Here is a 57,671-nt window from a genome sequence, read left to right as displayed (position 1 = left end):
CACCCACTGAGCTGGCAAACAACAGCCAGCAGCAACAGCCTGCCCAGGCTTCCGGCAGCTTCTGGATGCCGCTGATGGCCGGTTATATGATGGGCCGTATGATGGGCGGTGGTGCAGCAGCCTCTCAGCCGCTGTTCACGTCCCGTAACCCGGCAAGCCCGGCTAACGGTAAATTTGTTGATGCCACCGGCAAGAACTACGGTTCCGCCACCGGCGGGCGCAGCATGACTGTGCCGAAAACTGCCATGGCACCAAAACCGGCCACCACAACCACCACCACGCGTGGCGGGTTCGGTGACAGCGTGGCGAAACAAAACACGATGCAGCGCTCATCCGGCAGCAGTTCATCTTCCCGTTCAATGGGCGGCTGATTTGCATGAAACGCGTACCGATTAGCGAGCGCCCTGACTGGCGCGGGAAAGCCGAGGAATTCGGCTTTCATTTTCATACCATGTACGGCGAACCGTACTGGTCAGAAGATGCCTGTTACCAGTTCACGCTGGCACAAATCGATGAAATCGAGGAAGTGACTAACGAACTGCATCAGATGTGTCTTCAGGTGGTGGATAAAGTCACTCAAAGTGACGAGCTGATGGCCCGTTTTCAAATCCCGAAACACTGCCGGGATTTCGTGCGTGAGTCATGGGCAACCCGCCAGCCGTCGCTCTATTCCCGCCTGGATCTGGCTTATGACGGCGTTAACCCGCCGAAGTTACTGGAAAACAATGCGGATACACCGACGTCGCTGTACGAATCCGCTTTTTTCCAGTGGATCTGGCTGGAAGACCAGATTGCCGCCGGAAACCTGCCGGAAAATGCCGATCAGTTCAACGGTATTCAGGAAAAGCTGATTGAGCGCTTCGGTGTGCTGGCGGAAGAGTACGGGTTCCGTTATCTGCATATGGCCTGCTGTCAGGATTCTGTGGAAGATCGCGGCACAATCCAGTATTTACAGGATTGTGCGCAGGAAGCCGGTGTCACCACTGATTTTCTGTTTATTGAAGATATCGGGCTGGGCGATCGCGGTGAGTTTACTGATCTTCAGGATCAGATTATCAGCAATATGTTTAAACTCTATCCGTGGGAATTTATGATGCGGGAGATTTTCTCCACCAAGCTGACGGATGCCGGTGTACGCTGGCTGGAACCGGCCTGGAAGAGCATTATTTCCAACAAAGCCCTGCTGCCGATGCTGTGGGAAATGTTCCCGGATCACCCAAACCTGCTGCCTGCTTATTTTTCGGATAAACCGTATCCGGAAATGGAAAGCTACGTTATCAAGCCGTTGTTCTCCCGCGAAGGTGCCAACATCCGTATTATCGAAAACGGCAAAGAAATTGCCGCCGCGGACGGCCCTTACGGTGAAGAGGGTATGATTGTCCAGCAGTTCCATCCCCTGCCGAAATTCGGCGACAGCTATACCCTCGTGGGCAGCTGGCTGGTGAATGATGAATCTGCCGGGATCTGTATCCGTGAAGATAAAGAGCTGATCACCCAGGATCTCTCCCGTTTCTATCCGCATGTCATTATTGACTGACGAATAGTTTCTGGCTGATACAAAAATCCCCGCGATATCCGGTATCGCGGGGATTTTTTTATAACGAAAAGACATCGTCAGCCGACTTTGACTGTCAGCATACTCAGTGAGCCGGATTCAACACCATCCACCGGTACGGTGACAGGTTCACTGCCCTGCCGCAGACCCAGGATATAGAGCAGCGGCAGATAATGTTCCGGCGACGGATTCGACCGTTTGCCATCTTCGCGCTCAAGCGCATTCACCAGCGGATGCGGCCGGGTGTCGCTCTCCAGGTTATCCCGCACGAAATTATTAAAACTCACTGCCCACGGATACGGTTCCGCCTGCGCATTCTGCCAGTCCATCTCGCGCAGATTATGCACCACATTACCACTGCCGAGGACCAGTATCCCTTCATCACGCAACGCAGCCAGCTTACGGCCGGTATCGTAATGCCATTGCGCCGGTTTGCTGCCGTCGAGGCTGAGCTGTACCACCGGGATATCCGCATCCGGATACATTTTCACTAAGATCCCCCAGCTGCCGTGATCTAACCCCCATTCACCGTGATCTTCCCCGATATTGTCATTACTGAGCAGATCTTTTACCCGCGCCACCAGCGCCGCTGAGCCGGGAGCCGGATATTCCGTTTCATGCAGTGCCTGCGGAAAACCGCGAAAATCATGGATAGTGCGCGGATGCGCAGCCGATGTCAGCCACGTCCCCTGCGTATACCAGTGTGCGGAAATCACCAGAATGGCGGACGGGCGCGGCATCTGTTCTCCCAGTTGCCGCCAGGTTTCTGTATAACGGTTGGTTTCCAGGACATTCATCGGGCTGCCGTGACCTGCAAACAGAGCCGGTAATCGTTTCATTGCTGACCTCACACAAAAATTATTCACTGAGATCAGTGTATGCCATTCCGGGATTTATCACGCAGGGTAATCATGATGAAGTTGTTCAAAAAATATGACGGGGACACAGATACAAAAATGCCGCTGTGTCAGCAGCGGCATTCTCAGGATTTCAGTCTGTTCAGTTACTGACCCTGTCAGTGATCTCAGCCCGCTTTCGCCATTAACTGCTCGCGGTACTGAACCAGGTCATCAATCGTCACGACCGGCATATCATGTTGTTTTGCAAACACGATAACTTCCGGTGCACGGGCCATTGAGCCGTCGTCGTTGGTCAGTTCACACAGCACACCGTACGGCTTCAGACCGGCGAGTGTCGCCAGGTCAACAGACGCTTCGGTATGACCGCGGCGGGTTAATACTCCGCCATTCTGCGCACGCAGCGGGAACACATGCCCCGGACGGTTCAGATCCGCCGGTACAGCGCCATCCGCGACTGCGGCACGGATTGTGGTGATGCGGTCTGCCGCAGAAACCCCGGTGGTCACACCGTGAGCGGCTTCAATCGTCACCGTAAAACCGGTTTTGAACTGGCTGGAGTTGTTCTCCACCATCATCGGCAGGTCAAGCTGCTGACGGCGTTCGTCAGTCAGGCACAGGCACACAATACCGCTGCCGTGACGGATGGTCAGCGCCATCTGCTCAACGGTCATGGTTTCGGCGGCGAACACCATGTCGCCTTCGTTTTCGCGGTTTTCATCATCGAGTACCATAACGCCCCGTCCCTGACGGATAGCTGCAATGGCACGTTCTGCACGTTCAATCGGATTGCCGTAATCTGATAACAGCGTCTGATTCATGGTAAATAAACCTCATCGTAATTAAAAATGATTACCAGAACCAGGGCATCTTAGGAGTTGCATACATATCATAAAGCCATGTCATAAAACCATGCCGCAGCAGGTTGTTACCCGCACAGATAATTGATGATATGCGATCGGACGGGCGGATTTCACCCGGCTGATGCTGACTCTCTCCCATCCGGACTATAACCGTCGGCCCCGGAATTACACCGGATCTGCTGACCTTCACCTGGGTGAAGCGCTCGCGGGCTTCATTCGCACTGGAATGTTTACCGCCGGTGGGGACTTTCACCCCGCCCTGAGATAGCGTGATCACTATACCCCCGATAAATCATCCCGGCCAGTGGTTATTTTTACAGGGAGCTCAAAATGAGAACTCAGACTGGTTCAGAATCCCGTAACAGGTTACTATTTGCGGCATAACGATCCTCCGGCTCAGAAAGGAAAAATCATGATTGACCCGAAAAAAATTGAACAGATTGCCACACAGCTGCAAAGCGCACTGCCGAAAGGTGTGCGGGAGATCGGAGCGGATATCGATAAAAAGATGCGGGCTGTTTTACAGTCACAGCTTGGTAAGCTGGATTTAGTCAACCGCGAAGAGTTTGATGTGCAGACACAGGTGCTGCTGCGTACCCGTGAAAAGCTGTCACAGATGGAGAAACGTCTGGCGGAGCTGGAAGCGCGCCTGGCAGAAAAAGGCGGCGAGTAACACCAACAGGAGATACGCAATGCGTATCTCCTGAATAATCAGTCTGTTACTTTGATTTATTGATAGTATTAATGATATTAGTAGTGGAAATACCATCCTCAAAATTGAGGACTTTCACTTCACCGCCTGCGGCCCACACTTCCTCACTCCCGGCGATCTCTTCCGGACGGTAATCCCCGCCCTTCACCAGCACATCCGGCAGGACAGAGGCAATCAGACGCTGCGGTGTATCTTCCTCAAACGGCACCACCCAATCCACGGCACCCAGTGCGCCGAGCACAATCATGCGCTGATCCAGCGGGTTAACCGGACGGCTTTCGCCTTTCAGGCGTTTGGTGGAAGCATCACTGTTCACCGCCACAATCAGGCGATCTCCCAGTTTGCGGGCATTGGCAAGATAAGAAACATGTCCGGCGTGCAGAATATCAAAGCAGCCGTTGGTCATCACCACTTTCTCGCCGCGCTGGCGGGCATCCGCCACGGCCTGATGCAGCTCTTCTTCGGTCATCACACCAAAGCCGTTATCACTGCGGCCGCGCACGGCATTTTCCAGCTCAACCGGTGATACCGTGGATGTCCCCAGCTTACCGACCACGACACCCGCCGCCGCATTCGCCAGCGCACAGGATTCATCCAGGGTTTTTCCGGCCGCCAGCGAGGTTGCCAGCACACCGATTACCGTATCCCCGGCACCGGTCACATCAAAGACTTCCTGAGCCAGTGTCGGCAGATGCAGAGCCGGTTGTCCCGGACGCAGCAGGCTCATGCCCTGCTCGGAGCGGGTCACCAGCAGTGCCTGTAAATCAAAATCACGGATAACTTTCAGGCCTTTTTCTTCGATATCGGCATTATCGGTGCATTTTCCGGCCACGGCTTCAAACTCTGACATATTCGGTGTCAGCAGGGTTGCGCCGCGATAACGGGCAAAATCGGTGCCTTTCGGGTCGATCAGGATCGGCACGCCGGATTTACGGGCCAGTGCGATCATCTCTTCCACATGCGCCAGCGCGCCTTTGGCGTAATCAGACAGCACCAGTGCGCCGATGTGCGGCAGCGCCTGTGCGATACGTTCGAGTATCGGCTGCGGATCGACATCCGAAAAACCTTCTTCAAAATCCAGGCGGATCAGCTGCTGGCTGCGGGATAACACGCGCAGCTTGGTGATCGTCGGGTGTGTCGGCAGGCCGACAAAATCACAGCGGACTTTGACATCATTCAGGCGCTCGGTCAGTGCGCGGGCGGCGTCATCAATACCGGTCAGTCCCACTAGGCGGGAATTCGCTCCCAGAGAGGCGATGTTCATAGCCACGTTTGCCGCGCCGCCGGGACGCTCTTCAATTTCAGTGACTTTAACCACCGGTACCGGGGCTTCCGGGGAGATCCGGCTGGTCGGCCCGTGCCAGTAACGATCTAACATCACATCACCGACGACTAAAACTGCGGCATTCTGAAAATCCGGGAGTGTTACTTTCATTCCCTGCTCCACCTTATGAATAACGAAATTATTGCTGATAATATCACAAACCGGCCACCGGACAGAAAATCCGCGTACGGCCGCCGGTATTTATTCCCCGAGCCAGTGCAGCCAGCGGGCACGGACAAATTCGCGCTCTGCGGCAAATTCGGTCAGCGGTACCACACCGGACTTATCCTGCAACGAGAGATGATGCAGCCTGTCGCGCATCATAATATAAGCCGCGGTCAGCCGCAGAGATTCCTCTTCCGGCATCACATCATAGTTTGCCATCAGTTCAAAAATCCGGACATTATCAGACCAGCGGATCAGTGCCTTATTTTCCGGCGCAAAACGCAGTACCAGATACTGGGCGATAAATTCAATATCCGTGATCCCGCCCGGATCAGTTTTGATGTTAAACACACTGTCGTCACGGCTGCCGAGATGCTGATACATTTTTTCACGCATCTCACGGACATCCTGTTTCAGTTGCGCGTTATCACGCTGACGGCACAAAATATCACGGCGGATGCCGTCAAAACGGGCGGCAATCGCCTCATCGCCATACACCTGGCGAGCACGGATCAGAGCCTGATGTTCCCAGGTCCAGGCACTGTTCTGCTGGTAATCCGCAAACGCTTCCAAAGTGCTGACCAGCATCCCGGCCTCTCCGGACGGGCGCAGACGGGCATCCACCTCATACAGCACGCCGGATGACGTGCGGGTGCTGAACAGATGCATAATGCGCTGCGCCAGACGCAGATAGAACTGCCGCGCGTCGATTTCACGCGGGCCGGTGGTTTGTGTGCCTTCCGGACAATCCAGCAGGAATACCAGGTCGAGATCCGAACTGTAACCCAGTTCCCAGCCGCCCAGCTTGCCGTAGCCGATCACCGCAAAACCTTTGTCCCCGCCGCGGGCCAGATGTGCAGGTTCACCGTAGCGTCTGACCATCTGCCCCCACGCCTGCTGTACCACGGCGGCGATCATTGCTTCCGCCAGCCAGGTCAGGTGATCACTTACTTTCATCACCGGCAGCACACCGGTGATATCTTCCGCCGCGATCCGCAGCAGCTGCGCCTGTTTAAACTGGCGGAGAGCCTCAAGCTGCTGTTCCTCATCCTCCTCCGGAACCCGCATCAGATACTGACGCAGCTCATCACGGTACGCATTCAGCGGTAACGGCTGATAGAGCGACGCCGGGTCCAGCAGTTCATCAAGCAGCAGCGGATGACGCGCCAGTTGCACGGCTATCATCGGGGATGCCGCACACAACCGCACCACGTGCGTCAGCACCACATCAGATTCCAGCAGCAGCTCCAGATAGGTTGTCCGGCTGACTATACTGAGCAGCAGCGGCGTCAGACGTTGTAACACCCGTTGCGCATCCGGCTGTGGTGCCAGTTTCGCCAGCAGTTTGGGCAGCAGCTGATCGAGCACATCCCGCCCGCGCGGCCCGATGGTCCGCTTACCGAGATCCTGACGGAATCCCTGTAAACCGGTCAGAAACTGCGCGGCATCGTCCTCGTTCAGCTGAAACAGTGAGGTGATATCACTCAGTTCCGGCTCACTCTCCCACAACGAGATAAAGGGTTGTAACGCGGTTTCATCGTCACTTTCCTCATCATCCTCGCCGATAAGGTCGGTAAATATCTGATGTACTGCCGCCATTTTGCTGTTCAGCACCGTTTCCAGATCCGCCCACGAGGCTGTATCCATTCCCTGAGCCAGCCGCGCCTGATCAACAGGCGAGTCCGGCAGCGTCTGTGTCTGGCTGTCATTAATGGCCTGCAACAGGTTTTCCAGCCGCCGCAGATAAGCATAAGCATCCAGCAGCTGCGCGACCTGTTCCTCACCAAGCAGCCCCAGCCGGGCAATTTCCGCCAGCGCCGCATGCAGGGATTGTGTCTGTAACCCCGGTTCACGCCCGCCGCGGATCAGCTGAAAGACCTGGGTGATAAACTCCACTTCCCTGATCCCCCCGGCACCGAGCTTGATATTGTTTGTCAGCCCGCGCCGCCTGACTTCGCGGCCAATCATGCCTTTCATATTACGCAGAGACTGGATCACACTGAAATCGATATAACGGCGGTAAACAAACGGGCGCAGCATCCGGCGCAGCGTTTCACTGTAAGCAGAGTCATCACGACCGAGAATGCGCGCTTTGACCATCGCATAACGCTCCCAGTCACGACCCTGCTCCTGATAGTAATCTTCGAGAGCGGAAAAACTGAATACCAGCGGCCCGCTGTCGCCGAACGGCCGCAGACGCATATCCACGCGGTAAACAAAACCGTCCGCCGTCGTGTGATCCAGCATTCTGATAATTTTTTGTCCCAGGCGGGTAAAGAACTGCGCATTTTCCAGTTCACGACGGCCACCCTGCGTGACACCGTTTTCCGGATAAGCAAAAATGAGGTCAATATCGGAGGAGAAATTCAGTTCACCGCCGCCCAGCTTTCCCATTCCGAGGATCAGCAGCGGCATCGCACTGCCGTCCGGCGAACAGGGCGTGCCCCAGTCCGCACAACAACGCTGATAAAGCCAGTCGCGGGCGGCGATAATCAGGACTTCCGCCAGCTCGCTGATCTGGCGCAGCGTCTCTTCTGTCGTACTCCGGCGCAGGAGCTGCATCACCGCAATACGCATCAGCATCTGATAACGAAACAGACGCAGTACCCGCATCACATCCTCTTCCTGCGCGGTATCCGTCATCATCTCCGCCAGCCGGGCGGCATAATTGCGCCATTCATCCGGTTGCGGCGGGGTGTTGCGCAAAGCAGATAACCAGTCCGGATGGCGGATGCACTGCTCCGCCACAAAATCACTGCCGGCAAAAATTATCTCTTCCTGTTCAGAGTACGGCGCCGTGCCGGTATCAAGCCGGGCGGTTACCCGCTCAGCAATCTGGCGGAGTATCGGGGTCAGCGGCAGCATCAATGTTCCTTTTGTTATCAGATTCACATTGCAGTTCAAAACCCGGTTATGGCATGGCGGGAGCCGCCATCCACAGTGCAAAAAACCATTGTGTGAAAGCCAGTTTACACTGCAACCATACCGGACTGAAACAGACATCCTCAGGTTTTGCATCTGCTGATGCCAGTGCGGCGGCGACGTCAGGCAGCGGGCAGTCACGGACAAAATCAGGTACCGCGCCGGGATACCGGTCAGCCATTGTCAGCAGCAGGGAAATCGTCTGCCGCAGCGCCGGTAACGCACCGTCCGCATTCAGCAGCCAGGCTTCTTCAAGGCTCTGCCACTGTTTGATCAGACGGACAACCACATCCGTCAGGGGAGCCTGTGGCTCCAGTTCCGTAAACAATTCCGGTAATTCCGGTACCGGGGCGCCCTGTGCCAGCCAGTAACCGCGTGCGGCTTTGCTGCGCCCGGCAAGGCGTAATCCCGGCAGTTCCGCCAGCGCTTTTGCCGCCGTCAGTAGATCAGCAGCAGAGCCCGCCTTCAGCTCCATCTCAAATTCACAAATCGGGCATTCCGCCTCTCCGGCAACCACACTGCCCTGATCCAGCACGGCTTCCACCACACTGTTATTCACCGTCAGCAGCCACTTTTCACGGGCAAAATCTGTGGTAAAGCGGGCATGCAGTGATGATTGCAGCGCCGCAACATCCGTTTCCGGCGGCCAGACTTCCGCAGGCAGTGCGGCTAAATCCAGTTCCGGCCGGGACAGCGGAATATTATATTCAGGACGCTGATGTAACCCGCCGATATCATTACCGGCTGTTTTCAGGGTCATTTCATATTCAGTATCACATCCCCGGATACGCAGGCCCATATCCCACTTACGCAACGTATCATCCGCTGTTTCAAAATAGCTGTTAGTCAGGCGGACAGCACGGAAATGCTGATGAGGAAAGGCTGTCAGTCCGGTGATAACGGCGGCAATCGCCTCCGGTTTTACTGCAAATTTCAGTTCTGTTTCGTAATCGCTCATAGACATTCCCGCCATCCTGTACTGTTATTTATCATCAGCCCGGCCTTGCTTTCGTCATAAAAATGACTCTGATTTGTTATCATCAGCCGGATTTTTCGCTGTTTATCTACTTTATCCCGTCATTTATTCCGCGGTTAAGAGTAATCTCATGGCTGTTTAACGTTTGCACCCGCACACTTAACTCATTAGTATGATATTCATAACCAACGATTGATAAAGCTGATGACGATGAAAAAACTCGCCTTACTCCCTTTGCTGTTTGCAGCAACTGTCAGCATTACCGCACATGCTGAAGAAACCCGTTACGTCTCCGACGATCTCTCCACCTATGTGCACAGCGGCCCGAGCAACCGCTACCGCATCGCCGGCTCACTCAATTCCGGTGAGAAAGTCACGATGCTTGATGTCAATAATGAAACCGGCTTTGTCCGGGTCCGTGACAGCAAAAACCGCGATGTCTGGTTACCGAAAGAGCTGCTGAGCACCACACCCAGCCTGAAAGAGCGCGTTCCTGCCATGGAAGAAGAGATTCAGACACTGCGCGGTAAACTCGCCAATATCGACGGCACCTGGAACGACAAAACGGCAGATATGCAAAACCGCGTGGCTGCCAGTGATGATATCATCAATAACCTGAAAAAAGAGAATGACAGCCTGCGTAATCAGGTTGTGGTCGCAAAGAAAAAACTGGATGCCATCAGTGTGCAGTTAGATGATAAACAGCGCGATATTATTCTGCAGTGGTTTATGTACGGCGGCGGTGTGGCCGGTGCCGGTCTGCTGCTGGGTCTGCTGCTGCCGCATATGATCCCGCGCCGGAAGAAAAAAGATCGCTGGATGAACTGAGACTCACAGTAAGCGCAGTACGGAGAAAAATGTGGATATCTATCTGGTCGGCGGCGCAGTCCGCGATGCACTGCTGGGTCTTCCTGTCTCGGACAGAGACTGGGTGGTTGTCGGCGCGACTCCTGACATCATGCTGGAACGCGGCTATCAGCAGGTCGGGCGCGATTTTCCTGTTTTTCTCCATCCCGGTACCCGTGAAGAGTATGCCCTCGCGCGGACAGAGCGGAAAACCGGCGCCGGATACACCGGTTTTGCCTGCTACAGTGCGCCGGATGTCACGCTGGAAGATGATTTACAGCGCCGTGATCTGACCATCAATGCCATGGCGCAATCGGCTGACGGCACACTGTATGACCCGTATCACGGGGCGGATGATCTGAAAAACCGTATTCTCCGTCATGTTTCTGAGGCGTTCACGGAAGATCCGCTGCGTGTCCTGCGGGTAGCGCGCTTTGCTGCCCGTTTTGCACCGCAGGGATTTGTGATTGCGCCGGAAACCCTTGAGCTGATGTCTGCCATCACACAACAGGGAGAGCTTGCACACCTGACGGCAGAACGGGTCTGGAAAGAGACTGAAAAAGCGCTTAACAGCCCGCGTCCGGATATCTACTTTTCTGTACTGCGCCGTTGCGGCGCGCTGGCTGCGCTGTTTCCGGAACTGGAAACCCTGTTTTGCGCCACTGACGGCCAGACCGGTTATGACATCCTGACCGCCGGACTTCTGCTCCGGACAGTACTTTTGACAAACAGCACCGATATCCGCTTTGCCGCATTGTGTCTTTATCTGAGCTGTCACAGTAGCGGAGAGGGAACGTCTGCCATTCAGCAACTGTCAGAGCGCCTGCGGGTGCCGAACCCGGCACGGGATCTGGCTCTGCTTGCCACCTGTCATTACCGGACGGTTCATGATATCGGTCAGCTGACCGCAGACGATATTATTGCTTTGTTTGATTCCCTGGATGCCTGGCGTAAACCGGAACGCATCACACAACTGGCTGTCCTTTGTGAAGCGGATTACCGCAGCCGGATAGCACCGGAAGCAACAGATTATCCGCAGGGGCATATTCTGGCGGAGGCCTTCATGCTTGCACAGAACGTTGCCGTCAAACCGGTTATTGAGGCCGGTTTCAAAGGTGCGGATATCAAAGCGGAGCTCACCCGCCGCCGTGCTGAAGCCGTCGGAGAGTGGCAACAAAAAAGCCGTTCATGATGAACGGCTTTTTTATTTCAGGCTGATCAGTCTGCGGCTATTTCTCCGCAGACTCCATACCCACTAACCCGACTTTCAGATATCCCGCTTTACGCAGGGCATCCATAATGCCCATCAGCGTTTCGTAATCGACCGTTTTATCTGCCTGGAAGAAGATCGTGGTTTCCTTATTGGATTCTGTGGTCTGATCCAGGATCTGAGCCAGTGTTTCTTTTGTGACTTCCTGCTCACCCACCAGCAGCTGATTATCCGCTTTCACCGTCAGAAAGACCGGTTTTTCCGGACGCGGCTGTGGTTTTGCCGTTGAGGCCGGCAGGTTCACTTTAATATCAACAGTTGCCAGCGGCGCGGCCACCATAAAGATGATCAGCAGAACCAACATCACATCAATAAAGGGTGTGACGTTAATGTCATGCAATTCGCCGCTGTCATCCAACTCTTCGTTAAGACGCATTGCCATCAGATATTACCCTGCTTTGCTGTCTGCCAGGTCGAGATCACGGCCCAGCCATAAAATAGTGTGTGCTGCGGTATCCCCCAGATCCCCGCGGTAAGCAGAAATCATACGGGCAAAGATGTTGTAGATCACCACAGCCGGAATTGCCGCTACCAGACCTAATGCCGTTGCCAGCAGTGCTTCTGCGATCCCCGGTGCCACCACAGCAAGGTTGGTGGTCTGTGAGTGGGCGATGCCGATGAAGCTGTTCATGATACCCCATACGGTACCAAACAGACCGACAAATGGTGAGATAGCCCCGATAGTCGCCAGATAGCCGTTACCGCGCCCCATATGACGGGCAACACCCGCCACGATGCGCTCCTGACGGAACGTCACACGGTCTTTGATACCGCTCAGGTCACGACTTTTTTCTGATGCAGTCCGCTCATTTACGGCATCAAGTATCAGCATCCGGGTAACACTCTTTTTCCCGAACGTATCGGCAATAGCTGCGGCTTCATCCAGCGAACGTGCGCCGCTTATTGCGTCAGCTTCACGGCGGATACGGCGGCGGGAAGCGATAAGGTCGGCACCCTTGGCAAAGAAAATAGCCCAGGTAATCACTGAAGCGATAATAAGGCCGATCATAACCGATTTAACGATCATATCTGCGCCCTGATACATGGAAATCACGGACAGTTCTGCCGCAAAACCACGGTTGCCGTCTGCCGGAGCTGAACTGATTTCCTGAACAGGAACTTCTGCCGCAGTTGCAGGTACCACCGGTTGTTCAGGTGTCTGAGCAGGCTGACCGGCTGTTGCTGCCGGCGCGGTGACAGGTGTTGTTGTCGCTGGTGTGACAGCAGCAGTGTTATCTGCAAATGCACTGCCGGTTAAACATAATGCCAATAGCACAGAAACGGTCAAATTACGCATCAGTTGGCCTTCAACTCTCTTTTGTTATGAACTTTTTTTCAGCAAAAAATAAATCGTGTTATTCATCGCTACCCAAAAACGAAACCCGCTGATCATATCAAACCCTGAGCAATTTGATAGTAATTATCATTAAGGTTTACCAAAAAAATGCCGTCCCGGAGGGAAATTCCACACAGATCGCTAAGTGTTTACCGCAAACCAACCGGCAGGATTACCGATAAAACGCATAAAAAACACACAGGCCGGTTTAATAATCCGTCCGCCTTTTATACCTGTCGTTAATCAGAAGAAAAACCCGATCAAATCAAACGGGTGAACAATTTTTGCGATACACTGTCTGTATCGTTGTTCCGGATCTCGTTTTACAGGAAATCTAATGTCTAGTTTATCAGAGATTGTGAGTGCACTCTGGTCTCACGATTTTACCACACTCTCTAATCCCGAAGTCCTCTGGCTGGTTTACGCTATCCTCTTCACTGTCATTGTGCTGGAGAACGGCATTCTGCCCACCGCGTTTCTGCCCGGGGATACCCTGCTGATTTTATCAGGCGCACTGATTGCAAAGGGAGTGATGGATTTCCTGCCGACGCTGGTGATTCTGACCGCCGCCGCCGGTATCGGCAGCTGGCTCGGTTTTATTCAGGGGCGCTGGCTGAGTGATACCAAAACCGTCAGGCGCTGGATGACGCAGATCCCGAAAAATTATCATCAGAAAGCCGAAGTGCTGTTTAACCGCCACGGCCTGTATGCGCTGCTGATCGGCCGCTTCCTCGGTTTCGTCCGTACTCTGCTGCCTATGCTGGCCGGGCTTTCCACACTGCCGAACCGCCGTTTTCAGTTTTTTAACTGGTTGAGCGGTTTTCTCTGGGTGGCGATTATTACCACCTTTGGCTATGTGCTCAATCAGATTCCGTTTGTCAAAGCACACGAAAAAACGGTGATGACCGCACTGCTGCTGATCCCGGTCTTTTTCCTGATTATCGGTATTATTGCGTCACTGTATCTGCTGTTCCGCCACTACCGCAGACGCCGTGCTCTGCTGAACCGCAGACGTCACCGCACTCATAAAAAATAAGATGATGGCTCCTTCGGGAGCTTTTTTCTGCCTGCCTGCCGGAAAGCACGATCCGGTTCGCCACCACATCCGCCCTGATTTACACTACACTTAATAGTTATCCGCTTCATTTTTCCTAATCTTAACCGGAGAAATAATGAACAACTTCACGCTTTTCACCCCGACCAAAATTCATTTCGGTAAAGGCCAAATCGCCAGACTGAACAGTGAAATTCCGAAAGATGCCAAAGTATTAATATTGTACGGCGGCGGCAGTATCAGGCGTAACGGTGTTTACGATCAGGTACTGGCCGCTCTGGATGGCTATGAGGTTCATGAGTTTTCAGGAATCGAGCCGAACCCGGCCTATGAAACGCTGGTAAAAGCTATCGCGTATATCCGTGAGCATGATATCAGTTACCTGCTGGCAGTCGGCGGCGGCTCCGTTATCGACGGCACCAAGTTTATCGCCGCCGCGGTGGATTATCCGGGTGAGCCGTGGGATATCATCACCACCGGAGGCCGCAATATCCGGAGTGCACTGCCGATTGCCTGTGTACTGACACTCCCTGCCACCGGATCTGAAACCAACTGTTTTTCTGTTGTCAGCCGTCGTGAAACCGGGGATAAACAATCATTCGGTCACCCGCTGGTGCATCCGAAGTGCGCCATTCTTGATCCGCAGACCACTTACACACTGCCGCCGCGCCAGACCGCCAATGGTGTGGTCGATGCCTTTATTCACACCCTTGAGCAATACCTGACTTATCCGGTGAATGCCAAAATTCAGGATCGGTTTGCCGAAGGTATTCTGCTGACCCTGATTGAGGAAGGCCCGAAAGTACTGGCCAATCCGGAAGATTATGACAGCCGCGCCAATGTGATGTGGGCAGCCACCCAGGCACTGAGCGGACTGATTGGTGCCGGTGTGCCGCAGGACTGGGCAACGCATGCCCTGGGACATGAAATTACCGCACTGCACGGATTAGATCACGCGCAGACCCTGGCTATTGTGTTACCGGCACTGCTGCGGGAAAAACGCAAAACTAAACGCGAAAAATTATTGCAGTACGCTGAGCGTATCTGGCATCTGACAGATGGTTCGGAAGAGAGCCGGATTGAGTGCGCTATTGAAGCAACCCGCATTTTCTTTGAAGAACTGGGTGTTAAAACCCGCTTTTCTGATTATCAGATTGATGACAGCCGTATTCCTGAGCTGGTTGCCAAACTCAGCGAACACGGTCAGACCGCACTGGGCGAACAGAAGGACATAACGCCGGAAGTCAGCGAACGGATCTACCGGGCTGCCGTCTGATACCCCATGAATACTAACCGGAGGCCATATGAATAAACCCGCATTAGTTACCTTATCTGACGGACACTTAATGCCGCAACTGGGGCTGGGTGTCTGGAAAGCCGGGAACGACGTCGTCGGCTCTGCCGTGCAGAGTGCACTGGAAACCGGTTACCGGCTGATCGATACTGCCGCGATTTATCAGAACGAGGAAGGTGTCGGTGAGGCGCTGAAAGCCACCACCGTTCCCCGCGACGAATTGTTTATCACCACCAAACTGTGGAACAGCGACCAGCAGCACGCCGGTAAAGCGCTGGAAGAGAGCCTGAAAAAGTTACAGCTCGATTATGTGGATCTGTATCTGATCCACTGGCCTGCACCGGCAGATGATCACTATGTTTCCGCCTGGGAGCAGCTGATTGAATTGCAGAAAACCGGGCTGACCCGCAGTATCGGTGTCTGTAATTTTGATATCGGGCATTTGCAGCGCATTATCCACAAAACCGGTGTGAAACCGGTACTCAATCAGATTGAGTTACATCCGCTGCTGCAACAGCGTGAATTACAGGCCTGGAATGCGACTCATTCCATCCATACCGAGTCCTGGAGCCCGCTGGCACAAGGTGGTGAAGGTGTCTTTGATACCGAGATTATTCAGTCATTAGCCGCAAAATACCGGAAAACCCCGGCGCAGATAGTGATTCGCTGGCATCTGGATCGCGGGTTGATTGTGATCCCCAAATCTGTCACGCCTTCACGGATTCAGGAAAACTTTGATGTCTTTGATTTCCGTCTGGAGAAAGAAGAGCTTTCACAAATTCAGTTGCTGGATTCCGGTACCCGTTTAGGGCCTGATCCGAAAGAATTTAATTAATTTATTTTATTACCTGAAAGTCATCAGTATAAATCATACTGATGGCTTTTATTTATCCGACAGATTATTTCTTAAATAAATCCCCTTTGAATAAATACGCCATGAATAAATACTCTGTGAATAAAAACTCCGTAAACAAATAAATAAAAAAGGGGAAATACACGAACGCAATATGCATTCCCCAAAGCATGGCAAATATAGCAGGATCAATTATCTGAATTTCAGTGACTCTGTCATTCACATAATTAATTAACTACTCATTAAAATTAAAACGCCAATATGAAAGGAGGAGTATATGAAACATGACCTTTCAGTCACAATGACACGGCATTACCACTCAAGGTTAACTGCCATGTTGTACATCACATCGTTCGAACCGGTGTATGCCATACCGGTCTTCACGGCGATGTTCTCGTTGAACCGGTAACCGGTTCCCACTGCCACAGCCTGAGTGGACTGGTATCCGCCCACAGCCGCAGTGATATTCAGTTTGCCGACACCATACGGCTGGAATAAGCCATTCAGCGCCGCATTGGCCGCCAGACCGTTATCAAGGCGCTCGTTGGTTTCACGTAAATCGTTTTCCAGTGAACGCAGATCCTGGCGGTTTTTCAGGATATCCAGCGTGTTTTTCTCAACTTTGACTGTCTGCTCAGCAATATACCGTGTGTTTTGATTGGCAACATTTGTGGTGGTATTTATTTTTTTCGATGCATTGCTGATACGGGTATTCAGTTTATCCACATCGCCTTCCAGCGCTAAGGTTGCATCAGCAAGAACGGAAGTCACGACTTTGGCGGATTCGAGCAATTTTTTGTTTTTTGCGATATCCCGGGACTGAGTGCTAAGTTGATTCTTGTTTTCGCGGATATCTTTCTCACTGGTATACGCTGAATCTTTTGCAAAACCCGCCTGTAGCTCCACGGCAAGAACTTTATTTTTCAGTTTATCAACGTCGGTTTCCAGGCCGTCGGTTGCATCAAGCAGCAGCCGGGTGACTACTTTTGCTGAATCCGCATGTTCCTGTTCCTGCCGGACAGCGTACTCATTTGAATAAATTTGGCTTCTTAATGAAGTAATCTGCCCGTTAACATAATTCTGCTGAGTTTCAATTTCCTGTTTTATCATCCCGGGAAATGTACCGATAAGTGTATTATTATGCTCCGCTTTTCTGGCTGTGATATCTAATTGAGCATCCATCGCCTGCGTTTTATTTTCTAAAAACTCAGTCTTCTTTTCTAATGTATTAACCCGTCCGCTGGTATCAGTCACTGTCTGATGTACCTGAGCTATTCTGCCATCCTGTTCTGCCGCTTTCTTCGACGAATCTTTGCGAACATCATCTACATACTCATAGTTCTCTAAAATAAATTGGCCCAGGCCTGTTGTAACCTGCTCTATTTCAGAGACACCAACTGCACGGTCACCGTCTGTTTTTTTCTCAGCGAATTCAAATAAAGTTCCTGAACCAAAACCATGAGGCGTAACCTCTGTAAATGGCTTCATATTTGCATTTGCTGAATGAATAAATAAAGGTGAAATAATTAAGGCTAATATACTTTTTTTCATGGGTTATCCTGATATCCGTTAAAAATTTAATCTTCCGAAAATATACTGGTAACCATCAGGAAAAAGAATAAACGAAAAGTAAACACAAAAAAAAGCAAAAAATATAATTAAGATATTATTATAATTTAATTTATTTTTAATTCTCACTTATATAAAGATAAAAAAATCCGCCGCAGCGGATTTTTTATATTAATTAATAACCTTATTTATTTTTTATCAGGCTATGCATTTCCTGTACTGAAATCACTCTCTCTGTCGGGTCCATATTCAGAGACAGCGTGGTGGCAAAGCCGCCGTTCATGGTGGTGTCGTAATGCACTTTATATTGCAGGGCACTGCGGCGGATCACTTTGGAATCCTCAATCGCCTGACGTCCGGCGGTAGTATTCACAATGTAGTCGTATTCACCGTTTTTAATTCTGTCCTGAATATGCGGACGACCTTCGTGCACCTTATTCACCAGACGCGGGTTAATACCGGCCTCACCCAGCACAATTGCAGTACCGTGTGTAGCATCCAGCTCAAAACCCTGTTTCAGCAGTTTTGCCGCCAGATCCACCACCCGGGCTTTGTCTCCTTCACGGACAGAGAGCAGCGCGCGGCCTTTTTTCTTCAGTGAGGAAGAGCTGCCGAGCATCGCTTTGGCAAAGGCTTCCGCAAAGGTGCGTCCCACGCCCATCACTTCCCCGGTAGAGCGCATTTCCGGCCCTAAAATCGGGTCAACGCCCGGGAATTTGTTGAACGGCAACACCACTTCTTTCACAGAGTAGTACGGCGGGATAACTTCTTTTGTCACACCCTGTTGTGCCAGAGTCTGTCCGGCCATTACGCGGGCAGCCACTTTCGCCAGCGGCACCCCGGTGGCTTTGGAGACAAACGGAACCGTACGCGCCGCACGCGGGTTGACTTCAATCAGATACACTTCGTTGTCTTTAACCGCAAACTGGGTGTTCATCAGGCCGCGTACACGCAGTTCCATCGCCAGTTTTCTCACCTGGTCGCGCATCACGTCCTGAATTTCCTGACTCAGCGTGTAAGCCGGTAACGAGCAGGCAGAGTCCCCGGAGTGAACCCCCGCCTGTTCGATGTGCTCCATAATGCCGCCAATCAGCACCTGTTCGCCGTCACAGATAGCATCAACATCCACTTCAATCGCGTCGTCGAGGAAACGGTCAAGCAGCACCGGCGCGTCATTGGAGACACTGACCGCATTCTGGAAGTAACGGCGCAGGTCGGTTTCGTCGTAGACGATTTCCATCGCACGACCGCCCAGCACATAAGAAGGACGTACCACCAGCGGATAACCGATTTCTTTTGCCCGTTCAACGGCCTGCTCGATATTGGATACTGTGGCGTTTGCCGGTTGTTTCAGACCGAGGCGGACGACCGCCTGCTGGAAACGTTCGCGGTCTTCCGCGCGGTCAATCGCGTCCGGACTGGTTCCGATAACCGGCACACCCGCCGCTTCCAGGCTGCGCGCCAGTTTCAGCGGCGTCTGCCCGCCGTACTGGACAATCACACCGGCCGGTTTTTCGACACGCACGATTTCCAGCACATCTTCCAGTGTCACCGGTTCGAAGTAGAGGCGGTCAGAAGTGTCATAATCAGTGGAAACCGTTTCCGGGTTACAGTTGACCATGATGGTTTCGTAACCGTCTTCACGCAGCGCCATCGCCGCATGCACACAGCAGTAGTCAAACTCAATGCCCTGGCCGATACGGTTTGGACCGCCGCCGAGTACCATAATTTTCGGTTTGTCGTTGTTTGGCTGTGCCTCGCACTCTTCCTCATACGTGGAGTAGAGGTACGCGGTGTCTGTCGCGAATTCTGCGGCACAGGTATCCACACGTTTGTAAACCGGCCACAGCTGATAGCTGTCACGCAGTTTGCGGATTTCAGCTTCCGCCACACCAACCAGTTTTGCCAGCCGCGCATCCGCGAAGCCTTTGCGTTTCAGCTGACGCAGGAATTCCGGGGTCAGGCCGTTGATACCGACATCTGCCACCTGCTCTTCCAGGCGTACCAGCTCTTCAATCTGCACCAGGAACCAGCGGTCAACGTTGGTCAGGTTAAATACGCCGTCAACAGACAGACCGGCACGGAATGCATCCGCGATATACCAGATCCGTTCGCCGCCCGCTTCTTTCAGCTCACGGCGGATACGGGTCAGTGCATCCGGGTCGTCTAAATTCACTTTCGGGTCAAAACCGGTCGCACCCACTTCCAGGCCGCGCAGGGCTTTTTGCAGAGATTCCTGCTGAGTGCGGCCGATAGCCATCACTTCACCGACAGATTTCATCTGTGTGGTCAGACGGTCATTGGTACCGGCAAATTTTTCGAAGTTAAAGCGCGGGATTTTTGTCACGACATAGTCGATAGACGGTTCAAAGGACGCCGGTGTCAGGCCGCCGGTAATGTCGTTTGACAGTTCATCGAGGGTGTAACCGACCGCCAGTTTGGCGGCAATTTTGGCAATCGGGAACCCTGTTGCCTTGGAAGCCAGTGCGGAAGAGCGTGATACACGCGGGTTCATCTCGATAACAATCAGGCGGCCGGTTTTCGGGTTCACCGAGAACTGCACGTTGGAGCCGCCGGTTTCCACGCCGATTTCACGCAGTACCGCCATCGAGGCGTTCCGCATGATTTGGTATTCTTTGTCTGTCAGGGTCTGCGCCGGGGCAACGGTGATAGAGTCACCGGTGTGGATACCCATAGCGTCGAAGTTTTCGATGGAACAGACAATGATGCAGTTATCATTTTTGTCGCGCACCACTTCCATTTCGTACTCTTTCCAGCCAATCAGCGATTCATCAATCAGCAGTTCATTGGTCGGGGAGAGATCCAGGCCGCGGGTACAGATTTCCTCAAACTCTTCACGGTTATACGCGATACCGCCACCGGTGCCGCCCATGGTGAATGACGGGCGGATAATGCACGGGAAGCCGACATCATCAGCGACAGCAAAGGCTTCTTCCATGGTATGTGCGATACCGGAACGCGCCGTATCCAGACCGATTTTTTTCATTGCGATATCAAAACGGCGGCGATCTTCTGCTTTGTCAATCGCATCCGCTGTCGCACCAATCATTTCAACACCGAACTCGGCCAGCACGCCGTGACGTTCCAGGTCGAGCGCACAGTTCAGTGCGGTTTGTCCGCCCATCGTCGGCAGAACCGCATCCGGGCGCTCTTTTTCGATGATTTTGCGCACCACTTCCCAGTGAATCGGCTCGATGTAAGTCGCATCCGCCATTTCCGGGTCCGTCATAATGGTCGCCGGGTTGGAGTTAACGAGGATGACGCGGTAACCCTCCTCGCGCAGTGCTTTACACGCCTGGGCGCCTGAGTAGTCAAATTCACAGGCCTGCCCGATAACAATCGGACCGGCGCCTAAAATCAGGATGCTGCTGATATCTGTACGTTTTGCCATTTTCTTTGCTCCTGATTAGTGACGGGCGTTTTTCATCAGTTCAATAAAGTGGTCGAACAGCGGGGCGGCGTCGTGCGGGCCCGGGCTGGCTTCGGGGTGCCCCTGGAAGCTGAATGCGGGTTTATCATTGCGGTGAATCCCCTGCAATGTGCCGTCAAACAGTGATTTATGCGTGACGCGCAGTGTGGCCGGCAGCGTCGCTTCATCCACCGCAAAACCGTGGTTCTGCGCGGTAATCATCACCACATTATTTTCAATATCTTTGACCGGATGGTTGCCGCCGTGGTGACCAAATTTCATTTTTATAGTCTTTGCACCGCTGGCAAGCGCCAGTAACTGGTGCCCCAGGCAGATACCGAACAGCGGGATACCGGTTTCCAGGAAGCGGGTGATAGCCTCAATCGCATAATCACACGGTGCCGGGTCACCCGGGCCATTGGAGAGAAAAATACCGTCCGGGGCCATTTTCAGTACGTCTTCCGCCGGAGTCTGCGCCGGTACAACGGTCAGGCGGCAGCCGCGATCAACCAGCATGCGCAGGATATTGCGCTTGGCACCGAAGTCATACGCCACTACATGGAATGGCAGTTCTTCTGCTGTTTTATCCGCCGGTAAGCCGCCGTCCAGTGTCCATGAACCCTGTGTCCAGCTGTATGGCTGTGCGGTTGTCACTTCTTTCGCCAGATCCAGGCCGTTCAGCCCGCTGAAGCTCTGTGCATTTTTCAGCGCCAGTGCCGCATCCGGATGTTCACCGGCAATGATACAGCCGTTCTGAGCGCCTTTCTCGCGCAGTAAGCGGGTCAGTTTGCGGGTATCAATATCGGCGATTGCCACGACGTTGCGGCGTTTCAGGTATTCAGAGAGGCTTTCTTCACTGCGGAAATTACTGGTGGTCAGCGGCAGGTCACGGATAACGAGGCCTTGCGCATACACATCCGGGGATTCTTCATCAGCACTGTTAGTGCCGGTATTACCAATATGGGGATAAGTGAGAGTGACTATCTGGCGGGAATAAGAGGGGTCGGTGAGAATTTCCTGATACCCCGTCATCGAGGTATTAAAAACAACTTCGCCGGTAACGGCACCCTCTGCGCCGATGGCGCGTCCGTGAAATGTGGTTCCGTCTTGCAGAACCAGGATTGCTGACTTAAACACAACACCCTCCGGAGGAATAATAAATCACAATTAGTGCATATTAATTCAGAATTGGGGCTATAAAGCAATGCCAAAATAAAAATTTAACCAATTTTTGACAAATTGCGGCGCATTCTAAAGATCGAACGGGCAGTTGTCCAGAAAAAATCGACTTTTTTATATTTTTTTACTCATCACGATCAAAACAGTCAGGAAGACAGCGATAAAACATCTTCATTATCAGATTTATGCTGAATTTATGATGAGATTACTGAAAAAAAGGCTCACAACCGGAAAAAGGGATGAGAAAGGCAAAAACAGAGATAAAAAAGCGCTGGAAACAGATGATGATACTTACAAACAACAATTATTGATAAAAAACAGAGAAAACAGAACCAAAAGCAGTGATAACCAAAAATACCACTGCTTTATCATCCTGTTATAATTTATATTTTATTATAAATTTTCCAGATCAAGCACATCCTTCATGGTGAATAAACCGTTATTTTTATCACTCAGCCATATCGCTGCCTTAACGGCACCATTTGCAAATGTCATCCGGCTTGAAGCCTTGTGACTGATTTCAACACGTTCGCCGATATCCGCAAACATCGCGGTGTGCTCACCCACAATATCTCCGGCGCGTACAGTGGCAAATCCGATAGTATTCCGCTCCCGTTCGCCGGTGTAACCTTCACGGCTGTAAACCGCGCAATCCTTCAGGTCACGCCCCAGCGCCCCGGCAATGGATTCTCCCATCGCCAGTGCTGTTCCGGACGGAGCATCCACTTTGTGACGATGGTGCGCTTCAATAATTTCAATATCAGTATAGTCGCCCATGACTTTGGCGGCCTTTTCCAGCAGTTTCAGCACCAGATTGACGCCAACACTGAAATTCGCCGCAAAAACCACAGGAATGTGTTGTGCGGCCTGTGTAATGGCGGCTTTTCCGGCGTCATCAAAACCGGTGGTACCGATAATCATTCCCTTGCCGTTAGCGGTACAGTACGCCAGGTGTGTCAGCGTGCCTTCCGGGCGGGTGAAATCAATCAGGATATCAAAATTGTCTTTCTCGCTGTTCAGGTCAGCCGTCAGGAGCACACCATTGCGGCCAATACCAGCCAGTTCACCGGCATCGGTCCCGGTGAGTGATGAGCCTTCGCGTTCAAATGCCGCACCCAGCACCACATCATCATTCTGTGCAATTGCCTGAATCAGCTGGCGTCCCATGCGGCCACCGGCACCCGCTACCGCGAGCCGTAACTTACTCATATTTGTTATCCTCAGTTTTCTGTCTGTATGTCAGCAGATTAACGGCTGTCCGGCCGGATTACCAGTTACCCGCCGTTATCATCAGAAAATCACAATACAGCCCGCAGATTATCAGTAAAACTGTATTCACCGGGCAGCAGACAAAAAAAAGCAGAACCTCTGTTCTGCTTTTCGGTATCAGACTTCTTTGATATCCACCCGTAACTCTTTCGGGACCTCAAAGATAATATTTTCCTCACGCCCTTCGAGCTGGCTGATCTCATCCGCCCCCAGTTCCTGAAGACGGCTGATCACCTGCTGCACCAGTACATCCGGTGCGGATGCCCCGGCTGTCAGGCCGATAGTATCAACATCACGAAGCCAGACGGGGTTGATGTCATCCGCGGAATCAATCAGATAAGAGGGTTTTCCGACCCGCTGCGCCAGTTCCGCCAGCCGGTTGGAGTTGGATGAGTTTTTAGAGCCGACCACCAGCACCAGATCCGCCTGACCGGCCAGGTCGCGTACCGCTTCCTGACGGTTAGTCGTGGCATAACAGATATCATCTTTACGCGGGCCGATGATTTTCGGGAAACGGGCATTCAGCGCATCAATAACTTCCGATGTATCATCAACAGACAGTGTGGTTTGCGTCATAAAGCTGAGATTTTCCTCATCTTTGACTGTCAGTTTCCACACATCCTCCGGGGATTCCACCAGATACATGCCGCCTTCCGGGTTGCTGTACTGCCCCATTGTTCCTTCCACTTCCGGATGCCCGGCGTGGCCGATCAGAATGGCTTCTTTGCCTTTACGGCTGGCGCGGGCGACTTCCATATGCACCTTGGTAACCAGCGGACAGGTGGCATCAAACAGCATAGTGAGATTGCGGGAACGTGCTTCCTGGCGGATAGCCTGCGAGACACCGTGAGCGGAGAAGATCAGAATGGCGTTATCCGGCACTTCCGAAATTTCCTCAATGAAAATCGCACCGCGCTCACGCAGATCATTGACCACATAACGGTTGTGCACGACTTCATGGCGGACGTAGATAGGCGCACCGTATAACTCCAGCGCCCGCTCCACAATACTGATTGCCCGGTCAACACCTGCACAGAACCCCCGCGGGTTAGCCAGTAAAATACGCACGTTCAGCCTCCAAACCATCGCCCGGACGGGCAGTAAAACAAAAATTCAACATTTGCGCGCTACTATACCAGAGCCGTCCCCCGGACCGTAATGCTAATTATTGCTCTGTGTATCAGGCAGTGACGTCACGGACGCTGATATCAAACGTCACATCCTGTCCGCACAGCGGATGGTTAAAATCCACTTCAACGGAGTCCTCTGTGACAGATTTGATAATTCCCGGCATTTCGCTGCCGTTCATCGCGGTAAACAGCATGATCGTGCCGGTTTCCGGCAAACCGGCTTCCAGAAAATCGGAGGCGGAGAAAAACTGAATCAGATCCGGGCTCGGTTTGCCGAAGACCGCCTCACCGGGCAGTGTGAAGGTTTTTTTATCTCCGGCGGATAAACCGAGTAATTGCTGCTCCAGCGCCGCAGACAAACTGCCGTCACCGAGGCGGAACAGTGCCGGTTTGCCCTGCGCATCAGTGGAATCTGCCACCGAGCCGTCAGACAGTTTCAGGGTGTAATCCAGTAATACGCTGTGATGTTCTGCAACCTGCATGTGATTATTACTCTCTGTATCAGATAAAAAATATCCGCCTGGCGGCGGATATGAGATTGCTGACAAAGCAGGATAAAACGTGGTTTTTCCTGCTTTGTGTTATCTGCCGAAAATCAATAAATTGATTTTCCAAATTTATTTTTACAACCTCTGTCGGCCGTTGCCAATCCCTGCAGGTTTGTCAACGGCCGGATATCCGCCTGGCGGCGGATATCCGGGTCATCAGTCTGATGATGTCTTGTTCTTTGGTTTGTCGCCTTTCTTACCGTCAGGGATAAAGCTTTCAATAATGATAAGCCCCGCCCCGATGATGATCCAGCTGTCCGCCAGGTTGAACGTCGGCCAGTGCCAGTCACCGACATAGAAGTCGATGTAATCCACCACAAAGCCGTGCATCAGGCGATCGAGTAAATTGCCGATCGCCCCGCCGATAATCAGTGCATAGGCAATATTACTGAGTTTGTTGCGTGCACTGGTGCGGTACATCATCACTAATAATGTCACGGAGATACCGATAGCCACCGCTGTGAAGAACCAGCGCTGCCAGCCGCCCTGAGATGCGAGGAAGCTGAATGCGGCACCGTAATTCCGCACATAGGTCAGATTAAAATACGGCATCAGGGATGTGGATTCATGCAGCCCGTAATTCGCTAAAATCAGCTGCTTTGAAATAGCATCCAGTACCAGTACCAGGACCGCCAGCCACAGCCAGCGTAATCCGGTCGAACACAGTGGTTTTTTCATTTATCAGGCAAACTTACGTTCTTCACCGTTTCCGGCTACGTTAGTCACACAGCGGCCGCACAGTTCAGGATGTTCACTGTCCTGACCGATGTCAGTCGTATAATGCCAGCAACGCGGACACTTACTGCCTTCCGCTTTGCCGAAGCCGATACGCAGGCCGGCCAGCTCACTGTTTACCGCACTTTCCGGTGCCGCAGACAGTGGTTTCACATCAGCCTGAGAGGTCAGCAGTACAAAACGCAGTTCATTACCCAGGGTGTTCAGCTGTGCCGCCAGGGCATCATCCGCATACAGGGTAACGGCTGCTTCCAGAGAGCCGCCGATCAGTTTATCAGCACGGGCCTGTTCCAGTACCTTGTTAACTTCACCACGTACTGCCAGCAGGACTGCCCAGTAGTCATCATTCATACTTTCCTGTGCATTCAGCCCGAACAGGCCGTCATACCACTCTTCGGTGAAGACGTACTGCGGACGTTTGCCCGGCATCACATTCCAGATTTCATCTGCGGTGAAGGACATAATTGGTGCCATCCAGCGAACCAGTGCTTCCGCGATGTGGAACAGCGCGGTCTGACAGCTGCGGCGCGCCAGGCCATCGCTTTTCGCGGTGTACTGACGATCTTTGATGATATCCAGATAGAACGACCCCATTTCCACTGAGCAGAACTGCATCAGACGCTGCACCACTTCATGGAAATCATAGGCTTCATAGGACTTCAGGATATCTGCCTGTGCAGCCTGCGCACGGCCGACAGCCCAGCGGTCTGCCACAATCATCTCTTCCGGTTTCACCATATCAGTTTCCGGATTGAAACCATTGAGGTTGGCCAGCAGGAAACGCGCGGTGTTACGGATACGGCGGTAAGAATCCGCAGAGCGTTTCAGGATTTCATCCGAAACGGCGATTTCACCGGAGTAGTCAGTAGAAGCAACCCACAGACGCAGAATATCCGCGCCGAGTTTGTTCATCACATCCTGCGGACTGATGGTGTTACCCAGCGATTTGGACATTTTGCGTCCCTGACCATCCACGGTGAAGCCGTGAGTCAGTACTTCGCGGTACGGCGCTTTGCCTTTCATCGCAGTGGAAAGCATCAGTGAGGACATAAACCAGCCGCGGTGCTGGTCAGAACCTTCCAGATAGATATCCGCAGAATTGCCATGGAACTCCGGACGGGCATCCACTACCGCAGAATGGGTAGAACCGGAGTCAAACCAGACATCCAGGGTATCCGGTACTTTTTCATAGATATCGGCATCATCACCCAGCAGGTCGCGCGGATCGAGATCCCACCACGCCTGAATACCGTGCTCTTCCACACGTTTGGCGACCGCTTCCATCAGTTCCAGCGTGCGCGGATGCAGCTCCTGAGTCTCTTTGTGAACAAACAGAGACATCGGTGTGCCCCAGGTACGCTGACGGGAGATACACCAGTCCGGACGGTTTTCCACCATCGCGGTGATACGTGCTTCACCCCAGCCCGGAATCCATTTCACGCCTTTGATTTCATTCAGAGACTGCGGACGCAGGCCGTTCACATCCATCCCGATAAACCACTGCGGTGTGGCACGGAAGATGACCGGCGTTTTGTGACGCCAGCAGCACGGATAGCTGTGCGAGATATTTTCGCTGTGCAGCAGTGCGCCTTTCTCTTTCAGCAGTTCCAGGATGATGTCATTGGCTTTCAGTACAAACACGCCATCCAGTGACGGATAGGTGCCGCTGACATAACAGCCGTTCGGACCAACCGGGTTAGCGGTTTCCAGACCGTATTTCTGACCGATTACATAGTCGTCAGGGCCGTGGCCCGGTGCGGTATGCACAGCACCGGTACCCGCATCCAGGGTGACGTGATCGCCGAGGATAGCCGGGACATCAAAGCCCATAAACGGATGATTAAAACGCAGCAGTTCCAGGTCGCTGCCTTTACAGTCATTTTCCACGATCCAGCTGGTGATACCGGCGCGTTTCATCACGCTTTCCACCAGATCGGCAGCCAGAATCAGGCGCTCGTCGTTTACGCGGACTAACTGATAATCAAATTCCGGGTTCAGGGAAATCGCGCGGTTTGCCGGTAAGGTCCACGGGGTAGTGGTCCAGATAACCAGAGAAACCGGCAGCCCGTCATTTCTTACGCCGAATTTGCTGTAAACCGCATCCGCATCAACGGCAGTGAAGCGCACATCAATGGACGGAGAGGTTTTGTCATAATATTCCACTTCCGCTTCCGCCAGGGAAGAGGCACAGGAGGTACACCAGTGAACCGGTTTTGCCCCTTTGACCAGATGGCCGTTGGCAATCACTTTTGCCAGTGCACGGATAATGTGGGCTTCGGTTTTGAAGTCCATGGTCAGATACGGGTGATCCCAGTCACCCAGCACACCCAGACGGATAAAGTCTTCCTTCTGGCCTTCAATCTGCTCTTTTGCGTATTCGCGGCAGGCGGCACGGAACTCAGCCGGTGTGACTTTATCACCCGGTTTGCCAATCACCTGTTCAACTTTGTGTTCAATCGGTAAGCCGTGGCAGTCCCAGCCCGGAATATACGGGGAATCGAAACCGGCCATGCCTTTGGATTTAATAATAATATCTTTGAGAATTTTATTGACTGAGTGACCAATGTGAATGCTGCCGTTTGCATACGGAGGGCCGTCATGCAGGATAAAGGTTTTTTTACCGGTTTTGGCTTTACGGATCGCCTGATACAGACCTTCTTTGTACCAGCGTTTCAGCATGTCAGGTTCGCGCTTTGCTAAGTCCCCGCGCATAGGGAACCCTGTCTCCGGGAGATTCAGGGTATTTTTATAGTCACTCATTCGATTCTCAGTTCCAATATTATTCCGTTAAACACATAACGAGGGGTTGGATTGTAAAAATTCCCTTGCCGCAATCTCATCCCGTGCAATTTGCGCTTTCAGCTCATCAAGTGAGGCAAACCGCTGTTCATTTCGCAATTTCTTGCGCAGTACCACATCCGGATGCTGTCCGTATAAATCCATAGACACATCAATCAGATGAACTTCCAGTTGCTGGCTCTTACCCTGTACTGTCGGGCGGGAGCCGATATTGGCCACACCCGGCAGCGGATGCGGCCCGAGGCCGTATACGTCCACGGCATACACACCGTGTACCGGTGCGGCCAGACGTTTCAGGGGGATATTGGCGGTCGGAAAGCCGATGGTCCGCCCGAGCTCATTGCCGTGAACCACCCGTCCGCTGATGCGGTAAGGGTGCCCGAGCAGCGCTTCGGCCTGTGCCAGATCGTCGTTTTCCAGCGCACGGCGGATGGCCGTGCTGCTGATCCGTTTGCCGTTATCACAAAAACTTTCCGTGCTGCGGACCGTGAAACTATACTGTTTCCCCGCTTCACACAGCCCGTTAAAATCGCCCTGACGATTTTTTCCGAAACGGAAATCATCGCCGACCACCAGAAACTTCACCCCCAGCTGTTCAACCAGCAGGTGTGAGATAAAGGCATCCGGTGTCAGTGATGCGAATTGTTTACTGAATTTAACACACAATAAGTAGTCCACACCGTACTGCGCAAGATATTTTACCTTATCGCGCAGCCGGGTCAGGCGTGCCGGCGCTTTATCCGGTGCAAAAAATTCCAGCGGCTGCGGCTCGAAGATCATGACGACCGACGGCAGCCCCAGGCGTTTTCCTTCCTGCGCCAGATGTGACAGTAATGTCTGATGTCCGCGATGAACGCCATCAAAATTACCGATAGTCAGCACGCAACCATGGTGACGCGCACGAATATTGTGAGTACCGCGAATTAGCTCCATAGCCGGCTCAATACAGTCAAAATTAGTCTGATTATACCTTGTCCGCCGCGTCAGGTTAACCCACTAATGCGGCTGAATCGCGAATTCTCTGCACAAAAAGCGGGGCATCTCTCTGCGCGGAAAGTGAAAAATCATTTTTTTCGTCAGAATCTTACCATTCAGACGACTTTTTTCCGCGTAAGGGCTGTATTCCCGATGAGTAAACTGATAAAATCCCCGCCCATCACAACGTACATTTGCGTCGCTGTACAACGACGCATATTTGCACAAATCCATTGACAAAATAAAGCGGAGCAGGCATATTCCTCCACCTTTGTATTGTCCTCGAAGAATATATTTGGGAGTTGGACCTTGGCTAATATCAAATCAGCTAAGAAACGCGCCATTCAGTCTGAAAAACGTCGTCAGCATAACGCTAGCCGTCGTTCTATGGTGCGCACCTTTATCAAGAAGGTTTACGCTGCTATCGCTGCCGGCGACAAAGAAGCTGCTCAGAACGCATTTAATGACATGCAACCACTTGTGGATCGTCACGCTGCTAAAGGCCTGATCCATAAGAACAAGGCTGCCCGTCATAAGGCGAACCTGGCTGCTCAGATCAAAGCAATGTAATCTGATTGTGCAGACATAAAAAAACCGGCTCACGCCGGTTTTTTTATATCCTTTTTCTGCCTCAGTCCGGCAGACCGATATCCGCGGCTGACTGCGAACCGCTGAACAGCGCAGAGAAATCCTTGTTACACACCCGCTGAACCGCCGGATGCTGGATCATACGCTCAGCAAAAATCACATAGTACTCTTCTTTGATAGTATCCACTGTTCCCAGCTCGACAATATCACTGTCAGCAAAAATACCTTTCGTGTAGAGCGACGGCGCCACAAAAATCGCATTGTGATACATACCGAATGCTTTCATCAGCGCCGCATCATCGAATTCACCCAGAATTTCCACTTCCAGGTTTTTATTGCGTATCCAGGTCAGTAACTGACGGCCGAGCATTGAGCGGCGGCCGGGAACCAGCAGACGGCGCTCTTCCAGACATTCAGGGAATGGCTTCTGCGGCGCGGGCTGGCGGCAGTAGAAACTCATACTGCATTCCCCGAGCTTCACGGAAAACAACCCTTCCTGCTGAGTGGAATCCACCGGACAGTCAGAAAGGATCATATCCAGTTTGTGCTGACTGAGCTGCTCAAGCAGCATTTCGTGAGTAGATTCAAAACAGCGCAGATGGATTTGTTCATGCTCCATCACCGCCGTTTCCAGCACCTTGCTGACCAGACGTTTTGACAGCGCATCCGCAACCCCGACATCAAACAACAGATTGGATTCGCGGCTGTAAGTGACAATATCCAGCATTTCCTGGCTGAGCATAAACATCTTATCCGCATAGCGGAATACCAGTTGGCCCAGCTCCGACGGCACCAGACCGCGTCCCTGGCGCTTAAACAGCTTGCCATCAAGGCGCTCTTCCAGTGCTTTAATTTGGCCGGTGATGGTTTGCGGGGTCAGATAGAGGGCTTCTGCCGCCCCCACCACCGAACCTTCTTTACAGACATGCCAGAAATAATAGAGGTGATTGTAGTTTAAATGGGAGACTCGCATAGTTTTTCCCGGACATACCTTATCTTTTTTTGATGTTTAACTCGGAAATTCTGTTGTATTCACCGGCCGGGAAGGCCGGTGAATAACAGGTTACTGCCGGACTGTTTTCTTCGGTAACACGGAATGGAGCAGAAACAACCCGGTGACTGCTGCCATCGTGGAACCAATCAGAATTCCCAGCTTGGAGTAGGTGTTAAATGCCTCAGGAAGTCCGGTAAATGCCAGTCCCGCGATAAAGATAGACATAGTAAAACCGATCCCGCATAACACCGATACGGCAAATATATGGTTAAGAGTAATCCTCTCCGGCAGTTTTGCAAAGCCCAGTTTTACCGAAATCAGACATGCGGTGAAAATCCCCAGCGGTTTCCCGATAAACAGGCCGAGCAGGATCCCCAGCGGCAGTGTTCCCATCAGCGCGTCGAATGAAATTCCCTGAATACTGACACCGGCATTAGCAAAGGCAAACAGCGGCAGGATCAGATACGCCACCCACGGATGCAGTACATGTTCCAGCTCCTCTGACGGTGAGTGCTCACCATCTTTGCTCCGCAGCGGGATCAGGAAGCCGACGATCACCCCGGCCAGTGTGGCATGTACACCGGATTTAAGAATACACACCCACAATATCAGCCCCGCAATCATATAGGCGGCGGTATTGCTGACGTTGCGCAGGTTCATCACACACAGTACAACCACCATCAGCGCAGCCAGCAGCAGTGCTGTCAGTGAGACGGTTTTGGTGTAAAACAACGCGATAATAACGATAACCCCGAGGTCATCAATAATCGCCAGCGCCAGCAGAAAAACTTTCAGCTCTGTCGGTACCCGCTTGCCCAGTAAAGCCATCACGCCGAGTGCAAATGCAATGTCTGTCGCGGCCGGAATCGCCCAGCCCTGTGCGGCGGCGGCATCCCCGCCGTTAAACAGCAGATAGACCAGTGCCGGTGCGACCATACCACCGAGTGCGGCAATCGCCGGAAACATCGCTTTATCGCGCCCGGCCAGAGAGCCGACCATCAGCTCCCTTTTTACTTCCAGCCCGACGACCAGGAAAAATATCGCCATCAGGGCGTCATTAATCCATAATAACAAGGGCTTATCAATTTCCAGTGCCGCAAATTTTACAGCAACAGGAATATCAAGAAACGACTGATACACCGCTGACAGCGGCGTATTCGCCATTACCAGCGCGATCAGTGCGGCAATAATCAGCAGTATGCCGCCTGCGGCTTCGAGTTTTAAGAACTGTCGGATAATTGCGGTCATGAGTTAACTCCTTTAAGACTGTCGGCGTTAATAATATGCAAACAATCAACTCGAAAAAAGCAGATTATTCAGCAATAATAACTCGGTTATTACTGATAATAAGAGGCTTATATCACGGAATTTCCTGATAAACCCGCTTAAATTAACTATATATTAACATTTTTATTTCTGTGAAATGCATTGTATAACCCCGCTTTCCGGCAGATATTCTGCTATCGTTACTGCCGTTCACTGAATAAAACGGGTTACCCCATGTCCGCCACGCTGTTTATTGCTGTTCTGTTTGCTGCTTTTTTTCATGCATCCTGGAATGCAGTGATTAAATTTGGTCGGGATCGCTTCCTGGGTATCGCAGTGATGACCATCTGGTCCGGCGTGGTTTCTGTTCCCGCCCTGTTCTGGCTGGGTCTGCCGGATGCGGCAGCGGTAAAGTGGCTGATACTGTCCGCCCTGTTTCATATCGGTTATGCCATCTGCCTGAGCAAAGCGTATTCAAAGGGTGATCTCAGCCAGATTTATCCCGTTTCCCGGGGTTGTGCCCCGCTGCTGACGACCCTGTTTGCGGTACTTCTGTTTGGTGAGCATCTGCCGTGGCTCTCTTTAGCCGGTATTCTGCTGATTATTACCGGTGTACTTCTTCCCACCCTCAGACACAGAGCTTCCGGACATATCCGCAGCGGGTTGATATATGCGGTTATCACCGCCTTTTTTACGGCCTGTTACACACTGTCCGACGGCTTCGGTGCCCGCAGCAGTACAGATTCACTGACTTATATTTTCTGGCTGTTCGCCCTGAACGGGCTGGTGATGGTCGTCATGGGTTTTGCCCGTTACCGCCACCACTTCACCCGTGATTTTCTGCGTTACAGCAAGCCGGGACTGACCGGCGGCATCCTGCAAATCTTCAGCTACGGCATTGTGATATGGGCGATGGGACAGGCACCGATCATGATTGTCGCGGCGTTACGGGAGACCAGTGTGCTGTTCGCACTGCTGCTCTCCGCGTATTTCCTGAAAGAAAAACTGACACCCGCCCGGATTCTGGCCGCCTGTATTATTGTGGCCGGAGTAATTGTGACAAAACTGGGCGGTTAGTCCGGTTTTTTATTATACAACCGGCTCAGGTACCGTCAGCTCAACTGTGCCACTGATCTGAATGTCCACCGGTGTTAATCGTTCCGGATTGGCAATATTTACCGGAGCACCGTCCTTTCCGGCCGTCAGACTCTTCTGTAATACAAAAAGTCCCTCTGCTTTATGTTTCCCCATAATATCTTTGGTCGTATAAACCGCGGAATCCGGCAATGTTGCATCACGGAGCAATACAGGGGAGCGGTTGAGATCCTCATTGATTGCAATAATCTTGGTACATCGTTCCTGAATTTTATCCAGAACACGGCCTTTGCAGAAACGTGAGAAAATTGACTGGTTCTCCCGGTATCCCTTGATTTCATCTGAGATATTTTTAAACGGGGTCATATCCAATCCCGCAACAATATGTCCGAACACATCCTTCAGAGCCGCAAAGTTTTTGGTTCCCAGCAATTCAGCCTGCTCTTTTGTGCAGCAGAACTGCTGCTCCGATGAATTCTGCACACCCGAGATAAAACGACTGAGTCCGCCGTTTCCGAATCGCTCTGATGTACCCTTAATTAATTCTGTAACAGATACTGCCTGACCGGTGATTTTCATATTGTTTGCCTTAACGAATAAATGGTTAAAGCAGAATAGAAAAACCGGCGCTAAATGCTTGTATAAAGCACACAAAAAACCGGCCGGAAAAATTTTCCGGCCGGTTTTGATATAACTTATCTGACAGTGACTTATTTGGTCAGGTCATCAAAGAATTTTTTCACGCCGTCAAAGAAGCGTTTTGCTTTCGGGGTATTGTCCTGACCGCTCTGGCCATCAACGGATTCACCGAACTCACGTAACAGTTCTTTCTGTTTTTCGCTCAGTTTCACCGGGGTTTCCACCACGACACGGCACATCAGGTCACCCTGTATTCCGCCGCGCGCCGGTCTGACACCTTTGCCTTTCATACGGAACATTTTTCCGGTCTGGGTTTCTGCCGGAATCTTCAGCTTAACGCGCCCGTCGAGTGTCGGTACTTCAATCTCACCGCCCAGCGCCGCAACAGTAAAGCCAATCGGCACTTCACAGTAAAGATTGCTGCCGTCACGTTCGAAGATATTGTGCTGGCGGACATGAACCTCGACATACAGATCGCCTGCCGGTGCCCCCATTTCGCCTGCTTCACCTTCACCGGTCAGACGGATACGGTCGCCGCTGTCCATCCCGGCCGGGATTTTGACCGACAGGGTTTTATAGCGTTCAACACGTCCGTGACCATGACACTTGCTGCACGGATCTTTGATGATTTTGCCGCGACCATGACAGGTCGGACACGCCTGCTGCACCGCAAAGAAGCCCTGGCGCATCTGCACCTGGCCCATACCGTGACAGGTCGGACACTCCTGCGGCTCAGTACCTTCTTTCGCCCCGCTGCCGTGACATTTATCACAGGTTTCCAGGGTCGGAATACGGATCTCTTTGGTCACACCACGAACCGCTTCTTCAAGGGTCAGTTCGATGTTGTAACGCAGGTCTGCTCCGCGTGCCGCGCGTTGCTGACGGCGACCACCACCAAAAATATCACCGAAGACGTCACCAAAGATATCACCGAAGTCAGCACCGCCGAAACCGCCGCCGCCAAATCCGCCGCCGCCGCCCATACCGCCCTGCTCAAATGCCGCGTGGCCGTACTGGTCATAAGCCGCACGTTTCTGTGCGTCGGTGAGGATTTCGTAAGCCTCTTTAACTTCTTTAAATTTATCTTCCGCGTCTTTATCGCCCTGATTACGGTCAGGGTGATATTTCATCGCAAGGCGTTTGTAGGCTTTTTTAATCTCTTTATCATCCGCAGATTTCGAGACGCCCAACACCTCATAGTAATCTTTTTTTGCCATCCGTTTTGTCCCTTAACACACAGACACGGGCGCAGAGTTTCCTCAACGCCCGTGCCGGTTTTCAGTGATTAATAACAGTCATCACCGCGCCCGCTAAGGGCCTTATTTTTTGTCTTTGCTGTCGTCAACTTCTTCGAATTCAGCATCAACAACATCATCATTTTTACCTGCATCCTGCGCGGCATCAGCACCTGCTGCACCTGCCTGCGCCTGCTGCTGGGCAATTTCCATCAGTTTGGCAGAGGCGTCGATCAGGGCTTTCGTTTTCTCTTCGATAGCCGCTTTATCTTCACCTTTCGCTGCGATTTCCAGCTCACTTACCGCCTGCTCGATTTTTACTTTATCGTCGCCCGGCAGTTTGTCGCCCGCTTCTTCAATCTGTTTACGGGTGGCGTGAACCAGCTGATCGGCCTGGTTACGAACCTGTACCAGCTCTTCGAACTTACGGTCAGCTTCAGCGTTCGCTTCCGCATCACGTACCATTTTCTGGATCTCTTCCTCGTTCAGACCGGAAGAGGCCTTGATGGTGATGTTCTGCTCACGGCCGCTGTTTTTGTCTTTCGCAGACACATGCAGGATACCGTCGGCGTCGATGTCAAAGGTGACTTCGATCTGCGGCATACCGCGTGGTGCAGCCTGAATACCATCCAGGTTAAACTGACCCAGCGATTTGTTGTCACCGGAACGTTTACGCTCACCCTGCAGAACATGGATAGTTACCGCAGACTGGTTGTCTTCCGCTGTGGAGAACACCTGGCTGTGTTTGGTCGGGATAGTGGTGTTCTTCGCGATCAGCGGAGTCATCACGCCGCCCATGGTTTCGATACCCAGAGACAGCGGGGTAACGTCCAGCAGCAGCACGTCTTTAACATCACCACCTAACACACCGCCCTGTACCGCAGCACCAACAGCCACAGCTTCGTCCGGGTTCACGTCTTTACGCGGTTCTTTACCGAAGAAATCAGCAACGGTTTTCTGAACCAGCGGCATACGGGTCTGACCACCTACCAGGATAACATCATTGATGTCATTCACTGACAGACCGGCATCCTGTAATGCAACTTTGACCGGGTCCATAGAGCGTTTAACCAGATCTTCAACCAGTGATTCCAGTTTCGCACGGGTCACTTTGATGTTCATGTGTTTAGGACCGGTCGCGTCCGCCGTGATGTACGGCAGGTTAACGTCAGTCTGCTGTGCGGAAGAAAGCTCGATTTTTGCTTTCTCGGCAGCTTCTTTCAGACGCTGCATCGCCAGCGGGTCGTTACGCAGATCGATACCCTGTTCTTTCTTAAACTCTTCAACCAGATAGTTGATCATGCGGCTGTCGAAGTCTTCACCACCTAAGTGAGTGTCGCCGTTCGTTGCCAGCACTTCATAGGTTTTTTCGCCGTCAACTTCATCGATTTCGATGATAGAGATATCGAAAGTACCACCACCGAGGTCGAAGACCGCGATAGTACGGTTACCCACTTCACGATCCAGGCCGTAAGCCAGTGCCGCTGCAGTCGGTTCGTTGATAATACGTTTTACATCCAGACCTGCGATACGGCCGGCGTCTTTGGTTGCCTGACGCTGAGCATCGTTAAAGTAAGCAGGTACGGTGATAACCGCTTCGGTTACCGGTTCGCCGAGATAATCTTCAGCGGTTTTCTTCATTTTTTTCAGGACTTCAGCAGAAACCTGTGGTGGTGCCATTTTCTGGCCTTTCGCTTCCACCCATGCGTCACCGTTATCAGCGCCGACAATTTTGTACGGCATGATGTTCATATCGCGGCGCACTTCTTCATCGTCAAAACGACGACCAATCAGACGTTTGATTGCAAACAGTGTGTTCTGCGGATTGGTAACAGCCTGACGTTTTGCCGGCTGACCGACCAGGATTTCACCATCCTGTGTATACGCGATGATTGACGGCGTTGTGCGGTCGCCTTCTGCGTTCTCCAGGACACGTGCCTGATTACCATCCATTACAGCAACACAAGAGTTGGTTGTACCTAAGTCGATACCAATAATTTTACCCATTTAAAGGCCTCCGAATAATTCTGTTCGTCTTACGCTACCGATGTATATGAGGTTCAATTTTCACTTTTCAAGAAAAAATTTTTACTCACCCGTCACCCGGAACATTTCCTGACGGTACCGGACATCCGCAGCGTTAAAGGGGATTCAACTGAGTTTCAGTTTCCGATGACAACTAGATGGGGCCATAAATGCATTCATCAAGGGGAAAATGAAAAAAAAACAGATTATTTAAAAGAAAATGATGAAACACTGAAAAATGCCGCGCTGACAGTCATATCAGCACGGCATTAAAACAGCATAATTGATACAGCATAAAAGCCGGTGTTATCAGGAGCTGAAAACCATCATCCGCTGACGTACCGCCGCTTTCCCCATATACAGCCCCAGCAGCAGGCCGATCAGAGAGAGCCCCAGCATGTAGTACGCCGGTGCCAGCGGGGTCCATTTCAGGAACAGCGTAACCACAACCGGCGTCAGTCCGCCGAAAATGGCATAAGAAAGGTTGTAGGAGAACGAAATACCGCTGAAGCGGATCTCCGCCGGATAGCTGTTCACCATTACAAACGGCACTGCCCCCACCACGCCGACACTGAATCCGGCCAGTCCGTAGGTCAGTGACAGCGGTGTGCCCGGCTCACCGGCGGTCAGATAGAAATAACCGGTACAGACCGCCAGCAGCAGGCTGCCGAAGGTAAAGACCACTGATGCACCCAGTTTGTCACACAGATAACCGGCGACCAGACATCCGCCGCACAGCGCCAGAATCGCCGTCATATTAGCAACAGACACCACCGCTTTTGCCAGGCCGAACTCCGTCTGCAAATAGGCCGGTGTCAGCAGGATCACCACCACAACCCCGGCGGAGAGCAGCCAGGTCAGCAGCATAGAGATCACAATCGCTTCTTTGTGATTCACCACGACGGTTTTCAGCGGCAGCTCTTTCGCCAGTGCTTTTTGTTGTTTCATCTCCTGAAATATCGGCGTTTCCGCCAGCCAGCGGCGCAGATAAAGTGCCACAAAGCCGAAAATTCCCCCGAGGAAGAACGGCACACGCCAGCCCCAGGCCAGTTGCTGCGCTTCAGTAAAGAGTGTCGCCATCATCATCGCCACCAGCGAACCGAGCAGAATACCGACGGTCAGTCCCGCCGTCAGCGTACCGCAGGCAATACCGATACGGTGCTTCGGCACATGCTCGGAGACAAATACCCAGGCGCCGGGGACTTCCCCGCCAATCGCAGCCCCCTGCATGACCCGCATCAGCAGAAGCAGTAACGGTGCGGCGATACCGATAGATTCATAAGTCGGCAGCAGACCGATACAGAGTGTCGGAACAGCCATCAGCAGGATGCTGAGAGAGAACATTTTTTTACGGCCGACCAGGTCACCGAAATGTGCCATCACAATGCCGCCCAACGGACGCACCAGATAACCGGCAGCAAAGATCCCGAAGGTCTGCATCTGCACCAGCCACGCAGGGATATCCGGCGGAAAGAACAGTTTGCCGATGGTAACGGCAAAGAAGATGAAAATAATAAAATCGTAAAATTCGAGTGCGCCACCCAGGGCCGCGAGAGAGAGTGTTTTATAATCCTGCCGGTTGAGCGTCCGGGGAATGGTCTGTGCCATGGGTTCACCTTTCCTGTCTTTACATTGCTGTTATCTTTACTTTACATAAACGGATAACCGCATCATAGGACAAGAAAGGTGTCCGGGGGAATACTTTTTATTTTATGCTGAAAACGCAGTGTTACTGCGGCTTTATTGCTGATTTCGGACGAAATGCCGCGACAATTTCAGGGTCGGTTTCAATGTAAGGTCCGTCAAGCAACTGTATACAATACGGTACACTTGCGAAAATACCGGAAACGATCACTTTACCGTTTTCATCTTTCAGCCCTTCAAGGGTTTCAGCAATGGCTTTCGGCTGCCCCGGCAGATTAAGGATCAGCGACTGATTACGGATCACGCCAACCTGACGGGATAAAATGGCGGTCGGTACAAATTTCAGGCTGATCTGACGCATCTGTTCGCCGAAGCCCGGCATTTCGCGATCTGCCACCGCCAGTGTTGCATCCGGAGTCACATCACGCCGCGCCGGGCCGGTTCCGCCGGTTGTCAGTACCAGATGGCAGCCGAATTCATCCACCAGTTCGCACAGCGTCTGGCTGATCATCGCTTCTTCATCCGGGATCAGGCGGGTTTCTGTCTGAAAAGGCGTGGTGATAGTTTTTGCCAGCCATGCCTGTAAGGCCGGAATGCCTTTATCTTCATAAATACCACCGGATGCGCGGTCAGAAACCGAGACAAGACCGATGCGCAACACATTGTTCATAGTCACCTCAACGTCATTTTGACTCCGGGGCACAGCATAGCATTGCCGCCGGAAACAAAAAAGGCAGCCTCCCGGCTGCCTCCTGAATCTGACTGTATTATAACGATTACAGCAGATCGGCGATCATTTTTTCCAGTTTGCCCTGGTCTACCGCAAACTTACGGATACCGTCCGCCAGTTTCTCAGTCGCCATTGCATCACTGTGGTGACCCCAGTAGAACTCAGCTTCTGTCAGCGGTGCTGGACGCGCTTTCACTTCGCCTTTGTATTCCAGTTTGCGCTCAACCGCACCGGTCGCTTCTGACAGCTCTTTCAGCAGTGCAGGGGCGATAGTCAGACGGTCACAACCGGCCAGTTCCAGGATCTCACCGGCGTTACGGAAGCTTGCGCCCATAACCACAGTTTTGTAGCCGTGTTCTTTGTAGTAGTTGTAGATTTCAGTCACTGAAATCACGCCCGGATCTTCTGCCGGTGCGAACTCTTTCTTGTCGCTGTTTGCTTTGTACCAGTCGAGGATACGGCCGACAAACGGAGAAATCAGATACACACCTGCTTCCGCACAGGCACGCGCCTGAGCAAAGGAGAACAGCAGTGTCAGGTTACAGTTGATGCCTTCTTTTTCCAGCTGTTCCGCAGCACGGATACCCTGCCAGGTGGAGGCCAGTTTGATCAGGATACGATCGTTGCTGATACCGGCATCGTTATACAGTTTGATGAGACGTTTTGCTTTGGCGATACTTGCCTGCGTGTCATAAGAGAGACGGGCATCCACTTCTGTGGAGATACGACCCGGAATCAGTTTCAGGATTTCCAGACCGATATTCACCGCCAGTTTGTCACCGGCATCGATAATCTGCTGTTCACGTGAGTCGCTCTGTGCACGCGCCCAGGTTACCGCATCATCAATTAACTTACGGTATTCCGGAATCTGCGCCGCATTGAGGATCAGAGAAGGGTTGGTGGTGGCATCCTGTGGTTTATACAGTTTCATCGCTTCGATGTCACCGGTATCGGCCACGACCGTGGTCAGATTACGCAGGGAAGTTAATTTATCGGTCATTTTCGTCTCTCATCTTATGTCAGAAGATACCCGGAATAATTCGGGATGCCTGCCGGTGAACTTTGCGTAGTCAACACCCGGAAACCCTGAAGTATAACGAGTACAGATGGCAATATGCCGCAACTGCATTTGATAATATCACGGACAGCACGCCGCGCAAGCAGGGAAAATCCGGCGCATTCCCTTTACTCCGCCGTTATTCCGTTGTTATCCGGAGTGTTTCCTGTTTTGTGCGCCGTCACCGATTACAGTGATTTGCCCGTTATCCTCTTTTTTTTGTTAAAGTAACCGGAGAATGACAACACCAGACCGGAGCCGACTATGCTGCTGACTATTTCCCCTGCAAAAACCCTTGATTATGACAGCCCGTTAGCCACTGAGCGCCATACTCAGCCTGAGCTGCTGGCACAATCAGAAACCCTGATAGAAACCTGCCGCAAACTGACCCCGGCGGATATCGGCTCACTGATGCATATCAGTGATAAGCTGGCCGGACTGAATGCCGCCCGTTTCGGGGAATGGCAGCCGGATTTCACACCGGACAATGCCCGACAGGCCATTCTGGCATTTAAAGGGGATGTCTATACCGGGATGCAGGCGGAAACCTTCAGTGAGGACGATTTTGATTTTGCCCAGCAGCATCTGCGTATGCTTTCCGGTCTGTACGGCGTGCTGCGCCCGCTGGATCTGATGCAGCCTTACCGCCTGGAAATGGGGACGAAACTCGCCAATCCGCGCGGCAACGATCTGTATACGTTCTGGGGGGATATTATTACGGATAACCTGAATCAGGCGCTGGCTGCACAGGGTGATAATGTGCTGGTCAATCTGGCCTCTGATGAATACTTTAAAGCGGTGAATCCGAAGAAACTGGATGCGGTGATTATCAAACCGGTTTTCCTCGATGAGAAAAACGGCAAGTATAAAGTGATCAGTTTCTATGCCAAAAAAGCACGCGGGCTGATGAGCCGGTTTATTATTCAGAACCGCCTGACGCAGCCGTCTCAGCTGACGGAGTTTAATCTCGACGGTTACCGTTTTGACGAAAGTCAGTCCGGTGAGCGGGAACTGGTGTTTACACGGCCGGAACACCACGCAGCATAACAGCCGGGTCATTCAGCTGCGCCATCCGTGGCGCAGTATGCTTTTTATTTTCTTACCCGTTATCATCACACTGGTGATAATTGACAGGAAGTTACGGCTTCACCGTCTTCAGCAGATAGTCCCGCAGCGCCGCAAAATCCGCCGGTAATACCGCAGACAGCAGCGGCAAATCAGCCCGCTCAGCCAGTTCCGCCGGTAACGGCAGTTTGCGATCAAGAATCGCTTCCACACTCTCCAGGAATTTAGCCGGATGCGCTGTGCCGAGGAAAATACCGTACTCGCCCGGCTGCAAATCACTGCGCAGCAGACGATAGGCGATCGCGGCATGCGGCTCGGAAATATACCCTTTCGCAGCCAGGTCACGCATAGTTTCGCGGGTTTCATCGTCGCTTACCGCGCCGGAACGCAGGTCTTTCAGTGACCAGCCTTTGCGTGCAAACAGCGCTTCAATACGCGGCCAGTTGTTCGGCTGGCTGACATCCATGGCATTGGATAACGTTGCCACGGTTGCCGCCGGTTTCCACTGCCCGTCCGCCAGATAGCGCGGTACGGTGTCGTTGGCATTGGTCGCAGCGATAAAGCGTTTTACCGGCAGACCCATGGCTTTTGCCAGCACTCCGGCGGTCAGGTCACCGAAGTTACCGCTCGGCACCGAGAACACCAGTTCACCGCGTTTTTCCGCCGGAACCTGTGCCACCGCTTCAAAGTAATAGCAGATTTGAGCCAGCAGACGGCTGATATTAATGGAGTTTGCCGAGTTCAGATGCAGCGTCTGTTTCAGTTCCTCATCATCAAACGCCTGTTTCACCAGCGCCTGACAGGCATCGAAATCATCCTGCACCGCCACGGTGTAAATATTGCCGCCGAGGGTACAGAACAGTTTTTCCTGTAACGGGCTGATTTTTCCCTGCGGATAGAGGATCACCACCTGCACATTTTTCAGACCGTAAAAAGCATGTGCCACCGCAGCACCGGTATCGCCGGAGGTGGCGGTCAGAATGGTGACAGGTTTGTCACCGGCAACCGCTGCCAGCGCCTGCGCCATAAAGCGCCCGCCGAAATCCTTGAAGGCCAGTGTCGGGCCGTGAAACAACTCCAGACAGGCCACATCCGGCTCCACCGGGTTCAGCGGCGCCGGGAAGGCAAAGGCGGCACGGACACGCGCTGCCAGCTCTGCTTCCGGAATCTCATCACCAATCAGTGCATGCAGAATGGCCGTGCTGCGGCTGACAAAATCCATCGCCAGCAGCTTATCCATTTCCGTTGCATCAAAGAACGGAATCTCACGCGGGAAGAACAGCCCCTGTCCGCGTCCCAGCCCCTGTTTTACCGCCTGTGCAAAACTGACTTTCTCACTCTCATCTTTTAAATTGTACAGTTCCATTTTTTACCTTTATGCACTTATCTGACGTGCGCCTTTGAGATCGAGACGGCACAGATGGACAAACCCTTCGCTGTTCTGCAAATACTGTGTGTTGAAGACATCCGCTGCCTGCTCTGCCGCTGATTTACTGTCACAGACCGCAAACAGCGTCGGACCGGAGCCGGAGATACCACATGCCTTCGCGCCGCGGGCAAGTACCTGCTCACGGACAGCATCAAAATTCGGCAGCAATTCACGGCGGTACGGTTCCGCCACCACATCGCGGATCATGGCGGCGGCCAGATCGGCCTGTCCGGTGTGGCAGGCGTGGATAAAACCGGCGAGGTTGCGCCCGTGGCTGACAATATCCGCCCGTGAATAGGTGGCCGGTAAAATCGCCCGTGCCTGCGCCGTGGAGACTTTAATGCCCGGATACGCCATCACCCAGTACCAGTGTTCAAAGCCCGGTACCGTCTGGCTGACGCTGTCGCCGGTTTCAATATTGAGCTGCAACCCGCCCAGGAAACAAGGTGCGACATTGTCATAATGCACACTGCCGGAGATACGCCCTTCCATCTCGCCCATCAGGCGCAGCAGTGACATCTCATCCAGCGGCCTGCCGGTGTATTCATTCAGTGCCACGAGTGCCGCCACCACCGAGCAGGCGCTGGAACCTAATCCTGACCCCACCGGCATATTTTTTTCCAGCACCATGGCAACCGGCAGATCGTCATTAATGATCTCGCTGAACCGCTCATGGCACTGATATACAATATTGTGCTTCGGATTCACCGGCAGTTTACCGGCAAAATGACCGCTGTTTCTGAGTGAAAACGTCTCTGCTTTCGCGATGGACACACAGTCACCAAGCAGTGCCCCGCTGACCGGAGACACTGCCGCACCCAGCACATCGAACCCCACACTTACATTCCCGATTGACGCCGGTGCATAAATTTTTATCACGTTTTACACTCCCAGTTTCCATGACATTGTCCGCAGCACGTCCGCAAACACCCCTGCCGCTGTCACATCATTCCCCGCGCCGTAACCGCGCAGTACCAGCGGGATTGGCTGATAGTAGCGGGTATAAAACGCCAGGGCGTTTTCGCCGTTTTTCACTTTATACAGCGGATCATTACCGTCTGCTTCCGTGATTTTCACCTGACAGCGGCCATGATCGATAATGCCAACATAACGTAAAACGCGCCCTGCTTCTGCGGCTTTCGCCACACGCGCAGCAAAGGCTGCATCCAGTGACGGCAGATTCGCCATAAAGGTGTTCACATCCCCCGAGGCATCAAAATCCGGCGGCAGCACAGAATCCACCTCAATATCCGCCAGCTCAAGAGAGAGTCCTGCTTCACGGGCGAGGATCAGCAGCTTACGTGCCACATCCATCCCGGAAAGATCATCACGCGGGTCCGGTTCGGTGAAGCCTTTGGCTTTAGCCGCCGCCGTTGCCTCAGACAGTGACATCCCTTCATCCAGCATACCGAAAATAAAGGAGAGCGAGCCGGACAGAATGCCGCTGAACTGTACCAGTTCATCCCCTGCATTGAGCAGGTTTTGCAGGTTTTCAATCACCGGCAGCCCGGCACCGACGTTGGTGTCATAACGGAACTGGCGTTTTGAGGATGCCGCCGCACGGCGCAGTTCATGGTAATAATCCATGGACAGCGTGTTAGCTTTTTTATTCGGCGTCACCACGTTGAAACCGTCTTTCAGGAAATCCGCATATTGCAGGGCGATTTCCTCATTCGAGGTACAATCCACAATCACCGGATTGAGGAAGTGATACTCTTTTTCCAGGCGGATAAGACGGCTGAGACTGAACGGCTCTTTGGCCTGTGACAGCGACTGACGCCAGTCCTGTAAATCAATGCCGCGCATATTGGTCAGCATGGCTTTTGAATTGGCGATACCGCAGACCCGCAGATCGATATTCCGGGCTTTCAGCCGTGCCTGCTGACGATGGATTTGTTCCAGCAGCGCACTGCCGACCCCGCCGGTTCCCACCACAAACACTTCCACAATGCGGTCGGTGTTAAACAGCATCTGGTGGCACAGGCGGACTCCGGCAGCGGCAAGATCATTATCCACCACCGCAGAGATTGAGCGTTCGGACGAGCCCTGCGCGATAGCAATGATATTGATATTGGCGCGGGTCAATGCCGAGAAGAACCGGGCGGAAATCCCTTTGAGTGTCCGCATACCATCCCCGACCACGGAAACAATAGCCAGGTTATCCAGCACATCCAGCGGGTCGAGTACGCCCTCTTTCAGCTCCAGATAAAACTCCTCTTCCAGCGCCTGCTGAGTACGTGCCTTGTCTTTCTGCGCCACACAAAAACTGATGCTGTATTCGGAAGATGACTGTGTAATCAGCACGATGGAAATATTACGGCGGGACATCACGGTAAACACGCGTGCCGCCATCCCGACCATTCCTTTCATTCCCGGCCCGGAGACGTTAAACATCGCCATGTTATTCAGGTTGGTGATCCCTTTCACCGGCAGGCTGTCGTCACGCTGGCCGTCACCGATTAGTGTACCCGGCGCATCGGGATTGAGGGTGTTTTTTATCAGGCACGGGATCTGGAACTGCGCAATCGGTGCGATAGTACGCGGATGCAGGACTTTTGCCCCGAAATAAGACAGCTCCATCGCTTCCTGATACGACATGCCTTTCAGCAGACGGGCATCCGGCACAAAGCGCGGATCACAGGTATACACACCGTCCACGTCAGTCCAGATCTCACAGCAGGAGGCGCGCAGACAGGCAGCCAGTACCGCGGCGGAATAGTCAGAACCGTTACGCCCCAGCACCACCAGCTCACCGTTTTCATTACCGGCAGTGAATCCCGCCATCAGGATGATGTGATCTGACGGAATATTCAGTGCGGCAATACGTTTTGTTGATTCATGGATATCAACAGTGGATTCCAGATACCCGCCGGATGCCAGCAGATTCACCACCGGATCAATCACCGTAACCTTATGGCCGCGGGCTTTCAGCAGTGATGCCATCACGGCAATGGAAAAACGTTCACCGCAGCTGATCATATTGGCATTGATGCTGTCCGGACACTGCCCCAGCAATGACACGCCGTGCAGTACCTGACGTATCCGGCTGATTTCCTGCTCTGTTTCGTGCTTCAGCCGGTCGTATTCAAAGCCCGGCACGGCATCACGTAACCCGTCCAGAATCGCCCCGAGAACAGCTGCGGCATCGTGTACCAGTGTGTTTGCTTCCTGCCCGCTGACGGTCTGCTCCACCATCGCCACTAAGTAATTAGTGATTTTCGCCGGTGCCGAAAGCACCATAGCGAGCTGTCCCTGCGCGAGTTTTTTCTCTGCGATTCCTGCGATGTTCAGTATACGATCCGCGTTTGCCACGGATGTTCCGCCAAATTTAAGTACACGCATGTGTTACCTGCTCCTGCCATTTTTAGTCCAAAAAAAAAGCCCGCACAGTCAATTGTGCGGGCTTTTTTCGTGATTTCAGATATGCGTCAGCCCGCACCGCCGGTGGTAATGGTGGTGGTGGTCGTAATAATAATCATGGTCAGGCTGTGATTACGCATAGAGTTCCTGTCTGTCATTTATCTGGTTAACCCTATTACGGTTAAAGGAAAGGCAGTGTGATGTCAAATTATTCTTCATATTTGCCGTCAGAATCAGACAGTTTGAAGCTGATCACATATCAGAATAAAAAGAAATGACGGTAAATTAACGCGGGTATCGCCTCATCAACCGGCATTTAATTTTACAGAACCCTGAATTTCTGTATTTTTTCACTTTTATCGTGCAAGTTACGTTTTTCACGGTTTATCCGGCAAAAAAATGTACAATAATCAGACAAGTCAGATATAATGCTTAACATTGTAGCTCTATTTATTTGACAATCATTAAAACCCGCAATTAACAATTGAAAATAGTGTTAACGTGCTACAATTGATTTTGATATGTATCAACAAAGGTTAGATTTCCGGATGGTAAATGATTGGGTTGCTGTTATATTGGTGTTAATAGACTAATATTGGTACGAATCGTTTCAATTCTTTACTTTTTGAATTGAGTGATTGTTAAAATGCGGTCTGAACAAGATTTTTTTCTGTTCGTGGTGATGTACCGGACATAACCACAACGATACCGGAACAGGTTACACGAACAGATAATCAGATTTCTTATTATTCTAAGTAATTTAGGTAGCGACTATGCAAACCCCGCATATTTTAATTGTTGAAGATGAGATCGTCACACGTAACACGCTGAAAAGTATTTTTGAAGCAGAGGGTTACGTGGTACATGAAGCCACTGACGGTGCAGAGATGCATAACGTACTGTCAGACCATGATATCAATTTGGTTATCATGGACATCAACCTCCCGGGAAAAAATGGTCTGTTGCTGGCGCGTGAGCTCCGCGAACAGGCAAATGTGGCACTGATGTTCTTAACCGGCCGTGATAATGAAGTAGATAAAATCCTCGGTCTGGAAATCGGTGCTGATGACTATATCACCAAGCCGTTTAACCCGCGTGAACTGACTATCCGCGCGCGTAACTTACTGTCACGGACCATGAATCTGGCCGGTGGCAGCGAAGAGCGCCGCAGTGTGGAAAGTTACAAGTTCAACGGCTGGGAACTGGATATCAACAGCCGCTCATTAATCGGACCAACCGGCGAGCAGTACAAACTGCCGCGCAGTGAATTCCGTGCAATGCTGCATTTCTGTGAGAATCCGGGCAAGATTCAGACCCGTGCTGAACTGCTGAAGAAAATGACCGGCCGTGAACTGAAACCGCATGACCGTACTGTGGATGTCACCATCCGCCGTATCCGTAAGCATTTCGAGTCCACACCGGATACCCCGGAAATCATCGCCACCATTCACGGCGAAGGTTACCGGTTCTGCGGCGACCTCGAAGAGTAATCTTCCGCTGCGGTATCATCATACGATATTCCCGGTGCCGCTCTGCGTCACCGGGGATTTTTTGATCCTGCTATCCGCTTACTTTGTCCACGGCATAATCGGGACCGCACTCAGGGCATTCTTCGGTGAACCGTCGACCACTTTATCTGAATAGGTCAGATAAATCAGCGCGTGACGTTTCTCGTCATAGAAACGAACCACCTGTAACTTTTTGAATACCATAGATGTCCGTTTCTGGAATACCACCTGACCTTTATCTTTGCGGCCTTTTTTCACTTTGTCACTGACCGTGACCGGCCCGACCTGCTGACAGGAAATCGCGGCATCAGAGGTATCTTCCGCCAGACCAAGCCCGCCTTTTATCCCGCCGGTTTTTGCCCGGCTCAGATAACAGGTGACATTTTCCACATCAGGATCATCAAAGGCTTCCACCACAATTTTATGGTCCGGCCCCAAAATTTTGAATACGGTGTCCACAGAGCCTACTTCTTCAGCATGGCTCAAAAAGGATAACGAACTCAATGAAATAGCTGTAATAATTCCCAGTATAGACTGGCGAGTCTGATTCATAATCTTAATAGCCCAAGAAAACCATTTGAAAATTGTATGATTTTAAAGATAATCCATGTTACCAGTTTATGATAGTCGCCCTGTTCTTAAAACATTTTTTCCGGCCAAAAGTAAGAATTGGTAAATGATTATCTCGTTGATAATCACTCAAGTTAGAATATAAATTCGTTATATCTCTTTCAGAACTTCATCAATCCAATAAGGGAGATGTATGGATCAGACCAACATCATTCGTGATTTACTCCGTTGGTTAGATGAGCATTTAGATCAGCCACTTTCCCTCGATAACGTCGCTGCGAAGGCAGGCTACTCCAAGTGGCATTTACAACGTATGTTCAAGGACGTCACCGGTGAAGCCATCGGCGCATACATCCGGGCCCGCCGGTTGTCACGCGCAGCCATTGCACTGCGGCTGACAGCCCGTCCTATTTTAGATATTGCACTACAGTATCGTTTTGACTCTCAGCAAACCTTTACCCGCGCATTCAAGAAACAGTTTAATAAAACACCGGCACTGTACCGCCGTCTTGACGAATGGTGCTCTGACGGTATTTGCTCTGCTATCCGGCTGGATGACACACCGCTGCCTGAACACGAGTTTGTCACGCTCCCGGCACGTACCGTAAGTGGTATTGAACACAGTTGTTCGCACCGCCTAGAGGACTGGGCAACCGCCTGTACGCATATGCGTCAGGAATTCTGGCTGCATCATATTTCCGTGGCGAAAACCATTCCGGATTATGTTTACGGGCTGTACAGCACAACGCGTAACCCGGATAAGGAAGATGAGCAGACGGTTACTTATACCACCGCTGTTGAGAGCGAGTTTGCCGCGTTCACCACGGAAGAAAATGTCCGTGAAATAGAAATGCCGGGCGGGGAATATCTCTGCTTTACCTTCAGCGGTGTTCCTTACCGCGGGGCGATGCAGGAATTTCTGTTCACCATTTACGGTCAGTGTGTACCGCACCTGGGGATCACCCGCCGTCGCGGCTACGACATTGAATGTTACAAGCTGAGAAAAGGGACTGACATCCGTTATCCGGATGTGGCAGATGTGGATGAATCCGATCCTCGCCATCATATCGCGGAATTTAAATACTATATTCCTGTCAGACGTGACCCGCAGTAACGACTCCCGCAGAACAAACACCGCCGCCGGTGGTGTCTTGTTCACCCGGCGGTGTCTGATATCACCGAATCACTCAGCGCTGCACTTCATCCAGCGACGGCAGGCTCAGATGAGTCGTATCACCGGCCGTTTCAACCACCCAGCCATCCGCCAGCCACGGGCTTTCCTGATACTCCAGAACGGATAACGAGCAGTTACGCAGACGCAGGCGGCGTTCCGCATAAGCCGGTAATCCGAGCACAGAGCCAATCAGGCATCCCAGCGCAATACCGTGACTGACCAGCAGGACTTTACTGCCTTCCGGCAGATCCAGCGTACTTTCCAGCGCTGCCCGCATCCGGCTTTCCAGCTCCGCGAGAGACTCACCGTCCGGAATACGCCCGTCTTCCGTACCGTTAAGCAGACTTTTACGCCAGCTCTCTTCTTCTGCGGTCAGGGTATGAATCTGACGTTTTTCCAGCACGCCCATATTGAGCTCACGCAGACGCGGATCAGCAATCACCTCACAGCCGCAGGCATCCGCAATCAGTTTCGCGGTCTGTTGTGTTCGGCCCAGATCACTGGCGATAATGTGGGTGATACCTTCATTTTTCAGACGCGCGGCAACCTGCTTCGCCTGATCGATACCACTTTGGGTTAACGGACTGTCAGAATGACCCTGGATACGGCGCTGAACGTTCCATTCAGTTTCACCGTGACGGACAAGAAATACCTGTGACATAACTATCAATCTCTGCTTTTACTGTGTGAAAGTTTGATTACCCCGCTACCATACCGTAAAAACATTCCCGGGATCACGCTTTTCCCTGAAACAATTTCACTGCGCAGCCGCGTCTAAAAAAATCTGCGGAAAGCCGTCAATATTCGCTATACTGCGGCAAACAAAATTACGTGGATAGTTAATTATCATGTTTCATATTATCGCAGCGACGACTAATCCGGCCAAAATTCAGGCTATCCGTTCCGCTTTTGAAGTGGTACTGGGTAACGGCAATTTTGATATTGAAGATGTGAATGTGGACAGCAGTGTGCCGCAGCAGCCAATCGGGAATACCGAAACCCGTACCGGCGCCCGCCAGCGCGTCAATGCCGCCCGTCAGGTCAGACCGGAAGCAGATTTCTGGGTTGGTGTTGAGGCGGGTATTGAAGGCGATATGACGTTTGCCTGGATTGTGATTGAACACCGCCAGCTGCGCGGGGAATCCCGTTCCGCCAGTCTGATGCTGCCGGAAAAAATTCTCGCGGGGATACGCGAAGGCCGTGAGCTGGGTGATGAAATGGCTGACCTGACCGGGGTCGAAGATATCAGACAAAAAGGCGGGGCGATCGGTTTCTTCACCGGCGGTGCACTGACCCGGACCAGTGTCTATGAGCAGGCGATTATCCTGGCGCTGGTGCCTATTCAGCATGAGATTTATAAATCCCTGAATACCAAAGAATCCTGATCTGAATAACCGGACCGGTGATAACCGGCCCGGTGACCTTTCCGGCACCGTTACTGCTGTGCCAGCCACTCTTCCCGCGTAATACGGCTGATATGTTCAGTCCGGTAATCATTCAGGAACTGATTGAATTTATTTTCTTCCGTATGATGATGACGGAATCCGCATTTAGCCTGCGCACGATGCGACTGTTCATTGTTTTCAAAATAACCGCACCACAGCGCATCCAGCTCCAGCGTTTCAAATGCATGGCGCATCACCTCTCTGACCGCCTCCGGAATCAGCCCCTGCCCCCAGTACGGTACACCAATCCAGTAGGCGATTTCGCCTTCCCGCTGACTGATATCAAAGTTGCTGTTTTCACCGATCAGAATCCCGATGCATCCCACCGCCCGTCCGCTATCCTTCAGTTCTGTGGCATAAACCTCATCGAGGTTAAAGACGGTACGGATAATATCCGCACTTTCCTCAACGCAGCTGTGCGGCGGCCAGCCTGCTATCGGGCCGACACGGTCATCTTTTGCCACTTCATATAAATCTGCGGCATCAGTTTCTGCCCACGGGCGCAAAATCATACGTTCTGTTTCTAATTTCATACTGCTTACCTTACTTCAGTTATACATTCAGCCATACCGGCTCTCTCTGTGATGGCAGGCAGTGTAAACCGGCGGTGGTTATCCGGTAAGCAACAAACCTCCGCACTTTCGGTACTTTTGAAAACTATTGTGATAAATTTCCGCTTATATCTGTTTCAGGATGGCAAAAATGACAACTCATGACAGTGAACTGGCAGAACAGGTTCCGGTATTAACAGAAGAAACAGACACACTGCTGACAGGAGAGAGCACACTGGCGGATCACGGCGGAGTACCACTGACGTTCGGCAGCGCCTATCTTGCCCTGCTGATCTGCCGGGCGGGATACGCGAATATGACACTGAATTTTAAACCTCATGCCGTGAGGGCGGGGGATATTCTGGTGCTGGCGGAAGACACTATTGCACTGCTGAAAAAACGCTCACGGGGTTTCCGGGTATTTTACTGTCTGATCCCGGCGACCTTTTCAGCCGAAATCGCCTATGTTCTGCCTAACCCGCTGTTTCTGTTTCTGCATGAATATCCGCGCTGTATTCCGTTGACGTCAGAAAAACCGCTGCTGTCGATGTGGCTGGCACAAATGCGTGACATCACCCGCAACAGTCCGGTTTACCGGCATATCATGCAGCGTAATCATTTACAGAATCTGTTTTTGCGGATAGCGGAAAGAATGCCGCCGGATGCCCTTGCCGCCACACAGAAATACAGCAGAAAAGAGACACTGTGCTGGCAGTTCTGGGAGCTTATCTGCCGCCACAGCCGGGAGCACCGGGATGTGCAGTTCTATGCGCGGCAGTTAAATATCACGCCGTTTTATCTGTCACAACTGACTAAAACGTTTTTTAATCATTCGCCCAAATCGCTGATCAACCGCCGGGTTGTTCCGGAGATCAAAACGCTGCTGCGTTACAGCACACTCACTGCGGAACAGATCGCAGATAAGCTGCATTTTAATGATCCGTCTTATCTGTGCCGCTATTTCAGACGGGAGACCGGCGTTTCTCTGACCGCTTACCGGCGGCAGCATACCTGAACTATTTTTTACCGGAGAGCAGCTCCTGCTCCAGCCAGGCCTTTACCGCTTCCGGGGCATATTTCAGGCTGTTGGAGCCGCGGGTGATGGTTGCAATTCCGACGCCCAGCTCACTTTTCAGTTCACGCTGGCTCATTTTACCGCGCAGGAGTTCCTCGACGATCCGCACGCGTGTTCCGAGTGCCGTGCGCTCATCAGGGGTAAACAGCAGCTGAAAAAGATGGGATTCAATATCCTGTGAATAGGCGTTACGCAGCAGGCTGACAAAGCGCTGCCAGTCACTGTCCTGAAGTTGGTCTGTTGTCATGTGTCACCCTATAGGATCGGGAGTACAAAAAGTACCCGTTAACTAGTACAACCAGAATAACACAAGCCCGGTGCAGCTGTCTTCTGCTGAACCGGGCCGGAAAGGGGCTATCAGTAACGCATGGATTGTTCAGAAGGAGTCAGTACATCCGCCGGGCGCTGCCCTTTCAGGAAGTTCTGATAAAAGACATCAAACGCCAGCACATTCTTCACATAACCCCGGGTTTCCGCAAACGGAATGGTTTCCACAAAGGCAACCGCATCCAGCCGTCCGCCGCTGTTGCTCAGCCAGCGGGTTACCCGGTTCGGACCAGCGTTATAAGCGGCACTCGCCAGGATACGGTTCTGACCAAACTGGTTATACACGCCGTTGAGATACGCCGTACCTATCTCAATATTTTTGCGTGGATTAACCAGCTGCGCGGTATTGCTGTAATCCGTAATGCCGTTGTCGCGGACAGTCTGGGTTGCCGTTGCCGGCATCAGCTGCATCAGTCCGGTCGCACCGACCGGTGAACGCGCCTGCGGGTTCCAGGCACTTTCCTGACGGGCTATCGCCATCGCATAGCTTTTGCTGATATTTTTATTCTGTGTGAATTCATCAAACTCACTCTGCCAGGCCAGCGGGAAGCGTTCTTCCAGATGATCCCACAGCTTGCCGTTGATCGTTGCCTGCACACTCAGATCCGCCCAGCCCTGTTCCAGCGCATAACGCGCCAGCTGCGCTTTGCGCGCCGGTGTCTGGCTGCTGACCAGGTTCAGCCACTCGGTACGGGCCAGCCCCTCCATCTGCCAGTACAGCAGTTCACGGATGCGCTGAATTTCAGGCAGATTACTGATCGTATTATCCGGTTTATCCGCCGCATTAATCATCATGACATACGGCTTACCCAGACGCTGTGCCGCGACCATCGGATAGAACCCGCGTCCCTGTGTGATTTTTTCCAGAATGGCATCTGCAGCCGCTTTATTACCGCCTTTTTCCAGCAGTACGGCGCGCCAGTACTGCCACTCCTCTTTCTGCTGCGCATCAGCCGGTAACCGGGTCAGCCAGCGATCCAGATCGCGATCATCGGCGTTGCTCAGTGCCAGACGCACACGGCGTTCACGCAGCGTCACCGAGTCCGTTTCCTGAATCACCTCATCACGCCAGGCAGCCTGCTCCGGGGTGACATCACTTCCCATATACTGCCATGCAATGGCATCTTTCAGTTGCTGCCGCTCGCTGTCATTCATTTTCTGGGCGCGCGCCACACTGTTCAGATCCGCACGGGCGGCATCCGGTGATTTGCGGGCATAAGCGGAAAACGCGGAAATAGTGGCCTGACGGGTAAAATCGGTCGGGCTCAGTTGTGCAAATGTCACTACCGATGCCGGATTTTTCTGTAAATTAATCAGACCATTACTGATAGTCTGATAAGAAGCAGGTAAACGTTTTGCCAGATAACTGACCAGAGAGGAATTGCCGTTTTTCAGCGCGAGACTGATACGTTCGAGGATACGCTCCGGTGTCAGCCCGCCCGACTGATCCCAGACATCAAATAACTTGTCGCAGGAGGACGGCAGAGAATTACCTGCCGGCCAGATCGATTTTGCCCCGTCGAGCGCAACCTGACGGTTTCCGGTCTGCCAGTTGGCATAATAGTAATCACACTTCGCACTGACCGGTTTCGGCACGGTGGTGCTGAAGCTGATCAGCCCCTGCCAGTCATTGCGTTTGGCCAGTTCACTGATAAATTTATTTTTCAGGCTTGCCGCTGACGGCAGATTCGGATGAGTATCCGTAAAGGTTTTCACCTGACCGGCTGTCAGCAGGCTCATATCCTGTGTCAGCTCACGGTATTCCAGATAAGGATAGAGCGGGTAGTCCCGCAGTGACGGCATCAGGCGTTCCACTTCCGCCATATTATTGGCATCCCACGCAGATTTGACATCCTGATAGCGCTGACGCTGCTCACTCAGTGAATCCGCTGACGCCAGTGCTGAAAACATCAGCGTGCTGAGGGCCGCCACGCCCGGCCATGTACATTTCCTCATAATCTGCTCCTGTCTCCTTAATCCCGTTTATCTGTAAATACTTCAGACCCTGATACACAGTGTAAGTGCCCTGCTCAGCAGACACAAATCATACCGTTGTACCGGATAACCAGACACTAAAAAATGATATTATTCAGAATATATGTCTGATTATTCATATTGTGTATTCCCTATGCCATAAATGATGGATTACCCGCCAATAAGTAGTTGTATAATCTGGTATCATAGATGCAATTGATATATAATATTTTCAATTTAAAAATTATCATGATAACAATTTGAAATACTGCTTGCTGCGGTAAGCAGGAACCCGAACTCTATATCTATAAGAAGTGAAGATATTTAAGACGACTCCGGTCGTCTTTTTTTTTTATAAAACCGCAGCTTCCGGCGCGGGGTATCACACCAGTCCCGTCCCGCTATGATACGGATCCCGCCTCCGGCACTATCATCGTGAGAATAAATCAGGCCAATGTTAGAATGCGTGATCTGCTGTACCCGCCGGTCACTGCCGGCAACCGGGCAATACTGACACCGGAGTGGCTTTAACTAAACGTAAAACTTAGTCATAATGCCCCGCAGATGCCCCATCAACGAAAAAAGGTAGACTACATTGGCTCAATACGTTTATTCGATGCACCGTGTCGGCAAAATTGTGCCGCCGAAGCGTCATATACTGAAAGATATCTCTCTGAGTTTCTTCCCGGGCGCCAAAATCGGTGTTCTCGGCCTGAATGGTGCCGGTAAATCAACCCTGCTGCGCATTATGGCAGGTGTGGATACCGATATTGAAGGTGAAGCACGCCCGCAGCCCGGCCTGAACATCGGTTATCTGCCGCAGGAACCAAAACTGAATCCGGAACACACTGTCCGTGAAGCAGTTGAAGAAGCGGTAGCTGAAGTGAAAAATGCCCTGACCCGTCTGGATGAGGTGTACGCACTGTACGCGGACCCGGATGCGGACTTTGACAAACTCGCCAAAGAACAGGGTGAACTGGAAGCGATTATCCAGTCTCATGACGGTCATAATCTGGAGAACCAGCTGGAACGTGCGGCAGACGCCCTGCGTTTACCGGCCTGGGATGCCAAAATCGGTAATCTTTCCGGGGGTGAGCGCCGCCGTGTGGCTATCTGCCGCCTGCTGCTGGAAAAACCGGATATGCTGTTGCTGGACGAACCAACCAACCACCTGGATGCGGAATCTGTTGCCTGGCTGGAACGCTTCCTGCACGACTACGAGGGCACCGTTGTGGCGATCACCCACGACCGTTACTTCCTCGATAATGTCGCCGGCTGGATCCTCGAACTCGACCGCGGTGAAGGTATTCCGTGGGAAGGCAACTACTCCAGCTGGCTGGAGCAGAAAGATGCCCGTCTGGCGCAGGAAGCCTCTTCTGAAGCTGCCCGCCGTAAGTCTATCGAGAAAGAGCTGGAGTGGATCCGTCAGAATCCGAAAGGCCGTCAGTCCAAAGGCAAGGCCCGTCTGGCCCGCTTTGAGGAACTGAACAGCGTCGAGTACCAGAAACGTAACGAGACTAACGAACTCTTTATTCCGCCTGGTCCGCGTCTGGGTGACAAAGTGCTGGAAGTGGAAAACCTGACCAAATCCTACGATGGCCGCACTCTGATTGATAATCTGAGTTTCTCTCTGCCGAAAGGCGCGATCGTCGGGATTATCGGGCCGAACGGTGCGGGTAAATCCACTCTGTTCCGTATGATCAGCGGTAAAGAACAGCCGGATTCCGGTACGATCACTCTCGGTGATACCGTCACCATCGCATCTGTCGATCAGTTCCGTGATACGATGGATGATAAGAAAACCGTCTGGGAAGAAGTCTCCGGCGGGCAGGATATCATGCGTATCGGCACCACTGAGATCCCGAGCCGTGCTTATGTCGGGCGCTTTAACTTTAAAGGCGTTGATCAGGGCAAACGTGTCGGCGAATTATCCGGTGGTGAGCGTGGTCGTCTGCATCTGGCGAAACTGTTACAGGTCGGCGGCAACATGCTGCTGCTCGATGAACCGACCAACGACCTGGATATCGAAACCCTGCGCGCACTGGAAAACGCCCTGCTGGAGTTCCCGGGCTGCGCGATGGTCATTTCCCATGACCGCTGGTTCCTTGACCGCATCGCCACCCATATCATCGACTATCAGGATGAGGGGAAAGTGGAGTTCTTCGAAGGTAACTTCAGTGAATATGAAGATTACAAGAAACGGACTCTCGGCGAGGCAGCACTGGAGCCGCACCGCATCAAGTACAAACGTATGACCAA

At 52.2% G+C, this 57,671-nt stretch carries 51 protein-coding genes, 1 riboswitch and 1 other annotated feature (2 of these 53 cut by a window edge); of the genes, 18 read left to right on the top strand and 33 right to left on the bottom strand.

Annotated elements, in window-relative coordinates; all coding sequences use genetic code 11:
- Positions 1-371, top strand: the 3' portion of a protein-coding gene (locus R5268_RS12365; protein WP_107680186.1) for a DUF1190 family protein. The gene continues 304 nt to the left of window position 1, outside the view; only the last 371 of its 675 coding nucleotides appear in the window; the start codon falls outside the window, past its left edge; its stop codon occupies positions 369-371.
- Between the two features lie 5 nt (positions 372-376).
- Positions 377-1,537 (top strand): glutathionylspermidine synthase family protein, encoded by a 1,161-nt coding sequence (locus R5268_RS12360; RefSeq protein WP_317419428.1) that lies wholly within the window; start codon positions 377-379, stop codon positions 1,535-1,537.
- 77 nt (positions 1,538-1,614) lie between these two features.
- On the opposite strand, the gene ygiD is transcribed toward R5268_RS12360, so the two are convergent.
- Both ygiD and ribB read right to left on the bottom strand, forming a co-directional pair.
- The gene (gene ygiD, locus R5268_RS12355; protein ID WP_317419429.1) at positions 1,615-2,394 is read right to left on the bottom strand and encodes a 4,5-DOPA dioxygenase extradiol; all 780 of its coding nucleotides are present in this window, start codon (positions 2,392-2,394) and stop codon (positions 1,615-1,617) included.
- 185 nt (positions 2,395-2,579) lie between these two features.
- Positions 2,580-3,233: a 3,4-dihydroxy-2-butanone-4-phosphate synthase gene (gene ribB, locus R5268_RS12350; RefSeq protein ID WP_046894134.1), complete on the bottom strand. Its 654-nt coding sequence runs from the start codon at positions 3,231-3,233 to the stop codon at positions 2,580-2,582.
- Positions 3,234-3,400: 167 nt separating this feature from the next.
- Positions 3,401-3,546: riboswitch (FMN riboswitch) on the bottom strand.
- A gap of 141 nt (positions 3,547-3,687) precedes the next feature.
- Between ribB and ubiK the strand changes: the two genes are divergently transcribed.
- The gene (gene ubiK, locus R5268_RS12345) at positions 3,688-3,948 is read left to right on the top strand and encodes a ubiquinone biosynthesis accessory factor UbiK (RefSeq protein WP_046894132.1); all 261 of its coding nucleotides are present in this window, start codon (positions 3,688-3,690) and stop codon (positions 3,946-3,948) included.
- 46 nt (positions 3,949-3,994) lie between these two features.
- Here ubiK and hldE read toward each other — a convergent pair whose 3' ends face one another.
- From hldE to R5268_RS12330, 3 genes are all read right to left on the bottom strand, one after another.
- Complete coding sequence (hldE, locus tag R5268_RS12340) at positions 3,995-5,422, bottom strand: bifunctional D-glycero-beta-D-manno-heptose-7-phosphate kinase/D-glycero-beta-D-manno-heptose 1-phosphate adenylyltransferase HldE (protein ID WP_052926326.1); 1,428 nt, start codon at positions 5,420-5,422, stop codon at positions 3,995-3,997.
- Between the two features lie 90 nt (positions 5,423-5,512).
- Positions 5,513-8,341 (bottom strand): bifunctional [glutamate--ammonia ligase]-adenylyl-L-tyrosine phosphorylase/[glutamate--ammonia-ligase] adenylyltransferase, encoded by a 2,829-nt coding sequence (glnE, locus tag R5268_RS12335; RefSeq protein ID WP_317419430.1) that lies wholly within the window; start codon positions 8,339-8,341, stop codon positions 5,513-5,515.
- 46 nt (positions 8,342-8,387) lie between these two features.
- Positions 8,388-9,356, bottom strand: a complete 969-nt coding sequence (locus R5268_RS12330; RefSeq protein WP_317419431.1) for an inorganic triphosphatase — start codon at positions 9,354-9,356, stop codon at positions 8,388-8,390.
- Positions 9,357-9,584: 228 nt separating this feature from the next.
- Between R5268_RS12330 and R5268_RS12325 the strand changes: the two genes are divergently transcribed.
- On the top strand, positions 9,585-10,202 hold the full coding sequence (locus tag R5268_RS12325) for a TIGR04211 family SH3 domain-containing protein (RefSeq protein WP_182106474.1): 618 nt from the start codon (positions 9,585-9,587) through the stop codon (positions 10,200-10,202).
- 31 nt (positions 10,203-10,233) lie between these two features.
- Complete coding sequence (locus R5268_RS12320; protein WP_218455001.1) at positions 10,234-11,412, top strand: multifunctional CCA addition/repair protein; 1,179 nt, start codon at positions 10,234-10,236, stop codon at positions 11,410-11,412.
- A gap of 37 nt (positions 11,413-11,449) precedes the next feature.
- Here the strand turns inward: R5268_RS12320 and exbD are convergent, their stop codons facing one another.
- Positions 11,450-11,872, bottom strand: a complete 423-nt coding sequence (gene exbD / locus R5268_RS12315; RefSeq protein ID WP_107680192.1) for a TonB system transport protein ExbD — start codon at positions 11,870-11,872, stop codon at positions 11,450-11,452.
- Between the two features lie 6 nt (positions 11,873-11,878).
- Positions 11,879-12,787: a tonB-system energizer ExbB gene (gene exbB / locus R5268_RS12310; protein ID WP_046894126.1), complete on the bottom strand. Its 909-nt coding sequence runs from the start codon at positions 12,785-12,787 to the stop codon at positions 11,879-11,881.
- Positions 12,788-13,163: 376 nt separating this feature from the next.
- Here exbB and R5268_RS12305 point away from each other — a divergent pair, with 376 nt between their 5' ends.
- The 3 genes from R5268_RS12305 to dkgA all read left to right on the top strand — a co-directional run bounded on the left by R5268_RS12305 (position 13,164) and on the right by dkgA (position 16,009).
- A complete protein-coding gene (locus R5268_RS12305; RefSeq protein ID WP_107680194.1) occupies positions 13,164-13,862 on the top strand; it encodes a DedA family protein in 699 nt (232 codons plus the stop codon).
- Between the two features lie 136 nt (positions 13,863-13,998).
- Positions 13,999-15,156 carry an alcohol dehydrogenase gene (yqhD, locus tag R5268_RS12300; protein WP_317419432.1) on the top strand — a complete coding sequence of 386 codons (1,158 nt, stop codon included), beginning with the start codon at positions 13,999-14,001 and terminating at the stop codon, positions 15,154-15,156.
- A 28-nt stretch (positions 15,157-15,184) separates the two neighbouring features.
- On the top strand, positions 15,185-16,009 hold the full coding sequence (gene dkgA / locus R5268_RS12295) for a 2,5-didehydrogluconate reductase DkgA (protein ID WP_218454997.1): 825 nt from the start codon (positions 15,185-15,187) through the stop codon (positions 16,007-16,009).
- A 330-nt stretch (positions 16,010-16,339) separates the two neighbouring features.
- Here dkgA and R5268_RS12290 read toward each other — a convergent pair whose 3' ends face one another.
- From R5268_RS12290 to carA, 3 genes are all read right to left on the bottom strand, one after another.
- Entirely contained in the window at positions 16,340-17,578 is a 1,239-nt protein-coding gene (locus R5268_RS12290; protein ID WP_317419433.1) for a YadA C-terminal domain-containing protein, read from the bottom strand.
- Between the two features lie 202 nt (positions 17,579-17,780).
- Entirely contained in the window at positions 17,781-21,008 is a 3,228-nt protein-coding gene (gene carB / locus R5268_RS12285; protein WP_218411145.1) for a carbamoyl-phosphate synthase large subunit, read from the bottom strand.
- A gap of 15 nt (positions 21,009-21,023) precedes the next feature.
- On the bottom strand, positions 21,024-22,163 hold the full coding sequence (carA, locus tag R5268_RS12280; RefSeq protein ID WP_107680198.1) for a glutamine-hydrolyzing carbamoyl-phosphate synthase small subunit: 1,140 nt from the start codon (positions 22,161-22,163) through the stop codon (positions 21,024-21,026).
- A gap of 238 nt (positions 22,164-22,401) precedes the next feature.
- On the opposite strand from carA, the gene R5268_RS12275 reads away from it, so the two are divergent.
- Positions 22,402-22,587, top strand: a complete 186-nt coding sequence (locus tag R5268_RS12275) for a hypothetical protein (protein ID WP_218410614.1) — start codon at positions 22,402-22,404, stop codon at positions 22,585-22,587.
- A gap of 11 nt (positions 22,588-22,598) precedes the next feature.
- On the opposite strand, the gene dapB is transcribed toward R5268_RS12275, so the two are convergent.
- From dapB to ribF, 6 genes are all read right to left on the bottom strand, one after another.
- Positions 22,599-23,414 (bottom strand): 4-hydroxy-tetrahydrodipicolinate reductase, encoded by an 816-nt coding sequence (gene dapB / locus R5268_RS12270; RefSeq protein WP_218454995.1) that lies wholly within the window; start codon positions 23,412-23,414, stop codon positions 22,599-22,601.
- Positions 23,415-23,591: 177 nt separating this feature from the next.
- On the bottom strand, positions 23,592-24,542 hold the full coding sequence (gene ispH, locus R5268_RS12265; protein WP_218454994.1) for a 4-hydroxy-3-methylbut-2-enyl diphosphate reductase: 951 nt from the start codon (positions 24,540-24,542) through the stop codon (positions 23,592-23,594).
- Between the two features lie 112 nt (positions 24,543-24,654).
- Complete coding sequence (gene fkpB, locus R5268_RS12260) at positions 24,655-25,086, bottom strand: FKBP-type peptidyl-prolyl cis-trans isomerase (RefSeq protein ID WP_107680203.1); 432 nt, start codon at positions 25,084-25,086, stop codon at positions 24,655-24,657.
- Between the two features lie 222 nt (positions 25,087-25,308).
- Positions 25,309-25,830 carry a signal peptidase II gene (lspA, locus tag R5268_RS12255; RefSeq protein ID WP_317419434.1) on the bottom strand — a complete coding sequence of 174 codons (522 nt, stop codon included), beginning with the start codon at positions 25,828-25,830 and terminating at the stop codon, positions 25,309-25,311.
- A gap of 3 nt (positions 25,831-25,833) precedes the next feature.
- Positions 25,834-28,647 carry an isoleucine--tRNA ligase gene (gene ileS / locus R5268_RS12250; protein ID WP_107680204.1) on the bottom strand — a complete coding sequence of 938 codons (2,814 nt, stop codon included), beginning with the start codon at positions 28,645-28,647 and terminating at the stop codon, positions 25,834-25,836.
- Positions 28,648-28,674: 27 nt separating this feature from the next.
- Positions 28,675-29,619: a bifunctional riboflavin kinase/FAD synthetase gene (gene ribF, locus R5268_RS12245; RefSeq protein ID WP_317419435.1), complete on the bottom strand. Its 945-nt coding sequence runs from the start codon at positions 29,617-29,619 to the stop codon at positions 28,675-28,677.
- 351 nt (positions 29,620-29,970) lie between these two features.
- Between ribF and rpsT the strand changes: the two genes are divergently transcribed.
- Positions 29,971-30,231 (top strand): 30S ribosomal protein S20, encoded by a 261-nt coding sequence (gene rpsT / locus R5268_RS12240; RefSeq protein ID WP_015422441.1) that lies wholly within the window; start codon positions 29,971-29,973, stop codon positions 30,229-30,231.
- Between the two features lie 61 nt (positions 30,232-30,292).
- Here the strand turns inward: rpsT and nhaR are convergent, their stop codons facing one another.
- A complete protein-coding gene (gene nhaR / locus R5268_RS12235) occupies positions 30,293-31,222 on the bottom strand; it encodes a transcriptional activator NhaR (RefSeq protein ID WP_046894114.1) in 930 nt (309 codons plus the stop codon).
- A gap of 90 nt (positions 31,223-31,312) precedes the next feature.
- On the bottom strand, positions 31,313-32,491 hold the full coding sequence (gene nhaA / locus R5268_RS12230) for a Na+/H+ antiporter NhaA (RefSeq protein WP_046894113.1): 1,179 nt from the start codon (positions 32,489-32,491) through the stop codon (positions 31,313-31,315).
- Positions 32,492-32,743: 252 nt separating this feature from the next.
- Here nhaA and R5268_RS12225 point away from each other — a divergent pair, with 252 nt between their 5' ends.
- A complete protein-coding gene (locus R5268_RS12225; RefSeq protein ID WP_317419436.1) occupies positions 32,744-33,586 on the top strand; it encodes a DMT family transporter in 843 nt (280 codons plus the stop codon).
- A 12-nt stretch (positions 33,587-33,598) separates the two neighbouring features.
- On the opposite strand, the gene R5268_RS12220 is transcribed toward R5268_RS12225, so the two are convergent.
- The 6 genes from R5268_RS12220 to tal all read right to left on the bottom strand — a co-directional run bounded on the left by R5268_RS12220 (position 33,599) and on the right by tal (position 40,877).
- Entirely contained in the window at positions 33,599-34,183 is a 585-nt protein-coding gene (locus R5268_RS12220) for a hypothetical protein (RefSeq protein WP_317419437.1), read from the bottom strand.
- 131 nt (positions 34,184-34,314) lie between these two features.
- A complete protein-coding gene (dnaJ, locus tag R5268_RS12215) occupies positions 34,315-35,460 on the bottom strand; it encodes a molecular chaperone DnaJ (protein WP_317419438.1) in 1,146 nt (381 codons plus the stop codon).
- A 102-nt stretch (positions 35,461-35,562) separates the two neighbouring features.
- Complete coding sequence (gene dnaK, locus R5268_RS12210; RefSeq protein WP_107680754.1) at positions 35,563-37,485, bottom strand: molecular chaperone DnaK; 1,923 nt, start codon at positions 37,483-37,485, stop codon at positions 35,563-35,565.
- Positions 37,486-37,812: 327 nt separating this feature from the next.
- The gene (locus R5268_RS12205) at positions 37,813-39,111 is read right to left on the bottom strand and encodes an MFS transporter (RefSeq protein WP_052926316.1); all 1,299 of its coding nucleotides are present in this window, start codon (positions 39,109-39,111) and stop codon (positions 37,813-37,815) included.
- A gap of 121 nt (positions 39,112-39,232) precedes the next feature.
- Positions 39,233-39,817: a molybdopterin adenylyltransferase gene (mog, locus tag R5268_RS12200; RefSeq protein WP_052926315.1), complete on the bottom strand. Its 585-nt coding sequence runs from the start codon at positions 39,815-39,817 to the stop codon at positions 39,233-39,235.
- 106 nt (positions 39,818-39,923) lie between these two features.
- Positions 39,924-40,877 carry a transaldolase gene (gene tal / locus R5268_RS12195; protein ID WP_182106454.1) on the bottom strand — a complete coding sequence of 318 codons (954 nt, stop codon included), beginning with the start codon at positions 40,875-40,877 and terminating at the stop codon, positions 39,924-39,926.
- 62 nt (positions 40,878-40,939) lie between these two features.
- Between tal and R5268_RS12190 the strand changes: the two genes are divergently transcribed.
- Both R5268_RS12190 and yaaA read left to right on the top strand, forming a co-directional pair.
- On the top strand, positions 40,940-41,131 hold the full coding sequence (locus R5268_RS12190; protein WP_317419439.1) for a hypothetical protein: 192 nt from the start codon (positions 40,940-40,942) through the stop codon (positions 41,129-41,131).
- Between the two features lie 67 nt (positions 41,132-41,198).
- Positions 41,199-41,981, top strand: coding sequence for a peroxide stress protein YaaA (gene yaaA, locus R5268_RS12185; protein ID WP_317419440.1), 783 nt, complete (start codon positions 41,199-41,201; stop codon positions 41,979-41,981).
- 91 nt (positions 41,982-42,072) lie between these two features.
- Here yaaA and thrC read toward each other — a convergent pair whose 3' ends face one another.
- The 4 genes from thrC to thrL form a co-directional block, all read right to left on the bottom strand.
- Complete coding sequence (gene thrC, locus R5268_RS12180; protein WP_317419441.1) at positions 42,073-43,365, bottom strand: threonine synthase; 1,293 nt, start codon at positions 43,363-43,365, stop codon at positions 42,073-42,075.
- 9 nt (positions 43,366-43,374) lie between these two features.
- Positions 43,375-44,307 (bottom strand): homoserine kinase, encoded by a 933-nt coding sequence (gene thrB / locus R5268_RS12175; protein WP_166706948.1) that lies wholly within the window; start codon positions 44,305-44,307, stop codon positions 43,375-43,377.
- A gap of 3 nt (positions 44,308-44,310) precedes the next feature.
- Positions 44,311-46,770 carry a bifunctional aspartate kinase/homoserine dehydrogenase I gene (gene thrA / locus R5268_RS12170; protein WP_112549991.1) on the bottom strand — a complete coding sequence of 820 codons (2,460 nt, stop codon included), beginning with the start codon at positions 46,768-46,770 and terminating at the stop codon, positions 44,311-44,313.
- Between the two features lie 29 nt (positions 46,771-46,799).
- Positions 46,800-46,915, bottom strand: a sequence feature (Thr leader region).
- Positions 46,857-46,946: a thr operon leader peptide gene (gene thrL, locus R5268_RS12165; RefSeq protein ID WP_071243218.1), complete on the bottom strand. Its 90-nt coding sequence runs from the start codon at positions 46,944-46,946 to the stop codon at positions 46,857-46,859. Its footprint overlaps the feature before it by 59 nt.
- Positions 46,947-47,561: 615 nt before the next feature.
- Here thrL and arcA point away from each other — a divergent pair.
- Positions 47,562-48,278 (top strand): two-component system response regulator ArcA, encoded by a 717-nt coding sequence (gene arcA / locus R5268_RS12160; RefSeq protein WP_004237112.1) that lies wholly within the window; start codon positions 47,562-47,564, stop codon positions 48,276-48,278.
- Positions 48,279-48,356: 78 nt separating this feature from the next.
- Here the strand turns inward: arcA and creA are convergent, their stop codons facing one another.
- Positions 48,357-48,848: a protein CreA gene (gene creA / locus R5268_RS12155; protein WP_146257328.1), complete on the bottom strand. Its 492-nt coding sequence runs from the start codon at positions 48,846-48,848 to the stop codon at positions 48,357-48,359.
- A 211-nt stretch (positions 48,849-49,059) separates the two neighbouring features.
- On the opposite strand from creA, the gene robA reads away from it, so the two are divergent.
- Positions 49,060-49,980 carry an MDR efflux pump AcrAB transcriptional activator RobA gene (robA, locus tag R5268_RS12150; RefSeq protein WP_182106444.1) on the top strand — a complete coding sequence of 307 codons (921 nt, stop codon included), beginning with the start codon at positions 49,060-49,062 and terminating at the stop codon, positions 49,978-49,980.
- 73 nt (positions 49,981-50,053) lie between these two features.
- On the opposite strand, the gene gpmB is transcribed toward robA, so the two are convergent.
- Positions 50,054-50,701, bottom strand: coding sequence for a 2,3-diphosphoglycerate-dependent phosphoglycerate mutase GpmB (gene gpmB / locus R5268_RS12145; RefSeq protein WP_218454984.1), 648 nt, complete (start codon positions 50,699-50,701; stop codon positions 50,054-50,056).
- A 187-nt stretch (positions 50,702-50,888) separates the two neighbouring features.
- Between gpmB and yjjX the strand changes: the two genes are divergently transcribed.
- Positions 50,889-51,425 (top strand): inosine/xanthosine triphosphatase, encoded by a 537-nt coding sequence (gene yjjX / locus R5268_RS12140; protein WP_004242112.1) that lies wholly within the window; start codon positions 50,889-50,891, stop codon positions 51,423-51,425.
- A 50-nt stretch (positions 51,426-51,475) separates the two neighbouring features.
- On the opposite strand, the gene R5268_RS12135 is transcribed toward yjjX, so the two are convergent.
- Positions 51,476-52,018 (bottom strand): GNAT family N-acetyltransferase, encoded by a 543-nt coding sequence (locus R5268_RS12135; RefSeq protein WP_317419442.1) that lies wholly within the window; start codon positions 52,016-52,018, stop codon positions 51,476-51,478.
- Positions 52,019-52,187: 169 nt separating this feature from the next.
- Between R5268_RS12135 and R5268_RS12130 the strand changes: the two genes are divergently transcribed.
- Entirely contained in the window at positions 52,188-53,051 is an 864-nt protein-coding gene (locus R5268_RS12130) for an AraC family transcriptional regulator (RefSeq protein ID WP_317419443.1), read from the top strand.
- A gap of 1 nt (position 53,052) precedes the next feature.
- Here the strand turns inward: R5268_RS12130 and trpR are convergent, their stop codons facing one another.
- Together trpR and sltY are read right to left on the bottom strand one after the other, a co-directional pair.
- Positions 53,053-53,358: a trp operon repressor gene (trpR, locus tag R5268_RS12125; RefSeq protein ID WP_107680491.1), complete on the bottom strand. Its 306-nt coding sequence runs from the start codon at positions 53,356-53,358 to the stop codon at positions 53,053-53,055.
- Positions 53,359-53,468: 110 nt separating this feature from the next.
- A complete protein-coding gene (gene sltY, locus R5268_RS12120) occupies positions 53,469-55,394 on the bottom strand; it encodes a murein transglycosylase (RefSeq protein WP_317419444.1) in 1,926 nt (641 codons plus the stop codon).
- Between the two features lie 613 nt (positions 55,395-56,007).
- Between sltY and ettA the strand changes: the two genes are divergently transcribed.
- On the top strand, positions 56,008-57,671 hold the 5' portion of the coding sequence (ettA, locus tag R5268_RS12115) for an energy-dependent translational throttle protein EttA (RefSeq protein ID WP_317419445.1). The gene runs 4 nt beyond the window's last position; 1,664 of the gene's 1,668 nt are visible here — the first part of the coding sequence; it begins with the start codon at positions 56,008-56,010; its stop codon lies off the right edge, out of view.

It is taken from the genome of Morganella sp. BCCO 40_0007 (assembly GCF_032989665.1).
GTDB classification, from domain to species: domain Bacteria; phylum Pseudomonadota; class Gammaproteobacteria; order Enterobacterales; family Enterobacteriaceae; genus Morganella; species Morganella sibonii.
Note: the sequence above shows the minus strand (reverse complement) of the source record. Positions and strands in the feature narration are given on the sequence as shown.

Coding starts and splice junctions, on each gene's coding strand:
- R5268_RS12360 (WP_317419428.1), top strand. CDS start 377: ATGAAACGCGTACCGATTAGCGAGCGCCCTGACTGGCGCGGGAAAGCC.
- ygiD (WP_317419429.1), bottom strand. CDS start 2,394: ATGAAACGATTACCGGCTCTGTTTGCAGGTCACGGCAGCCCGATGAAT.
- ribB (WP_046894134.1), bottom strand. CDS start 3,233: ATGAATCAGACGCTGTTATCAGATTACGGCAATCCGATTGAACGTGCA.
- ubiK (WP_046894132.1), top strand. CDS start 3,688: ATGATTGACCCGAAAAAAATTGAACAGATTGCCACACAGCTGCAAAGC.
- hldE (WP_052926326.1), bottom strand. CDS start 5,422: ATGAAAGTAACACTCCCGGATTTTCAGAATGCCGCAGTTTTAGTCGTC.
- glnE (WP_317419430.1), bottom strand. CDS start 8,341: ATGCTGCCGCTGACCCCGATACTCCGCCAGATTGCTGAGCGGGTAACC.
- R5268_RS12330 (WP_317419431.1), bottom strand. CDS start 9,356: ATGAGCGATTACGAAACAGAACTGAAATTTGCAGTAAAACCGGAGGCG.
- R5268_RS12325 (WP_182106474.1), top strand. CDS start 9,585: ATGAAAAAACTCGCCTTACTCCCTTTGCTGTTTGCAGCAACTGTCAGC.
- exbD (WP_107680192.1), bottom strand. CDS start 11,872: ATGGCAATGCGTCTTAACGAAGAGTTGGATGACAGCGGCGAATTGCAT.
- exbB (WP_046894126.1), bottom strand. CDS start 12,787: ATGCGTAATTTGACCGTTTCTGTGCTATTGGCATTATGTTTAACCGGC.
- R5268_RS12305 (WP_107680194.1), top strand. CDS start 13,164: ATGTCTAGTTTATCAGAGATTGTGAGTGCACTCTGGTCTCACGATTTT.
- yqhD (WP_317419432.1), top strand. CDS start 13,999: ATGAACAACTTCACGCTTTTCACCCCGACCAAAATTCATTTCGGTAAA.
- dkgA (WP_218454997.1), top strand. CDS start 15,185: ATGAATAAACCCGCATTAGTTACCTTATCTGACGGACACTTAATGCCG.
- R5268_RS12290 (WP_317419433.1), bottom strand. CDS start 17,578: ATGAAAAAAAGTATATTAGCCTTAATTATTTCACCTTTATTTATTCAT.
- carB (WP_218411145.1), bottom strand. CDS start 21,008: ATGGCAAAACGTACAGATATCAGCAGCATCCTGATTTTAGGCGCCGGT.
- R5268_RS12275 (WP_218410614.1), top strand. CDS start 22,402: ATGATGAGATTACTGAAAAAAAGGCTCACAACCGGAAAAAGGGATGAG.
- dapB (WP_218454995.1), bottom strand. CDS start 23,414: ATGAGTAAGTTACGGCTCGCGGTAGCGGGTGCCGGTGGCCGCATGGGA.
- fkpB (WP_107680203.1), bottom strand. CDS start 25,086: ATGCAGGTTGCAGAACATCACAGCGTATTACTGGATTACACCCTGAAA.
- lspA (WP_317419434.1), bottom strand. CDS start 25,830: ATGAAAAAACCACTGTGTTCGACCGGATTACGCTGGCTGTGGCTGGCG.
- ileS (WP_107680204.1), bottom strand. CDS start 28,647: ATGAGTGACTATAAAAATACCCTGAATCTCCCGGAGACAGGGTTCCCT.
- ribF (WP_317419435.1), bottom strand. CDS start 29,619: ATGGAGCTAATTCGCGGTACTCACAATATTCGTGCGCGTCACCATGGT.
- nhaR (WP_046894114.1), bottom strand. CDS start 31,222: ATGCGAGTCTCCCATTTAAACTACAATCACCTCTATTATTTCTGGCAT.
- nhaA (WP_046894113.1), bottom strand. CDS start 32,491: ATGACCGCAATTATCCGACAGTTCTTAAAACTCGAAGCCGCAGGCGGC.
- R5268_RS12225 (WP_317419436.1), top strand. CDS start 32,744: ATGTCCGCCACGCTGTTTATTGCTGTTCTGTTTGCTGCTTTTTTTCAT.
- R5268_RS12220 (WP_317419437.1), bottom strand. CDS start 34,183: ATGAAAATCACCGGTCAGGCAGTATCTGTTACAGAATTAATTAAGGGT.
- dnaJ (WP_317419438.1), bottom strand. CDS start 35,460: ATGGCAAAAAAAGATTACTATGAGGTGTTGGGCGTCTCGAAATCTGCG.
- dnaK (WP_107680754.1), bottom strand. CDS start 37,485: ATGGGTAAAATTATTGGTATCGACTTAGGTACAACCAACTCTTGTGTT.
- R5268_RS12205 (WP_052926316.1), bottom strand. CDS start 39,111: ATGGCACAGACCATTCCCCGGACGCTCAACCGGCAGGATTATAAAACA.
- mog (WP_052926315.1), bottom strand. CDS start 39,817: ATGAACAATGTGTTGCGCATCGGTCTTGTCTCGGTTTCTGACCGCGCA.
- tal (WP_182106454.1), bottom strand. CDS start 40,877: ATGACCGATAAATTAACTTCCCTGCGTAATCTGACCACGGTCGTGGCC.
- yaaA (WP_317419440.1), top strand. CDS start 41,199: ATGCTGCTGACTATTTCCCCTGCAAAAACCCTTGATTATGACAGCCCG.
- thrC (WP_317419441.1), bottom strand. CDS start 43,365: ATGGAACTGTACAATTTAAAAGATGAGAGTGAGAAAGTCAGTTTTGCA.
- thrA (WP_112549991.1), bottom strand. CDS start 46,770: ATGCGTGTACTTAAATTTGGCGGAACATCCGTGGCAAACGCGGATCGT.
- thrL (WP_071243218.1), bottom strand. CDS start 46,946: ATGACAGACAGGAACTCTATGCGTAATCACAGCCTGACCATGATTATT.
- arcA (WP_004237112.1), top strand. CDS start 47,562: ATGCAAACCCCGCATATTTTAATTGTTGAAGATGAGATCGTCACACGT.
- creA (WP_146257328.1), bottom strand. CDS start 48,848: ATGAATCAGACTCGCCAGTCTATACTGGGAATTATTACAGCTATTTCA.
- robA (WP_182106444.1), top strand. CDS start 49,060: ATGGATCAGACCAACATCATTCGTGATTTACTCCGTTGGTTAGATGAG.
- gpmB (WP_218454984.1), bottom strand. CDS start 50,701: ATGTCACAGGTATTTCTTGTCCGTCACGGTGAAACTGAATGGAACGTT.
- yjjX (WP_004242112.1), top strand. CDS start 50,889: ATGTTTCATATTATCGCAGCGACGACTAATCCGGCCAAAATTCAGGCT.
- R5268_RS12135 (WP_317419442.1), bottom strand. CDS start 52,018: ATGAAATTAGAAACAGAACGTATGATTTTGCGCCCGTGGGCAGAAACT.
- R5268_RS12130 (WP_317419443.1), top strand. CDS start 52,188: ATGACAACTCATGACAGTGAACTGGCAGAACAGGTTCCGGTATTAACA.
- trpR (WP_107680491.1), bottom strand. CDS start 53,358: ATGACAACAGACCAACTTCAGGACAGTGACTGGCAGCGCTTTGTCAGC.
- sltY (WP_317419444.1), bottom strand. CDS start 55,394: ATGAGGAAATGTACATGGCCGGGCGTGGCGGCCCTCAGCACGCTGATG.